55 protein-coding genes and 3 tRNA genes (1 of these 58 running past the window's edge) are annotated in these 57,671 nt (G+C 35.2%); 46 read left to right on the forward strand and 12 right to left on the reverse strand.

Going from position 1 to position 57,671, the window contains the following annotated elements:
* The first annotated feature begins 193 nt into the window (after nt 1–193).
* Entirely contained in the window at nt 194–2,095 is a 1,902-nt protein-coding gene (locus AB1349_02550; protein MEW6556215.1) for an aconitate hydratase, read from the forward strand.
* Here the strand turns inward: AB1349_02550 and AB1349_02555 are convergent.
* Together AB1349_02555 and amrB are read right to left on the reverse strand one after the other, a co-directional pair.
* Nucleotides 2,063–2,212 carry a hypothetical protein gene (locus AB1349_02555; protein MEW6556216.1) on the reverse strand — a complete coding sequence of 50 codons (150 nt, stop codon included), beginning with the start codon at nt 2,210–2,212 and terminating at the stop codon, nt 2,063–2,065. The two genes, AB1349_02550 and AB1349_02555, sit on opposite strands and share 33 nt — an antisense overlap.
* Before the next feature lie 109 nt (nt 2,213–2,321).
* Nucleotides 2,322–3,755, reverse strand: a complete 1,434-nt coding sequence (gene amrB, locus AB1349_02560; GenBank protein MEW6556217.1) for an AmmeMemoRadiSam system protein B — start codon at nt 3,753–3,755, stop codon at nt 2,322–2,324.
* 563 nt (nt 3,756–4,318) lie between these two features.
* On the opposite strand from amrB, the gene AB1349_02565 reads away from it, so the two are divergent.
* The 20 genes from AB1349_02565 (at nt 4,319) to AB1349_02660 (ending at nt 23,159) form a co-directional block, all read left to right on the forward strand.
* Nucleotides 4,319–4,795 (forward strand): hypothetical protein, encoded by a 477-nt coding sequence (locus AB1349_02565; GenBank protein ID MEW6556218.1) that lies wholly within the window; start codon nt 4,319–4,321, stop codon nt 4,793–4,795.
* 356 nt (nt 4,796–5,151) lie between these two features.
* Nucleotides 5,152–6,237, forward strand: coding sequence for a DUF1015 domain-containing protein (locus tag AB1349_02570; protein MEW6556219.1), 1,086 nt, complete (start codon nt 5,152–5,154; stop codon nt 6,235–6,237).
* The gene (locus AB1349_02575) at nt 6,224–6,760 is read left to right on the forward strand and encodes a CvpA family protein (protein MEW6556220.1); all 537 of its coding nucleotides are present in this window, start codon (nt 6,224–6,226) and stop codon (nt 6,758–6,760) included. The genes AB1349_02570 and AB1349_02575 overlap by 14 nt, the downstream gene beginning before the upstream one ends.
* Nucleotides 6,757–8,166, forward strand: a complete 1,410-nt coding sequence (locus AB1349_02580; protein MEW6556221.1) for an anthranilate synthase component I family protein — start codon at nt 6,757–6,759, stop codon at nt 8,164–8,166. The genes AB1349_02575 and AB1349_02580 overlap by 4 nt, the downstream gene beginning before the upstream one ends.
* A complete protein-coding gene (gene ilvE, locus AB1349_02585) occupies nt 8,150–8,980 on the forward strand; it encodes a branched-chain-amino-acid transaminase (GenBank protein MEW6556222.1) in 831 nt (276 codons plus the stop codon). The genes AB1349_02580 and ilvE overlap by 17 nt, the downstream gene beginning before the upstream one ends.
* 125 nt (nt 8,981–9,105) lie before the next feature.
* Nucleotides 9,106–10,062 carry a GDP-mannose 4,6-dehydratase gene (locus tag AB1349_02590; protein ID MEW6556223.1) on the forward strand — a complete coding sequence of 319 codons (957 nt, stop codon included), beginning with the start codon at nt 9,106–9,108 and terminating at the stop codon, nt 10,060–10,062.
* Nucleotides 10,063–10,172: 110 nt separating this feature from the next.
* Complete coding sequence (locus tag AB1349_02595; protein ID MEW6556224.1) at nt 10,173–11,231, forward strand: glucose-1-phosphate thymidylyltransferase; 1,059 nt, start codon at nt 10,173–10,175, stop codon at nt 11,229–11,231.
* An 11-nt stretch (nt 11,232–11,242) separates the two neighbouring features.
* Nucleotides 11,243–11,689 carry a dTDP-4-dehydrorhamnose 3,5-epimerase family protein gene (locus AB1349_02600; protein ID MEW6556225.1) on the forward strand — a complete coding sequence of 149 codons (447 nt, stop codon included), beginning with the start codon at nt 11,243–11,245 and terminating at the stop codon, nt 11,687–11,689.
* A complete protein-coding gene (locus AB1349_02605; protein ID MEW6556226.1) occupies nt 11,665–11,946 on the forward strand; it encodes a hypothetical protein in 282 nt (93 codons plus the stop codon). Before AB1349_02600 ends, AB1349_02605 begins: the two co-directional genes overlap by 25 nt.
* A complete protein-coding gene (locus AB1349_02610) occupies nt 11,909–12,853 on the forward strand; it encodes a DNA methyltransferase (GenBank protein MEW6556227.1) in 945 nt (314 codons plus the stop codon). The genes AB1349_02605 and AB1349_02610 overlap by 38 nt, the downstream gene beginning before the upstream one ends.
* A 14-nt stretch (nt 12,854–12,867) precedes the next feature.
* Complete coding sequence (locus AB1349_02615; protein ID MEW6556228.1) at nt 12,868–13,737, forward strand: hypothetical protein; 870 nt, start codon at nt 12,868–12,870, stop codon at nt 13,735–13,737.
* Entirely contained in the window at nt 13,727–14,773 is a 1,047-nt protein-coding gene (rfbB, locus tag AB1349_02620; GenBank protein MEW6556229.1) for a dTDP-glucose 4,6-dehydratase, read from the forward strand. The genes AB1349_02615 and rfbB overlap by 11 nt, the downstream gene beginning before the upstream one ends.
* Before the next feature lie 67 nt (nt 14,774–14,840).
* Entirely contained in the window at nt 14,841–15,734 is an 894-nt protein-coding gene (rfbD, locus tag AB1349_02625) for a dTDP-4-dehydrorhamnose reductase (protein ID MEW6556230.1), read from the forward strand.
* Nucleotides 15,731–17,020, forward strand: a complete 1,290-nt coding sequence (locus AB1349_02630; protein ID MEW6556231.1) for a UDP-glucose/GDP-mannose dehydrogenase family protein — start codon at nt 15,731–15,733, stop codon at nt 17,018–17,020. The genes rfbD and AB1349_02630 overlap by 4 nt, the downstream gene beginning before the upstream one ends.
* Nucleotides 17,017–17,967, forward strand: coding sequence for a UDP-glucuronic acid decarboxylase family protein (locus AB1349_02635; protein ID MEW6556232.1), 951 nt, complete (start codon nt 17,017–17,019; stop codon nt 17,965–17,967). Before AB1349_02630 ends, AB1349_02635 begins: the two co-directional genes overlap by 4 nt.
* Before the next feature lie 298 nt (nt 17,968–18,265).
* On the forward strand, nt 18,266–19,258 hold the full coding sequence (locus AB1349_02640) for an SDR family oxidoreductase (GenBank protein ID MEW6556233.1): 993 nt from the start codon (nt 18,266–18,268) through the stop codon (nt 19,256–19,258).
* Between the two features lie 18 nt (nt 19,259–19,276).
* Nucleotides 19,277–19,669, forward strand: coding sequence for a hypothetical protein (locus AB1349_02645; GenBank protein MEW6556234.1), 393 nt, complete (start codon nt 19,277–19,279; stop codon nt 19,667–19,669).
* Nucleotides 19,670–19,673: 4 nt separating this feature from the next.
* The gene (locus AB1349_02650; protein ID MEW6556235.1) at nt 19,674–21,092 is read left to right on the forward strand and encodes an adenylate/guanylate cyclase domain-containing protein; all 1,419 of its coding nucleotides are present in this window, start codon (nt 19,674–19,676) and stop codon (nt 21,090–21,092) included.
* 70 nt (nt 21,093–21,162) lie between these two features.
* A complete protein-coding gene (locus AB1349_02655; protein ID MEW6556236.1) occupies nt 21,163–22,455 on the forward strand; it encodes a nucleotide sugar dehydrogenase in 1,293 nt (430 codons plus the stop codon).
* Nucleotides 22,452–23,159, forward strand: coding sequence for a double zinc ribbon domain-containing protein (locus AB1349_02660; protein ID MEW6556237.1), 708 nt, complete (start codon nt 22,452–22,454; stop codon nt 23,157–23,159). Before AB1349_02655 ends, AB1349_02660 begins: the two co-directional genes overlap by 4 nt.
* Nucleotides 23,160–23,179: 20 nt before the next feature.
* Here AB1349_02660 and AB1349_02665 read toward each other — a convergent pair whose 3' ends face one another.
* Genes AB1349_02665 through AB1349_02675 form a run of 3 tightly spaced genes read right to left on the reverse strand, consistent with a single transcriptional unit; the run spans nt 23,180 to nt 28,052 of the window.
* Entirely contained in the window at nt 23,180–25,465 is a 2,286-nt protein-coding gene (locus AB1349_02665) for an OmpA family protein (GenBank protein ID MEW6556238.1), read from the reverse strand.
* Entirely contained in the window at nt 25,462–27,162 is a 1,701-nt protein-coding gene (locus tag AB1349_02670; protein MEW6556239.1) for an ATP-binding protein, read from the reverse strand. The genes AB1349_02665 and AB1349_02670 overlap by 4 nt, the downstream gene beginning before the upstream one ends.
* 32 nt (nt 27,163–27,194) lie before the next feature.
* Nucleotides 27,195–28,052, reverse strand: a complete 858-nt coding sequence (locus tag AB1349_02675) for a GAF domain-containing protein (GenBank protein MEW6556240.1) — start codon at nt 28,050–28,052, stop codon at nt 27,195–27,197.
* Nucleotides 28,053–28,251: 199 nt separating this feature from the next.
* Here AB1349_02675 and AB1349_02680 point away from each other — a divergent pair, with 199 nt between their 5' ends.
* From AB1349_02680 to AB1349_02695, 4 genes are read left to right on the forward strand one after another with little or no spacing between them, the layout of a single operon-like run.
* On the forward strand, nt 28,252–29,028 hold the full coding sequence (locus AB1349_02680; protein MEW6556241.1) for an ABC transporter permease: 777 nt from the start codon (nt 28,252–28,254) through the stop codon (nt 29,026–29,028).
* Complete coding sequence (locus tag AB1349_02685; protein ID MEW6556242.1) at nt 29,021–29,752, forward strand: ATP-binding cassette domain-containing protein; 732 nt, start codon at nt 29,021–29,023, stop codon at nt 29,750–29,752. The genes AB1349_02680 and AB1349_02685 overlap by 8 nt, the downstream gene beginning before the upstream one ends.
* Before the next feature lie 3 nt (nt 29,753–29,755).
* Nucleotides 29,756–30,523 carry an MlaD family protein gene (locus AB1349_02690; GenBank protein MEW6556243.1) on the forward strand — a complete coding sequence of 256 codons (768 nt, stop codon included), beginning with the start codon at nt 29,756–29,758 and terminating at the stop codon, nt 30,521–30,523.
* 1 nt (nt 30,524) lies between these two features.
* Nucleotides 30,525–31,493, forward strand: a complete 969-nt coding sequence (locus tag AB1349_02695) for a tetratricopeptide repeat protein (GenBank protein ID MEW6556244.1) — start codon at nt 30,525–30,527, stop codon at nt 31,491–31,493.
* A gap of 63 nt (nt 31,494–31,556) precedes the next feature.
* On the opposite strand, the gene AB1349_02700 is transcribed toward AB1349_02695, so the two are convergent.
* From AB1349_02700 to AB1349_02730, 7 genes are all read right to left on the reverse strand, one after another.
* A tRNA-His gene (locus AB1349_02700) sits at nt 31,557–31,630 on the reverse strand.
* Nucleotides 31,631–31,688: 58 nt separating this feature from the next.
* Nucleotides 31,689–31,762, reverse strand: a tRNA-Arg gene (locus tag AB1349_02705).
* Nucleotides 31,763–31,826: 64 nt separating this feature from the next.
* Nucleotides 31,827–31,901, reverse strand: a tRNA-Pro gene (locus tag AB1349_02710).
* Between the two features lie 41 nt (nt 31,902–31,942).
* Complete coding sequence (locus AB1349_02715; protein MEW6556245.1) at nt 31,943–32,305, reverse strand: PilZ domain-containing protein; 363 nt, start codon at nt 32,303–32,305, stop codon at nt 31,943–31,945.
* Nucleotides 32,278–32,889 (reverse strand): XTP/dITP diphosphatase, encoded by a 612-nt coding sequence (locus tag AB1349_02720; protein ID MEW6556246.1) that lies wholly within the window; start codon nt 32,887–32,889, stop codon nt 32,278–32,280. Before AB1349_02720 ends, AB1349_02715 begins: the two co-directional genes overlap by 28 nt.
* The gene (gene rph, locus AB1349_02725) at nt 32,870–33,583 is read right to left on the reverse strand and encodes a ribonuclease PH (protein ID MEW6556247.1); all 714 of its coding nucleotides are present in this window, start codon (nt 33,581–33,583) and stop codon (nt 32,870–32,872) included. The genes AB1349_02720 and rph overlap by 20 nt, the downstream gene beginning before the upstream one ends.
* Entirely contained in the window at nt 33,580–36,426 is a 2,847-nt protein-coding gene (locus AB1349_02730; protein ID MEW6556248.1) for a valine--tRNA ligase, read from the reverse strand. The genes rph and AB1349_02730 overlap by 4 nt, the downstream gene beginning before the upstream one ends.
* A 356-nt stretch (nt 36,427–36,782) precedes the next feature.
* On the opposite strand from AB1349_02730, the gene AB1349_02735 reads away from it, so the two are divergent.
* From AB1349_02735 to AB1349_02835, 21 genes are all read left to right on the forward strand, one after another.
* Complete coding sequence (locus AB1349_02735; GenBank protein MEW6556249.1) at nt 36,783–37,694, forward strand: M23 family metallopeptidase; 912 nt, start codon at nt 36,783–36,785, stop codon at nt 37,692–37,694.
* Nucleotides 37,691–38,470: a L,D-transpeptidase gene (locus AB1349_02740; GenBank protein MEW6556250.1), complete on the forward strand. Its 780-nt coding sequence runs from the start codon at nt 37,691–37,693 to the stop codon at nt 38,468–38,470. Before AB1349_02735 ends, AB1349_02740 begins: the two co-directional genes overlap by 4 nt.
* Nucleotides 38,471–38,595: 125 nt before the next feature.
* A complete protein-coding gene (locus AB1349_02745; protein MEW6556251.1) occupies nt 38,596–38,967 on the forward strand; it encodes a polymer-forming cytoskeletal protein in 372 nt (123 codons plus the stop codon).
* Entirely contained in the window at nt 38,964–39,932 is a 969-nt protein-coding gene (locus tag AB1349_02750; protein ID MEW6556252.1) for a hypothetical protein, read from the forward strand. The genes AB1349_02745 and AB1349_02750 overlap by 4 nt, the downstream gene beginning before the upstream one ends.
* 79 nt (nt 39,933–40,011) lie before the next feature.
* The gene (rpsO, locus tag AB1349_02755) at nt 40,012–40,281 is read left to right on the forward strand and encodes a 30S ribosomal protein S15 (GenBank protein ID MEW6556253.1); all 270 of its coding nucleotides are present in this window, start codon (nt 40,012–40,014) and stop codon (nt 40,279–40,281) included.
* Nucleotides 40,278–42,356 carry a polyribonucleotide nucleotidyltransferase gene (gene pnp, locus AB1349_02760; GenBank protein ID MEW6556254.1) on the forward strand — a complete coding sequence of 693 codons (2,079 nt, stop codon included), beginning with the start codon at nt 40,278–40,280 and terminating at the stop codon, nt 42,354–42,356. The genes rpsO and pnp overlap by 4 nt, the downstream gene beginning before the upstream one ends.
* Nucleotides 42,272–42,781 (forward strand): biotin/lipoyl-containing protein, encoded by a 510-nt coding sequence (locus AB1349_02765; protein MEW6556255.1) that lies wholly within the window; start codon nt 42,272–42,274, stop codon nt 42,779–42,781. Before pnp ends, AB1349_02765 begins: the two co-directional genes overlap by 85 nt.
* A 134-nt stretch (nt 42,782–42,915) precedes the next feature.
* Nucleotides 42,916–43,116, forward strand: a complete 201-nt coding sequence (locus AB1349_02770; GenBank protein ID MEW6556256.1) for a winged helix-turn-helix domain-containing protein — start codon at nt 42,916–42,918, stop codon at nt 43,114–43,116.
* Nucleotides 43,117–43,122: 6 nt separating this feature from the next.
* Nucleotides 43,123–43,890: an undecaprenyl-diphosphate phosphatase gene (locus AB1349_02775; GenBank protein MEW6556257.1), complete on the forward strand. Its 768-nt coding sequence runs from the start codon at nt 43,123–43,125 to the stop codon at nt 43,888–43,890.
* Nucleotides 43,887–46,037, forward strand: a complete 2,151-nt coding sequence (locus AB1349_02780; GenBank protein ID MEW6556258.1) for a DNA translocase FtsK 4TM domain-containing protein — start codon at nt 43,887–43,889, stop codon at nt 46,035–46,037. The genes AB1349_02775 and AB1349_02780 overlap by 4 nt, the downstream gene beginning before the upstream one ends.
* Entirely contained in the window at nt 46,034–46,735 is a 702-nt protein-coding gene (locus tag AB1349_02785; protein ID MEW6556259.1) for an outer membrane lipoprotein carrier protein LolA, read from the forward strand. Before AB1349_02780 ends, AB1349_02785 begins: the two co-directional genes overlap by 4 nt.
* 95 nt (nt 46,736–46,830) lie before the next feature.
* On the forward strand, nt 46,831–47,475 hold the full coding sequence (locus tag AB1349_02790) for a RodZ domain-containing protein (GenBank protein ID MEW6556260.1): 645 nt from the start codon (nt 46,831–46,833) through the stop codon (nt 47,473–47,475).
* Entirely contained in the window at nt 47,472–48,056 is a 585-nt protein-coding gene (gene pgsA / locus AB1349_02795; GenBank protein MEW6556261.1) for a CDP-diacylglycerol--glycerol-3-phosphate 3-phosphatidyltransferase, read from the forward strand. The genes AB1349_02790 and pgsA overlap by 4 nt, the downstream gene beginning before the upstream one ends.
* A 1-nt stretch (nt 48,057) precedes the next feature.
* Nucleotides 48,058–48,519, forward strand: coding sequence for a phosphatidylglycerophosphatase A (locus tag AB1349_02800; protein MEW6556262.1), 462 nt, complete (start codon nt 48,058–48,060; stop codon nt 48,517–48,519).
* Nucleotides 48,485–49,015, forward strand: a complete 531-nt coding sequence (locus tag AB1349_02805) for an MBL fold metallo-hydrolase (protein ID MEW6556263.1) — start codon at nt 48,485–48,487, stop codon at nt 49,013–49,015. The genes AB1349_02800 and AB1349_02805 overlap by 35 nt, the downstream gene beginning before the upstream one ends.
* Before the next feature lie 3 nt (nt 49,016–49,018).
* Nucleotides 49,019–49,894: a site-specific tyrosine recombinase XerD gene (gene xerD, locus AB1349_02810; protein MEW6556264.1), complete on the forward strand. Its 876-nt coding sequence runs from the start codon at nt 49,019–49,021 to the stop codon at nt 49,892–49,894.
* 53 nt (nt 49,895–49,947) lie between these two features.
* The gene (locus tag AB1349_02815) at nt 49,948–50,766 is read left to right on the forward strand and encodes an AMP nucleosidase (protein ID MEW6556265.1); all 819 of its coding nucleotides are present in this window, start codon (nt 49,948–49,950) and stop codon (nt 50,764–50,766) included.
* A 147-nt stretch (nt 50,767–50,913) separates the two neighbouring features.
* Nucleotides 50,914–54,378, forward strand: coding sequence for a chromosome segregation protein SMC (smc, locus tag AB1349_02820; GenBank protein ID MEW6556266.1), 3,465 nt, complete (start codon nt 50,914–50,916; stop codon nt 54,376–54,378).
* A gap of 76 nt (nt 54,379–54,454) precedes the next feature.
* Entirely contained in the window at nt 54,455–55,192 is a 738-nt protein-coding gene (locus tag AB1349_02825) for a WecB/TagA/CpsF family glycosyltransferase (GenBank protein MEW6556267.1), read from the forward strand.
* Nucleotides 55,193–55,336: 144 nt separating this feature from the next.
* A complete protein-coding gene (locus AB1349_02830) occupies nt 55,337–56,908 on the forward strand; it encodes a protein kinase (protein MEW6556268.1) in 1,572 nt (523 codons plus the stop codon).
* A gap of 358 nt (nt 56,909–57,266) precedes the next feature.
* A protein-coding gene (locus AB1349_02835) for a sigma-70 family RNA polymerase sigma factor (GenBank protein MEW6556269.1) crosses the window boundary here: on the forward strand, nt 57,267–57,671 show its 5' portion. 135 nt of this gene lie beyond the right edge of the window; only the first 405 of its 540 coding nucleotides appear in the window; the start codon lies at nt 57,267–57,269; its stop codon lies off the right edge, out of view.

Raw genomic sequence — 57,671 nt, forward strand, 5'->3', positions numbered from 1 at the left:
TGCCGAATATAAAATGTATTTTTTGTAAGCCTTTTGGCATTTGTCATAAGTGTATCATTTTTATACGGTTGTGTCAAGGGCATTTTATTATCGGTAAAATATAAATTTATAGCCGTTTTTCAGGTCGGCAATTAATTGCCGACTACTTTTTATTGGCAATTTTGTGAAATTTTTTGTATAATAATATCAAATTATGAAAAAAAATCTCACACAGAAAATTATTGAAAAACATTTAATTGAAGGCAAATTGCAATCTGGTGAAGAGATAGTTATCAGAATAGACCAGACGCTTACTCAGGATGCGACTGGCACACTTGCATATCTTGAGTTTGAGGCAATAAATACTAGCAAAATCAAAACCAAACTTTCCGTTTCATATATTGACCACAATACTTTACAGACGGGTTTTGAGAATGCGGATGACCATAAATACTTACAGTCAATCGCTGAAAAATATGGTTTGTATTTTTCACCAAATGGAAACGGTGTTTGCCATCAGGTTCATTTGGAAAGATTTGCTAAACCCGGTGAAACACTTATTGGTTCGGATTCGCATACACCAACCGCAGGTGCGTTAGGGATGCTCGCAATTGGTGTTGGTGGATTAGATGTCGCATATGCGCTTGCAACTGGTAGATTTTATTTCAAAATGCCAAAAGTTATCAATATAAAACTTTTTGGAAAATTGACTGGCTGGGCGTCTGCAAAAGATATTATTTTAGAACTTTTGAGACGCTTAACTGTAAAAGGCGGTGTTGGTAAAATTTTTGAATACACAGGTGATGGACTAAAATATCTAACTATTCCTGAGCGAGCAACAATTACAAATATGGGTGCTGAACTGGGCTTGACAACTTCTATTTTTCCATCAGACGAACAGACAAAAAAAATTCTGAAATTACAAAAACGAGAAAAAGATTGGGAAGCAATTTCGGCTGATAAAGATGCTGTATATGACGAAATAATAGAAATTGATTTATCAAAAATTGTACCGCTTGTCGCCTGTCCGCATTCGCCTGATAATGTTAAACCGGTGAGCGAGGTAGCAGGTAAAAAAGTAGACCAAGTGATTATTGGTTCCTGTACGAATTCGTCATTATACGATTTACTACTGATTGCAAAAATACTGAAAGGTAAAAAGGTGAAAGTGCCGACAATCATTTCACCTGGCTCAAAACAGGTTCTTGTCAATTTGATAAAAATAGGTGCGTTATCTAATTTGCTGTCAAGTGGTGTTCGGATTCTGGAACCTGCGTGTGGGCCTTGTATCGGACTGGGTTGTGCACCTAATTCTGGCGGTGTATCACTGCGAACTTTTAACAGAAATTTTAGAGGCAGAAGCGGAACTGGCGATGCTTCAGTTTTTCTATCGTCGCCTGCGGTTGCTGCATTTTCTGCGTTGAACGGAAACATTACACTGCCATCGGGCAAAATACCAGTAATAAAATTACCCGAAAAAATAGAAACAGTTAGTAATTTAATAATTCCTCGTCGGCAAAGTATATCAAATGATATAGTTTACCGAGGGAAAAATATAAAGCCGATTGAAAAATTGCCAGAAATTGAGAACAGTATCACAGCCCAAGTTGTTGTTAAATTCAGAGACAATATAACAACTGACGATATACTGCCTGCCGGTAGTAAGATACTGCCACTTCGGTCAAATATACCTGCTATTTCAGAATACCTGTTTTCTAAAATTGACCCTGATTTTGTTAAGCGACTGGAAGCAAAAAAAGAAGGTATAATTGTAGCAGGTGAGAATTACGGGCAGGGTTCTTCGCGGGAGCACGCGGCATTGTGTCCACGCTATCTCGGTGTAAAAGCGATTATTGCAAAATCATATGCGAGAATCCATAAATCAAACCTTGTCAATTTCGGTATAATGCCGTTGATTTTTGAGAACCCATCGGATTATGATAGAATTGAAATGTCTGATAAAATGAAATTGATGAATATCAGGGATTCGGTAGTTCAGAAAAATATTACAGTAAAAAACCTTACAAAAAATTTTGTATTCAAAACAAAACTTGATTTAACCGAAAGAGAATTAAAAATTCTTTTAGCCGGCGGGTTGTTGAACTACAGAGGTTGAAACCTCGGCTACAGATTTTTGTTTTTGTTGTTTGGCAAGTACCTTTTTCCTTTTCAGCCGTCTCAAATACCGCTGTCTGATTTGATGTCGTCTTGTCTGTTGTTTTCGTTTGCTCATAATTCTCCTTCGCTTCGCTCACCCGAACTGAAGTTCGGGCTACATTATGGTGTGATGCTTCGGGTTTTGACAGATGGATTGAAATCCACCTAAACCCTCGCATCTTTTTTTATTCTTTAAATGCAAAGACGGTAAATATATATAAATCCACATCGCCTTTTTTCCACGCACCCGGTTCAAGTCCCGCCTTCTGCCGGCATAATTCCGATAGAAACGCTTCTTTTTTAGAAAGTTCAGGATGTTCCCAAACCTGTGGTAAAAATAATCCAGACCGAAACCCCTTTCTGACAACAACACCGTGTTTGCGTTCAACAATCTCGTCGGCTGAAGCAATTTTTTTTAGTGGTGACAATACCGAAATTTCAATTTCTATATCGTTCAATTCAGTTTTTGTGACAGGCGGGAACCTGTGATCTTCAGTTGCCGCTGCAATCGCAAGTTGCGAAACCGCCTGATATAACGGCATTCTTGCTTCTGTTGTGCCAATACAACCACGCAATTGATGATTTTTTTCAAGTGTAACAAATACCGCACCATCGTTGAGAAGTTCTGGATTTTTTGTTGAAAATTTCGGAATTTTACCGTCACTTAAATAACTCTCAATAGATTGCCTTGCAATGTTTAATAATTCTTTTTGTGATTCTTTCGTCAGTGAAAACTCTTTCGTTTCTAATTTTTGATTTTTGATTTTTGATTTTTGATTTTGTTTCACAAACGCTACCGCTCCATATCCAACAACCCGACTTTCATCACCATATGGTGAGCCAGCGGAATTAGAATAATTTATTACTACCGACTTCTCCGCACCTAAAAGTTTTGATGCCTCCATCACGGTCAACACGGCAGTAAGCCCGCAAAGTGTACAGTGCAGTTCCGTAATTCCTTTTGAGAGCCATTTTTCGTCTGCCTGTATCAATTCTGATGGATTAAATTTTTCTATTGTTTTCAGAATATCGGTATCAACCAGTTCTGCATCTTTTTTTCTCGGGTAATGCGTCATATCAGTAGATGCAACAAGCAGAATAGATTTTTTGCTTTCTTTCACTATTTTAGCAATTATTTCTGCTGTTTGCTTGTAGTCCTGAATCTCGTTTATAAGAATAACAACAAGTTTAAAATTTTTTAGAATCTGTTGTAAAAATGGAAGTTGAACTTCTAACGAATGTTCTGGAATATGGACATTGTTATTGGCTATAATAATTTTTGATGTAAGAAGTTGTTTTATAATCTGTTCATCAATTTCTACATTTCCTAACGGAGTTGAAAAACTACCATCTGTCCAAACTGCTGCACCTCTTATATGATAATTATGACTTGGGCCAACCAGAATCACTGTGTCTATTTTTTCGCCTTCAATCTGTTTAAAACTCCAAGCTGCTGTCTGTCCTGAAAACACATAGCCAGCATGCGGTGAAATCAACCCAACAATTTTACCATCAAGATTTTGCTTTTTTGTTTTTGCTAAAAAATTATCTATCATTTTAGAAAGTTCGGTTTTATTCGCAGGATAGAACTGTCCTGCAACCGCAGGTTCGCGTACCATTTTCGCCTCCTTAGCTTCACAGCCAACAGAAATAAATACTGCTAATAAAAAACACAAATAGATTCGCTTCACAAAATTATTTTACTATTTTTTAACAACAATGTCAAGCCCCTATACCCACTTGACTTTTTAGGAATTTATATTATAATTTATTTACAATTATGGTGGATACTAAAAATAAGAATTATACACCTGTATTATTGAAGTCAAAACTCACTGAACTTTTTAAAAACTTGTGAACTTGGGAATAAAATTGCAGATATTCTTGGTGATGAATCTAAACGGGTAAAATATGAAACAAGTATTATGAATCAATATTTAGATTTTCAGTATTATGCCCAGCAGTACAATCAGAGTTTTAGTATGCGTAATAAATAATTATGGTAGAAAAAGAAGAACTTTAAAAATGGAGTATTTTGAAAAATTTGTCAAAGCAATAAGTGAATACATATAATTAGTTCTTTGTAAAAACAATTTTTTACAGTCTTTCCTTAAAGTCATAGATTCGCCAGTTTTTTGGTGAACCAAAATGGCTAACTTCCAAGTAAGGTGAGGACTGCCACATGGGGTGGCAGTTAATTATCGGATTTACTTGGAAGTTGCCGATAGTTGATATGCGCCACTTTTTGTTTGGTGTTGTTTTATTTTTTGCTTGTTCGGTTATTTTATTTCAGATTAAGTACAAAAATGTAGATATAAAATACCACTTCTCACTCGCTGTTTTATCAATGATGATGTCTGTCCCACTATTGAAAGGAGCTCACGAAGTAATGTTGTTTATACCAACGACTGTGATCCTTAGTTATTACTATTACACGGATAAAAAGACATTTTTTATTGTAAGTTTAGTATTAATTTTACTGACATTGTCAACATCACAAGAAATTGTCGGCAGAAAAAACAGTGAAAAGTTGTTAATCTATGGAGTTGAATCGTTGAAATATGTAATTTTGTTTGCATCAAATTTGTGTATAATCAGGCAAGGTGTGACAAAGTGTTGTGGCATGGTGCCTGACAAGGTGTCAGGTCTTGAAACTTGAAAGATAAATAGATAAATATTACCCTGTGACAGAAGTTTCCGATAACAAATGTCATTGCGAAGCCGATTTAAAATGTGCAAGATCCTCGCGATGACAGCATTAAAAATTTCCACTAAAGTCGCATAGTAATGCGACTGCTACATAATTAGGTGGGGATTTTTTTATTTGCAATTTTTTGATTTTTTGGTATAATAAAATCATTGAAAAACCCTACCACAGAGACGCGGAGAACACAGAGAGAAAATCACAGGATTAAGAATTGAGAATTAAGAATTCTGTTTTTTCTGTGAACTTTGTGATTTTCTCTGTGCCTCTGCGGTAAATTAACTTTTTCAACTGTATCATAATAAGTTATTATGCCAAAAATTATTCCGTTTTGTGCGACAAGATATAGTAAAACAGATATTTCTGATTTGATATGCCCGCCTTACGATATTATTTCAGATAGAGAGCGGCAACTGCTTCTGAAGAAAAGTCCGTATAATGCGGTACGGATTGAACTGCCAGAAAATTATAGCACAGCAAAGCAGGAATTTGATTTATGGAAATCAAAACAAATTTTGGTAAAAGATAAAAAACCAGCATTTTATTTTTACGAACAAAGCTTTAAGTTCAAAGGTAAAAGATATACAAGATGTGGTTTTTTTGCGCTTTTAAAGACCGAAAAATTTGGCAATAAGGGGGGTATTTTTCCACACGAAAAAACATATACAGCACCTAAATTAGACCGCCTGAATCTTCTAAAAGCGACCAATATAAATACAAGCCCGATATTCTGTCTTTTTTCAAATACAAAAAGTGTTTTTAGGAAAATTAACGACAAAATAAAAAAATACGCACCATCAGCATTTACAAAATCCAGAGATATTTCGGAAAAAATGTGGGTTATTGACGACGACAAAACGATTCTTCTGCTTAAAAATCTGCTGAAAAATAATAAAATACTGATTGCGGATGGACATCACAGGTATGAGACATTTTACGAATATACAGGCGGTGGCTATATTTTAGTGTTTTTATGCCCATTTGAAGACAAAGGACTGTTAATACTTCCAACACATCGGCTTGTTAAAAAATGGACCGATAGAGATATCCGTGGTTTATTTCGTGTGTTCAAATTGAATAAAGAATGGAATTTCAAGTTTTACATTAAAAACCGATTTTTTTATATGAAAGCCCCGAATACAATTGTCGCAATGACAACACCAATAGAATATCTGCATTCAACAATCTTAAAAGATAAAGAAATCAGTTATACAAAAAATGAACAAGAAGCCATAAAAAAAGTTAAGAGTGGCGAATTTGCCGCAGCGGTTATTGTGAAACCGTTAACAATTAAACACTTAAAATCTGTTGTAGATAGAAAAATTGTTTTACCTCAGAAATCCACTTATTTTTATCCAAAGGTATCAACAGGAGTTGTATTCAATGAATTGGGTTGATATTGCAATTTTTTTGATAATAGTAGTTTTTGCATGGATTGGCTCACGAATTGGGATTCTGACGGCTATTTCAAGTATTCTTTCCGGGCTGGTTGGTTCAGTGGTTGCAAATTTATTTTATATAAAATTTGCTGTTTTTTTACCGCCCAAGCCGTCAAGTTTAATAATAAGTTATTTTATGATATTTATTGTTGTATCGGTTGTTATTTTTTATCTCGGTCACGCGTTCTCAAAACTGGTTAATATCTTATTTTTTGGCTTGATTGACAGATTATTAGGTGCGTTATTAGGGATAGTGCTTGGCGCTATTATCTGTGGTGCAATTTTAGTTATCGCGGTTCTTATCCCGCGTGGTGCAATTAAATACTATGTGAAAAACTCTACACTTGCGCCTTTCGTAGTTGAAAAAATTATTGCACCTGTGATAAAGCCGTTTTCAAACAAAAATTACGAAGCAATAACAAAAGATATTACCAGCGATGTTATCAAAAGATTCAAATCACTGCCACCACCTCTCAGATGACAAAACCATTCTTGTTTGAGTTTAATCCTGTTTTTGATACTTTAGAAGTTTTTCGGAAGATTTCAGCAGTAGAAAAGTATTCGTTTTTTCTTGATAGTGTAGAAAAAGGTAAAAATGCTGAACATTCAATTATAGGTTTCAAACCAGATATAATTATCAAAAGTAAACAAGATAAAACAGTAATAATTAAAGATGAAAAAACCAAAAAACTTATAGGGAATCCAATCAAACACTTAAAAACTATTTTTCAGAAACATCAGAACATAAGAACCCGTGAACAGATGAACGCCATTCCTTTTCCCGTCGGTGCTATTGGATATCTATCATATGATATGCGACATTATTTTGAGAAATTACCTGCAACAACCACAGACGATATGAATTTACCCGATATGTATTTTGCTTTTTGTAAGAATTTTTTGATTACTGATAGCGGGACACAAAGAACCAGGATTCTTATTCTATCAGAGACAGAAAAAGAGGCAAGAGGCGAATTAAAAATTATTTACGAAAAAATTGGCACGCCAATTTTTTATAAAAAAAGAAAAGAAAGAATAAAAATAAAATCCAATTTAACAAAGAACCAGTTTAAAAAAATGGTTATTAAAGCGAAAAAATATATCAGAGATGGCGATATTTTTCAGGCAAACCTTTCACAGCGGCTGGAGTGTGAATTTTTTAGCGACCCGTTTTTGCTGTATAAAAACTTAAGAATTATAAATCCATCGCCGTTTTCCTGTTTTCTTTCGTTTCCGGAATTAAAAATTTTTGGCTGCTCACCAGAACGGCTGCTTAAAATAGAGAATGGAAAAACAATCACAAGACCAATCGCAGGAACCTATCCGAGAGGGCTTACAAATAAATACGACCGGAAATTATGTACAGAACTGTTACTTGATGCAAAAGAACGGGCAGAACATATAATGCTGGTTGATTTAGAACGGAATGATTTAGGTCGTGTTTGTAAATATGGCAGTGTAAAAGTTAATGAGATGATGGTTACAGAAAAATACTCGCATGTGTTTCATATCGTTTCCAATGTGGTCGGTATTCTAAAAAAAGATAAAGAGATGTTTGAGGTAATAGCATCAGTTTTTCCAGGCGGCACAATTACAGGCTGTCCGAAGATAAGATGTATGGAAATTATTGACGAGTTGGAGCCGACTGTGCGAGGGCCTTATACAGGGAGTTGTGGCTGGCTTGGCTATAACGGGAATTGCGACCTGAATATTTTAATTAGAACATTTGTTCTTACTGGTAAAAAACTATATTTCCAAGTTGGTGCCGGGATTGTTGCTGACTCTGTTCCTGAACGAGAGTATTACGAAACACTTCATAAAGCAGGTGCGTTAATAAAAGCGCTTAAAAAAACCTGTGGCGAGATTAAATATGATGGTATTTATTGATGGTAGATTTTACGCTAAAAAAAATGCGAAAATTTCTGTGTTTGACCATGGATTTTTGTATGGCGACGGAATTTATGAAACAATGCGGTCGTATAATGGAATAGTTTTTAAGATTGAACAGCATATAAAACGACTTTTCGAATCAGCGAAACTGATTTCGCTAAAATTACCATATTCAAAACAGGAAATAAAAAATAGTGTCTATAAAACAATAAAAACAAACAATTTTAAAAATGCTTATATTCGGTTAAGTTTCTCAAGAGGTGTTGGTGAAATTGGTTTAGACACTGATTTGTGTAAAAAACCAACATTAGTAATAATAGCAAAAAGATTTAAGCCCTTTTCTGCAAAACTTTACAGAGAGGGTATAAAAATGATAATTGCAAAAACCAGAAGGAATCCTTCTGAAGCGATTAGTCCGGAGATAAAATCTACAAATTTTTTGAATAATATACTTGCAAAAATAGAAGCAAAAAAGAAAGATGTGTTTGAAGCAATAATGTTAAATTTAGATGGTTTTGTGACGGAAGGCACAGTTTCAAATATTTTTATAGTAAAAAATAACATATTAAAAACACCATCTAAAAAAGCTGGAATTCTTGTAGGTGTAACAAGAAACCATATTTTACAACTTGCTAAAAAGTTAGAGATAAAAACGGAAGAAACATTTCTAAAACCTGACGATTTATATACTGCAGATGAATGTTTTATCACGAATACTTCAGTTGAAATTATGCCTGTTAGATTTGTGGACACTCAAAGAATTAGTGTAAATGGTGAAATTACCAGAAAATTGATTGAAAATTTTCGTTGACTTTTTAAGAATATTCTAATAAAATAAATATCTATGACAGGTGGAGAGATGGAAAGACATTCTATAAAGAGTTAAGCGAAGGATGTTTGGGATTTGGAATTTGCCGTTATCTTAGAGGTGGATTTATGAAAATTCTTATTACTGGAATCACTGGTTTTGTAGGCAGTCATCTGGCGGAGTTGTTGCTTTCTAAAAATTGTGAAGTTCACGGGATTGAAAGATGGCGAAGTAAAACGGATAATATTGTTTCGTTTATAGACAAGATTGTTCTGCATGAATGTGATATAAGGGATTATCACTCGGTAAGAAAGGTAATTGGAAAAGTAAAACCGGAAAAAATTTTTCATCTTGCTGCACAATCATTTGTTGTAACATCGTGGAATGCACCATCGGAAACGATTAGTACAAATGTAATAGGCGAACTGAACATTTTTGAAGCGGTTCGTGAGTTAAAAATCAATCCATGGATACAACTTGCCTGTTCGTCAGAAGAGTATGGAATGGTGTATGAAAACGAAGTGCCAATCAAAGAAACCAACCCACTACGACCATTATCGCCGTATGCGGTCTCAAAAGTAGCACAGGATTTGTTAGGCTACCAGTATTACCAATCATACAAACTAAATATTGTTAGAACCCGTGCGTTTAATCACGAAGGACCTCGGCGTGGCGAGGTTTTTGTAACAAGTAATTTTGCCAAACAAATAGCAGAAATAGAAAAAGGGGGGGATAAAAAAGCGCCTGTGATATATGTAGGCAATTTAGAAGCCCGACGGGATTATACAGATGTGCGTGATACAGTTCGCGGATACTGGCTTGCAACTGAAAAATGTGTTGCAGGTGAGGTGTATAATATATGTTCAGGCAGGGATTGGAAAATCAGAGATATGCTTGACTATTTGTTAAAATTATCAAAAGTTAAAGTTGAAATAAAACAGGAGCCCTCAAGAATGAGACCTTCTGATGTTCCAATTTTGTTAGGTGATAATACAAAATTTGTAAAGCAAACTGGTTGGAAGCCGGAAATACCATTTGAAAAGACATTAGAAGATACATTAAATTATTGGAGGGAACGAGTATAGAGGCAATTAAAAATTCAAAATTAAAAATGAAAAATTATGGTGAATTATTTTATTAAAACTTTTTACATAAATTTTTAATTTTACATTTTACATTTTTAATTGGTGTAATTATGAAAGCATTAGTTTTATCAGGCGGTAAAGGGACACGATTAAGACCGATTACGCATACTTCGGCAAAACAACTTGTACCGGTTGCAAACAAGCCAATCCTTTTTTACGGGCTTGAAGCGATTGCTGAATGTGGGATAAAAGATGTTGGTATTATCGTCGGCGATACAAAAGACGAGATAATGTCAGCAGTCGGTGATGGGAACCAATTCGGGATAAAGGTTACATATATTCCACAGGAAGCACCATTAGGACTAGCACATGCTGTAAAAATTGCGCAAACTTTTCTAAAAGATGACGAGTTTGTAATGTATCTCGGCGATAATTTAATCAGAGATGGTATCAAAACATTCGTAGATGAGTTTAGAAAGAAAAAACCGAATTCACAGATTCTTCTTGCAAAAGTTCCTAATCCACAACAATTTGGTGTTGCAGAACTAAAAGATGACAAAGTAATAAATCTGGTTGAAAAACCGAAACAGCCCAAAAGCGATTTGGCACTCGTCGGTGTTTATATGTTTGATAAAAACATTTTTGAAGCGGTAAACAGCATAAAACCCTCTTGGCGAGATGAATTGGAAATAACTGATGCAATTCAATACCTTGTAGACAAAAAGTTTAATGTTTTACCGCATATAATTACCGGTTGGTGGAAGGACACCGGCAAATTAGAAGATATGCTTGAAGCGAATAGAATTATTTTAGATACACTTAAGAGCGAAAATTCAGGTATGATAGAAAATTCAAAAATAGAAGGGAAGGTTGTGGTCCAAAAAAATGCTGAGATAAAAAATTCAACAATAAGAGGACCTGCTATTATTGGTGAAAATTGCAAAATTATTAATTCATATATTGGACCGTTTACATCAGTTTATTTTAATACTGTCATAGAAAACAGCGAAATAGAGCATTCAATAATACTGGAAAATTCTAAAATAAAAGATGTCAAACGTATTGCGGATTCATTAATAGGACAAAATGTAGAAATTCTGAAATCTGAAAAAAAACCGACTGCTTATAGAGTTATGGTCGGTGATTCTTCAAGAGTAGAAATTATATAAAAACATTATTTATGATAAAAGGTGTTTTGTTGAAAGAATTAACGGTTCATAAAGACGAACGGGGTGCGCTGTTTGAAATTTTAAGAAGCGATTGGGAAATTTTCAAAAAATTCGGTCAAGCATATATTACCGTCTGCAAACCCGGCTGGGTCAAAGGCTGGCATTATCATAAAATTCAAACAGACAGATTTTGCGTTGTCAAAGGCAAAGCGAAAATCGTTCTGGTGTCATCAGACAAAGAAGAGTTCATGGAGTTTGAACTTTCGGATAAAAAACCTTCGCTATTGGTCATTCCGCCAGAAGTCATTCACGGATTTGAGTGTTTATCAAAAAAAGAGTGCTGGATTTTAAACATTCCAACAGAACTTTACAAATATAAAAAACCTGATGAATACCGTATTTTGTTGAATGACCCGTCAATTCCATACAAACCGTGGAAAAAACGAAAAGGCTGGTAGTTAGAAAACTTAATCAAAAATTTAAGAAACCTAATAAGGAACTCGATCCTAAATTTGATGGTCAATATGATCTATGGCTTAACGGTGTAAAGGTAGAAGTAAAAGCCTGTAGAGCAATCAATACGAAAATACGAGGAAGTTTAACTGAGAAAGCGTTGATCTACGATTCAAACGAACCATTCTGGATGAACTTCCAGCAGATAAAAGCGGATATGTGTGATGTGTTCATTTTTAAAAACGAAAAATATAAAATATAAGATAAAGGATAAATCTGAGTTAATTCGTGAAGAGTTAGGTGTAAATTATATACCAACAGTTGAATCCTTACCTGTAAAACTTAGAAAAAGCCAACATCCCAAAACTTCTAAATATAATGATATTGACCTGAATAATTGGAAAGATTATAGTGATGTAATTACTGATAGTTTGTGGTTATTAGGTGCTCGTGATAAAAGTGGGGCACACAGTGGTGAACTTCATGGTAATTTTGTGCCACAAATTCCACATCAGGCAATGTTGAGATATACTAAAAGAGGCGAAATAGTGCTTGATACTTTTTTAGGAAGCGGAACGACTTTAATTGAGTGTAAAAGGTTAGGTAGAAATGGAATTGGTATAGAACTTTTGCCCAATATGGTAAAAAGGGCAAAAGAACTTATATCACAAGAAAAAAACCTATATAATATAAAAACAGATATAATTGAAGGAAATAGTGCTGTTCAGGAGACCATAGAAAAACTAAAAAAAACATTAAAACAAAGTTACAATGCTGAAAAAGTCCAACTTATAATAATGCATCCACCCTATCATGACATTATAAAATTTAGTGATAATCCAGACGACTTATGTAATACAAAAACTACTGAGGAATTTTTGAATAAATTTTCACAAGTTGTGAAGAATACATATTCGTTGCTTGATGAAAAAAGATTTTTGGTGCTTGTTATTGGAGATAAATACAGCCAGAGTGAATGGGTACCTTTGAGTTTTTATACGATGCAAAATGTTTTAGAAAATGGATATAAACTTAAAAGTATTGTGATAAAAAATATCTCAGGCAATAGAGCAAAAAGAAATGCAGAGCAACTCTGGCGCCGTCGTGCTTTGGGTGGCGGATTTTATATTTTCAAACACGAATATATAATGTTTTTCCAAAAAAGGTAAAAAACGGAATAACTATGGAATATATAATTTCAAGATTATCAGAAGATTTAGCAAAAAAGATTTTGTCTAATAAAGATAATGCTATAGAATATTTACAAGAAATTAATAAACAATTGAAACTAAAAGAATTGGAAAAAATCGATAAAAGTATTTCAACAGAAGATGTTTGGAAATTAGTTGTAAAGCATTGGAATTATGAAATCAGTAAAAATATATTAAGGAAGCTATTTAAAAAGTCAGAAAAATACCAAAGAGGAAAAGAATCTGCTGATGCCATTGGGAGATTGCTTGATGAATGGAAAAAACTGAGCCTCGGTGAAATAGAATGGCCTTGTAGTCAAGGAGATTTTAATGGTTTCGTTCAGAGAATTAACAGTTTGTCTGAAAATGGTTTAATAAAAGACGAAAAAGTAAAAATCGCAGCGGTAAAATATAGACGATTAAAAGAAATAAACACGGTGAGAAATGATTACCTTGAAACTTTAATCTTTGATAAGAATGAAAATATAGTCCCAACACTTGACAATAGAAGAGGTGTTGATTTTTTTATCAACGGAGTATCATTTGATCAAAAAGTCGCCAAAAGTCCTACTAAGCAGTTTATAAAAGATTTTGGCGAAACCTGGAAAGAAATTGCCAAAAACAATCCGATAAAAGTTGCCGAATATCAATATCAGGATGAGGGTAGATTCGGAGCAGATCCTCGTCTTTATATAGTATATCTGGACGAAAATATTCCTGTCTTAGAATTAAAAAATAAGATTGATCAAATAGATATTTCCAAACCTCTTGAAGTTTCTTTTCAATATAAACATAAAGTTCTCGGGTTAAAACAATATAAAACAAATTGTTTTGTCATATTATTGAGTAAAAATGAAAAATAATGTCTCGCTAAAATTATTAGTTACAGGTGGTTGTGGGTTTATAGGCAGTAATTTTATTCTTTATATTCTTAGAAAATATCCAAACTGCAGAATTATAAATCTGGATAAACTTACATATGCGGGAAACAAAAAGAATCTGTCATCAGTTGAAAACAATCCGAGATATAAATTTGTGAAAGGCGATATCTGTGATAAAAAATTGGTTAATTCACTGATGAAAAAAGTTGATGCAGTTGTCCATTTTGCCGCAGAAAGCCATGTTGATAGAAGCATCCTTCACGCAGACGATTTTGTGAAAACAAATGTGGTTGGAACGCAAGTGCTTTTGGATGCTGCGTTAAGATGTAGCAAAAAAAGATTCCATCATATTTCTACTGATGAAGTTTTTGGAGAACTTGGTCCAACTGGCAAATTCAACGAAAACACACCTTACAATCCACGTTCACCATACTCTGCATCAAAAGCCGCTGCTGACCATCTTGTCCGTGCATATTTTCATACCTTTGGACTTCCTGTAACAATCTCTAACTGCTCAAATAATTATGGTCCATATCAATTTCCTGAAAAAATTATCCCGCTGTTTATTACCAATCTTATTGAAGGCAAAAAGGTACCTGTATATGGCAAAGGTGAAAATATCAGAGATTGGATACATGTTGACGACCATAATGAAGGTGTTGACTTGATTTTACATAAAGGTGAAATCGGTGAGACATATTGTTTAGGTGGCAATTCTGAAATGAGAAACATAGATATTACAAAACTGATACTTAAAGAATTTGGCAAAGGTACCGAGATGATAGAGTTTGTTGTAGACAGAAAAGGACACGATTTCAGGTATGCGATTGATTTCACAAAAATAAAAAATGAACTTGGCTGGTTACCAAAACATACTTTTGAACAGGGCTTAAAAGAGACAATAAACTGGTATAAACAAAATGAGAATTGGTGGCGACCGCTAAAAAAAAAGATAATCAAAAATATTACCTGCAAACAACAAAAAGAAAAGTCATTGAACCACAGAGGCACAGAGTAAAAAGAAAGTTACACAGTAAAGTTCTCTGTGCTTTTTTGTGTTCTTAGTGACTCTGTGGTAAGGTTTTATGAAAATAGTAATCACTGGATGCGGGATGCTTGGTTATGATTTGTGCAAAGTTTTGGAAAATGAAGAAGTGTTTTGTCTGGATATTATTGAACCCAATTTCCAATTTCCAATTTCCAATTTCCAATTTTGCGATATTAGCGACTTTGAGAAAACATATAAAACCATTACAAAAATCAATCCTGAAATCGTAATTCATACTGCTGCGTGGACTGATGTTGATGGTGCAGAAAAAAAACCAGCAGATTGTTATAGAATAAATGTCTTAGGCACCCGGAATGTTGCGCTCGCCTGCCAGAGATTTGATACTGCGATGGTTTATATTTCTACCGACTATGTTTTTGATGGTGAAAAAAAAGAACCATATATTGAATTTGATAAACCTAATCCACTTTCTGTATATGGAAAATCCAAATACTTTGGAGAAGTTATCGTTCAGCAATTGTTGAATAAATTTTTTATTGTGCGTTCTTCGTGGCTTTATGGCAAAAACGGTAAAAATTTTGTAAAGACAGTCCTTGAAAAAACAAAAACTGAAAAAGAACTAAAAATTGTTAATGACCAATTTGGCTGTCCCACATATACGAAAGATTTAGCTGAAGCAATAAAGGTTTTACTCTCAACTCTCAACTCTCAACTCTCAACTGGTTTATACGGGATATATCATATTACCAATTCAGGCAGTTGCAGTTGGTATGAGTTTGCTGAGACGATATTACGAATTACAAATTGCAGATTACGGATTACACCAACAACTACAGAAGAACTTAACAGACCTGCAAAGAGACCTAAAAATTCTGTGCTTAAAAATTTTGTTTGGGAATTAAACGGTTTTGAATCCTTACGAAACTGGAAAGATGCATTGAAGGATTACTTAAAGGAGTTGGAGTTATGAAATTAACGATTATTGGGACTGGATATGTTGGGCTTACGACGGGCGTATGTCTTGCCGAGATTGGACATAGCGTTATATGTGTGGATAATGATTCAAAAAAAATTGCTCTGTTAAAAAAGAACAAAATTCCAATATATGAACCGGCTCTTGAAAAAATTCTAAAGAAAAATGTTAAAAATAAACATCTCTCATTTTCAGCGAATATAAAAGATGCCGTTAAAAAATCAGATGTGATATTTATGTGTGTAGGCACACCACCGAGAGAAGATGGCTCTGCAGATTTGTCGTGTATTGAGGATGTTGCATCAGAAATTGCCAGAAGCATGGATTCATACAAACTGATAGTTGATAAATCAACCGTTCCGGTAGAAACCGGTGAAAAGGTAGAGATGACAATCAAAAGAAATCTGAAAAAGAATATCCCGTTTGATGTCGCTTCAAATCCGGAATTTTTAAGAGAGGGCTCTGCGGTTTATGATACATTCCATCCCGATAGAATCGTTATCGGGGTCTCGTCTAAAAAAGCGGAAAATATCTTAAGAGAGATTTACAAGCCGTTAAAAACAAAACTGGTTGTTACCGATATAAAAAGTGCGGAAATTATCAAACATGCATCTAACTCGTTTCTTGCGACAAAAATTTCGTTCATAAATGCGGTTGCGAATATCTGCGAGCGCTGTGGTGCGGATGTTGAAAAAGTGGCAGAAGGGATGGGGCTTGATAAAAGGATTGGCAGTGCATTTCTTAATGCCGGGATAGGTTTCGGCGGTTTTTGTTTCCCGAAAGATATTGAAGCTTTCTTATGGATTTCTAGAAAACTCGGATACGAGTTTGATTTACTGAAAAATGTGAAAGAGATAAACGAGAATCAGAAACGAGATTTTGTCAAAAAAATAGAGGATGCGCTCTGGGTTATCAAAGGAAAAACGATTGGTATTTTAGGGCTTGCATTCAAACCGAATACTGATGATATGAGATTCGCTCCGTCCATTGATATAATAAACTTGCTTCAAAACGAAGGCGCTAAAATCAAAGCATATGACCCTCAGGCGACGGAAAAAGCAAAAGAAGTTTTAAAAAATGTGGTATATTGCAAAAATCCATACAAAGTTGCAGAAGATGCCGATTGCCTTGTTATCCTGACGGAATGGGATGAGATAAAAAATGTTGATTTGAAAAAGATTAAAAAACTTCTGAAACATCCAATTATTATTGATGGCAGAAATATTTTTGAGCCGGCGAAAATGGCAAAATTGGACTTTTTGTATAAAAGCATAGGAAGATGAAAAGAACAGAATTGAAAATTTTGATCACTGGTGGTGCTGGGTTTATTGGCAGTCATTTATGCGACAGATTTATTGCCGATGGACATTATGTTATTTGTATGGACAACCTTGTCACTGGTTCACTCGGTAATATTACTCATTTGTATAATAGTAAAAAATTTAAGTTCATAAACCATAATGTTACACAGCATATAAAAATTGATGGCTCACTGGATGCGATTCTTCATTTTGCTTCACCAGCTTCACCGATTGATTACATAAAACTGCCGATACAGACATTAAAAGTCGGTTCGTTAGGCACACATAATGCATTAGGACTTGCAAAAGCGAAAAAATCAAAATTTTTGCTTGCGTCTACTTCAGAGGTCTATGGTGACCCGCTTGTTCATCCTCAAAATGAAAATTATCGGGGAAATGTTAACCCAATCGGTCCCCGTGGCGTTTACGATGAAGCAAAAAGATTTGCAGAAGCGCTCACAATGGCGTATCACAGAATTCACAGTGTGGATACAAAAATTGCGCGAATTTTTAATACCTATGGCGAACGGATGCGACTCAACGATGGACGGGTCGTTCCAAATTTTATTTCGCAGGCACTAAAAAATAAACAATTAACCGTTTATGGTAATGGACAACAGACAAGAAGTTTCTGTTATATTTCAGATATGGTTGATGGAATCGTAAAATTGTTAAACTCGCCAGTTAATGAACCGGTTAATATTGGAAACCCCGCCGAATACTCAATTTTGGAATTTGCGAAAATCATATTAAAACTGACAGGTTCAAAAAGCAAAATCGTTTTTAAGAAACTTCCGGTTGACGATCCCAAAGTCAGACAACCGGATATTACAAAAGCAAAAAAATTGTTAAACTGGACGCCGTGTGTTTCTGTTGAAAGCGGACTTAAAAAGACAACAGATTGGTTCAAGAAAATACAAATACAATAATTTCGTGTTTGCGTAAACACAGAATTATAAAAATTATAAAGTTACTAATGCAAAATAAAAGAGGTTTAATTCCATCGGAAATATCTTCTGATTTAAAATTTCCATTAGCAACTACCGTCAGGAATTTGATGATATTGAGAAGAACTAAAATCCTGAAAAGCTATAGAATACGGAACAAGATGATATATGTTTTGAGTATTAATAAATTGAGAAAGTTTAATTCAATTTTTAGATTATTAAAAGACATACAATTCTAAAAGATGTTTTCATGTTTGCGGAAACACGAAATGAGGTTTTTATGATTTTAGTAACTGGTGGGGCGGGATTTATTGGCTCGCATATTGTTGATGCGCTATTAAAAAGAGGATATTCCGTTACAGTTCTGGACAATTTTTGTACTGGCAAAAAGGAAAATTTAGAATTTGCTCAATCTCTCAATCTCTCAACCCCCACCCGATTAAAATCGGGTGCTACAAGTCGGGGGCTACAATCTCTGGAAGTAGTTAAAGGTGATATAAGAGATACAAAACTTGTTAAAAAAATTATGAAAGGTGTTGACTATGTGCTGCATCAGGCGGCACTGCGTTCTGTTCCGCGTTCTATAGACGACCCTGTTTCAACAAATGATGTCAACATCACAGGTACACTTAATCTTTTAATTGCGGCAAAAAACGCAAAAGTCAAAAGGTTTATTTACGCATCCTCATCTTCTGTTTATGGTGATTCACCCGAATTGCCGAAAACTGAAAACCAAATACCGAAACCTATATCGCCATATGCAGCTTCAAAACTTGCCGGCGAGTATTATTGCTATGTATTTTCAAAAACATTCGGGCTTGAAACGGTTTCATTACGATATTTTAATGTGTTTGGTCCGCGTCAGGACCCTAAATCCAAATATGCAGTTGTTGTACCAAAGTTTATCTATGCAGGTTTAAAAAACAAGCCGTTTGAAATTCACAGCGATGGCAAGCAATCCCGCGATTTCACATATATTGATAATGTAGTAAGTGCAAACCTTCTTGCAATGACAGCAAAAAATGTATCAGGAAAAGTTTTTAATATCGCCTGTAACGATAAACATTCTGTTTTGGAAATTGCCAGAACAGTTTCTAAAATCCTAAAAATCAAACCGAGATTTGTCTATAAACCAAAGCGAGCCGGCGATGTCAGGCATACACTTGCGGATATAACGCTTGCCAAAAGATTCTTGGGCTATAAACCACTGGTCAATTTTGAAGTCGGCATGAAAAAAACAATAAAGTATTTCAACGAATTTTATAGAATTTAACTTGCAATTCCCTGTGGCTTGCCACAGGGTAGTTCATTCGCAATTCTTGATGGGAGTTATTCAATTTACAAAAGTAAAACTACTGGACTGATAAGTTATAACGAAATTGTTCCATATGCACCGAAAACAAAATTTAACATTTCGTTAAATCATCTCATTGGCAAATTCAGAACAACACTATCTGCAAATTATACAAGCAAGCAATATACGAGTTGGTATTATCTTTATTATCCAGAAAATTACACACTTCTAGAAAAAACAGTTTGTAATCTTGGTTTAATCTATTCACCGAATATACATTTGGATATCTCTGTCAAGATAGAAAACTTATCTGATGAAAAATACAAACAACCTTACGAATACCTAATTTCACCACGAACTATCAGTGCTGAAACAGTTTTCAGATTTTAGCAAAATGAAGAAGTTTATTGTTAGTCAGTTGAATTTTGTAATTCTTGGTTTGGTAATAGGTTTGGTTATTGGTTATCTTTCATATCGTGGTATTTTTGAGACACTGGAATTAAAGACAATTGATGCACGATTTCTTGTTACCAGAAGTGTTTCCACTAAACTGCCTGACCCAAGAATTGTTATTGTCGCTATTGACGAAGAAACACGACAAAAAATCGTTCACCCGTGGCCATTTCCAAGATCATATTACGTAGAAATAGTTAATTATCTCTCTCAAGCAAAAGTTATCGCGTTTGACTTACTCTTTATAAAACCAAGTTTACCGAAAGACGATAATACTTTAATTGCAAGTGCCTTAAAATACAAAAATATAATCTGGCAGAGTTATTTTGGTTCTGAAAAAAAGCCAACCTTGCCAATTATACCGTCGGCGGATTATGGATTTGCTGATGTGCTAAAAGACGCAGATGGTTGTGTTCGTAGAATTCAAGTAACTAAAACAGACACTTCTGGTAAAACACATTTCTGCTTTGCGCAGGCAGTAGCTGCCAAGCATGTAGTCGGTGATTTTCAATCACCGTTTACGCCGATTGAAAATCGGCGGCTACAATGTCAGAGGGGCTTCAGCGTCGGTCCGGATGAACGTTCTACTACAAAAACTATACCATTAGATAGACAGAATGCTACATACATAAACTATACAGGTCCTGCAGGAAGTTTTCCTACGATACCATTCTGGAAAGTTTTACAGAAAAAAGTTTCGCCTGATTTTTTCAACGGTAAAATCGTGCTTGTCGGGTATATCCCATCTGTTGGTGAAGAAACAGATGTTTTTTATACACCGTTTTTGACTGGCTTGGTTTCATTTGGAAAAAGAAAAATGAAGATGATGTCAGGAGTTGAACTTCACGCTAATGCTATCTCAACCTTGCTGAATAGCGATTATATTGTAGCACTATCTCAAACAAAAAATTTCACTATTTTATTTCTGTTAATCCTTGTCACTACAATTATTGTCCGTCGGCTAAACTGGTGGAAAGGGATAGTTTTTAGTTTTCTGTTGGTTTTTTGTTTTGTCTATGTATCGTATTATTTTTTTGGAGCTAAAAACTTGTTGCTTCAAATAACTCCGAATATATTTGGAATTTGTTTTGGTTATATCGGTATTGGTATAAACAGCGGTGAAGTTGTTGTTGGTAATATCGGTGCAAAAAGGCGGATGGATTATACTGTTATCGGTGATAATGTCAATATTGCTTCTCGTTTAGAATCATTAAATAAAAAATACAATACCAAAATCATAATCAGTGTGGATACTTACAAAAAAGTAAAAGATATAGTTACTGTTAAACCACTCGGTTTAGAATATCTTAAAGGCAAACTCCAGCCAATAGAAATTTACGAACTCACAGGATTATTGTAGACCTCTCGCCTTTTTTGTAATATGGATTTTTTTATTTGACTTTTTTATTTTTTTTTGTATAATTTTTTTTATGAACCTGAAAGAAAAGATTGAGAGAAAAGAGGCGGTTGTTTGTGTTATTGGTTTAGGCTATGTAGGGCTTCCACTTGCGATACTGTTTGCTAAGAGTGGCTTCAAAACTATTGGGCTTGATATTGATAGCAAAAAAATAACAGCACTTAAAAACAAAAAAAGTTATATCAAACATATTCCATCAGCATCTCTCAAAAATCTGAATACACTAAAACCGTCAACCGATTTCGCTGAATTGAAAAACGCCGATTGTATTATTATCTGTGTGCCAACACCATTAACCGAGATGAAAGAGCCGGATATGAGTTTTGTGGTAAAAACTTCGGAAGTAATTGCAAAGTTTTTGCACAAAGACCAGTTAGTAATTCTTGAAAGCACCACATATCCTGGCACGACAGATGAGATTGTAAAGCCGATTTTAGAAAAAGGTGGTCTTAAGGCAGGTGTTAATTTTTATCTTGCGTTTTCGCCTGAACGCGAGGATCCGGGTAACAAAAATTTCACGACGACGACAATTCCAAAAGTTGTCGGTGGCATAAATAAAATTTCAACTGAAATTGCATCACTGTTATATGGCAGTGTAATAAACAAAGTTGTTCCAGTTTCGTCTATGAAAGTTGCAGAAGCAACCAAAATGTTAGAAAATACATTCAGGGCAGTTAACATTGCGATGATAAACGAACTGAAAATTCTGTTTGACAGAATGGGGTTTAATATTTGGGAAGTGATAGAAGCGAGCAAAACGAAACCCTTCGGATTTATGCCGTTTTATCCAGGACCCGGCTGGGGTGGGCATTGTATTCCAATAGACCCGTTTTATCTATCGTGGAAAGCGAAACAGTATAATTTTCAGACGAAATTTATAGAACTGGCTGGTGAGATAAACACTAAAATGCCTGAATATGTTGTTGAAAAATTGCAGGATGCACTTAACAAAAAAGGCATTCCACTCAAAAATTCAAAAGTGTTGATACTTGGGATGGCATACAAAAAAGACTCTGATGATATAAGGGAATCACCATCTTTGGAACTTATTGAAATTTTAGAAAGAAAAGGTGCGGTTGTTTCCTACAATGACCCGTATATTCTGAAAATACCAAAAATGCGTCGGCATCAAATAGAAAAAAAATCTGTTACATTAACAAAAAATAACCTGAAACAATTTGATGCAGTATTGATTTCTACTGACCATTCCTGTTATGACTACAATTTTATCCTGAAAAATTCAAGGTTGATTGTTGATACAAGGAATGCCATCAGCAAAAAAAGCAAAAAAATTGTTAAAGCGTGAATATATCAAAGATAATAAATCCCGTCCTTAATTTTTTCTTTCCCAATACCTGTATTATCTGTGGTGAAGATGTAGAACCTCCTGACCTGTCTGTTTGTAATAGATGTCTCAATAAAATTGAATACATAAAACCGCCATACTGTTTAACCTGTCATCAGCCGTTGCCTGATGGTGGTGCGCATTGCTGGCAATGCCGAAAAACAAAATATCATTTTGAAAAAATAATTACCGTCGGTAAATATACAGGTATTTTAAGAGAGTTGATACTAAAATTTAAGGAAGCAGAATTCTTAAAAATAACGCTTGGGAAACTTTTATTAGATACTACATTAAAAAAGGTTAATACAGCTGATATTGATTTAATCACTGCTGTTCCGTTAAGCAAAAAAAGAGAGTTCAAACGCGGATACAACCAGTCACAACTTCTTGCCGAATTTTTAGGTAAGAATCTGAACAAACAGGTGATTTCAAATAATCTTGTAAGAGTAAAAGAAACCCGACCACAATTTGAACTTACCCGCGAAGAGCGCCTTGTCAATTTGAAAGATGCCTTTTCTGTAAAAGAGCCGTCAGTATTCAGAGGCAAAAATGTAGCGATAGTAGACGATATAACCACAACCTGTACGACTATTGAAGAATGTTCAAAAGTTTTAAGACATGCCGGCGCAAAAAAAATCTATGGCTTGATTCTCGCCAGAGATTAAAAATTTTCAATTTTGTCCTGTTATTCTTCAAAGCCGGCGATTAGGATTTCTACCCGTCGGTTTTTTGCTCTACCTTCTTCGGTCTCGTTTGAGACAAGTGGCTTGGATTTCCCGAAACCAGCAGTCCGAATTTTGTTTGCAGCAATCACGTTACCTACAAAATAATTTTTTACACTCTGTGCACGATTTAATGAAAGTTGCAGATTATACTCGTCAGTGCCAGTATTATCAGTATGTCCGTGTATCACTATATACGGCTTTTTTTTGGCTCGGATTTTATCAAGCAGTTCATTCAAAACAGGGAATGCATCAATGCGTATTTCAGCGCTATCTATTTCAAAATTGATACTGCTCATTACTTTTTTGTCCTGCACCTTGCCTACCTCAAACAGCCCACCGCATATAATTTGACCGCCAGATTCACTGCTTATACCACCAGCGGTTGCAACTGATATTTTTTCGTTGTTGTTGATTGCGATAAATTTTGGTTTTGTTTTTTCTACTGATGCTGTCACGGCGCCTATTTCTAATCCATCATTGTAGTCCTTCCATATATCGCCTCTGTTGCGGGAAACAAACACACCTTTATCGGTAGCGACAAAAATGTTGCTTGAATTTTTAGGGTTGATTTTTACAGAATGAACTTTTAATGGTGGGATAGGTGTTGGCAATCCATAATTTTTGGCTCTGAACAGTTTGTCATCATCGCTAACCAGTATACCTTCATCACCTCGTGCAACAAACACTTTTGCAGTATCCGGGTCAACCGCTATTGAACGAACGGGCTTGGTCTCGTCTTCTTCCTTGATTAACAGATTCCAACTTTTACCGGCGTCATTTGACAGAAACAAGCCGCCTTTTTTATTACCTGCATACAGTTTTTTAGGTTCTTTCGGACTGAAACAGAGCCGTTGGACTACCTCTTTTGAGACGGAATCCCATTTTTTCTCTTTTTTATAGATACCATTAGCAGTTGCAACATATTTTTTATTAGTTTTTGGCTGAACTGTAATATCAAAAATTTCAGGATAGATACCTTTTGAAATTTCAAACAAGCCATCGTTATCTTCTTTCCAGGTAGCGCCTAAATCTTTCGTCTCAAAAATACCTTTGGTTTTAGTGCCGACATAAAGCGTTTTTTTCGCATCCATCTCAACAGATACAACCACATCGTTGATACCTTCATCAATTCGCTGCCAGTTAGTTTTACCATCGTCTGATTTTATAAGCCCTTTTTTTTCAGTTGCCAGAAATGTTCTATCCGTATCAGCTTCTTTCAGCATATCAAACAGTTCGCCAATATCGCCAATATCAATATTTAGCCATATATCCGAACCAATCTCAGGCACTTCTGACAGCCGCCGTTCCAGTTTATGAGAACATATAGTATTTGTATCACCTGCTGAAACCAGTTTATCAGACGGCGAGAATGCAACCTCTAACAGTGTTTTATCGTAAGTAGAAAAAGTATTGATAACCTTTCGGGTTTCGGTATTATACACAATAACTGTACCATTAACTAACCCGCAGGCAAGTTTTTCTTCGTCTGCAGACAGCGAGATAGAGTTGACAAATTCAGACAATCGTGCAAAAACTGATGATGCTTTGAACCGCATATCCCATATCTGAATTGTCTTATCCCAACTTGACGAATAAATTTTATCACCCTGTTTGTTCCATTTTATACAGGAGACGGTTGAAAAATGGTCAAGGATAGTATACAGTATATTCTCGCCTTTTACATTCCATACAATAATTGAATTATCTGCACAGGCGGATGCAAGCATATCGCCCCGTGGTGAAAAATCCAGCGAGGTTACAAGTGTTAGATGTTTAACATAGTTTCTTATTCGTTTACCAAAATGTACATCCCACAAAAAAATACAGCCACCCCAGTCGCCTGATGCAAGATATTTACTATTAGGCGAGAACGTCAGCGATGTAACAACATTCGTATGTTCTTTGAGTGCTCTTAATTCTTTACTGAAATTGGTATCCCATAATTTTATAGAACCATCTGTATAGCCGATCGCGAGTATATTTCCGTCGGGCGAGAATGCAAATGATTTAATCAAGTACTTATGGTTTTCAAAAGTTTTTAGTAACCGAAGTGTCTGTGCAGCCCGTAATTCAACCCAGTAGTTTGTAGCGACACCTAAATATCTGTTGTCAGGTGAGAACTTAATACTTGCGATTTGGTTTACCAGTTCGCCTTTAGAAAATATCTTAATTTTATCCTGTGGGTAAAGGCGGGTAAAAGGTAAAAGGTAAAAGGTAAAAGGTAAAAGGTAAAAAAACTTTTTCATTTCGGAAGACGTTTCAGTCGGATAGTAAATGTTGTGCCTTCATTAACAGCGGAAGCAACTTCAATTGTGCCTTTATGTTCTGTTATTACTTTTTTTACAACTGCCAGCCCGATACCGGTTCCTTTTGTACCTTTTGTTGAAAAATCCAGCTCAAAAATATGCGGGAGATTATCTGCAGGTATCCCGGCGCCGTTATCAGTTACTTTCAAGACAAGCGAATCTGATGTAGTATCAAACTCGGCTGAAACAATTATCTCGCCTTTGTTTTTTTCAACCGCATCTATCGCATTGGTAATAAGGTTCAAGACAGCACGTTCTATAGATTTTTTGTCAAGAAACATAGTCGGCAGTTGGTCTGCATACTGATATTTCAACTGGCTTTTTTTTTCATCTGCACGCGATTGAACGATTGTGATTATTTCATCTATAAATTTTTTTATATCCACTTCTTCTAAAGAAGGTTCGCGGTCTTTTGACAAACTGAGCATATCCAGTACCAAATCCGCAATTTTAGCCTTGCACCGTTTTACTGCAATCCAGCCGTTTTCTATCCTGGACATCTCATGCTTTTTTATGCCCATCTCTACAACCATCGCACCCGCATCCAAGCCAAAAAGAATATTCTTTATATCATGCGATAGACATGCAACCGTCTGCCCGATTGCAGTCATTTTTGTTATTTTGATATTTTTTTCAACAAGCCGCGCATTTTGAATCGCAACACCGGCAACATCGCCAATCGCAGATAAAAGTTCAAGTTCATCCTGTGTAAATGTGCCTTTTGTACCTTTTGTATCAACATTTATTACGCCGATAATTTTATCTTGTGTTTTTAATGGCACACACATAACAGATGAAATACCAAAACTTACTATTGACTGACCTGCTGTTCCCTCTTTTAAGAATCTATCATCAGTTGCAGCATCCGAGGTAAGTATTGACTCGCTATTTGATAAAACTCTGTTTATTATACTTCTTGAAACCGTCGGGATTTCTGTTCTGCCATCGTGGATTCGTTTCCTGTTGACAGGGATTTCCCATTCGCCTGTTTCTGAATTAACAAGCAGAATATACCCACGGTCTGCTTTTATAATACTGAATATCGTCTCCATAATTTTATTCAGCAGTTCGTTAATCTCAAATATAGAACTGATAGCATTGTTTATTTCGTAGATTGTTTTAAGGTTCTGGAGTGCTTTCTGATATGCTTTTGTGTCCTGCTGCTGTGCACCTGCTGTCCGTATATCAGGAATAACTTGCTGTTTGGCGAACCGTATTATAGTTGCAGTTGGCGAAATTGTATCACCATCTTCTTTGATTTGGATATTTAGCCCTTTTGCGTTCTCAACAGTTCCGATTGTTGTAAATACCGCATGGGCTATTCCGAGTTTCTTTTCAGTTTCCGAAATCATAGTTGCTCGTAAAACAAAACTACCTATTGATATAAAATCACCGTTATGTAATTCCTGCTCGGTAGAGGGCGATACTTTAAGATTATTAACGAATGTGCCGTTTGTTGAACCCAAATCTTTAATAAAAAATTTATCAGCCCGTTGCTCAATTACAGAATGGTTTCGTGATACTTTCTCGTTATTAAGCACAATCGTATTGGTCAGATGCCTGCCAATACTCGTCTCTTTCTGCGTTAATTTGTAAACTGCGCCTTTATTTAGACCGCTTTCAACTATCAGTTCCATAAAATTCCAAACCCGCATTGGAACAATATGCGTTATACTGTCAATCTCTGAAAAATCATACTGCAACCTAATTGCTCACCTGATTTGTCATTAATAAGGATTGTAGTATAACCGATTCTTATCGTCTCGCCACTCATTTTGCTAAACTCTGTTTCTTGACGAGCAACTGTCTTTTTCTGTGATAATGTTTCAGCCAGTATTTTGCATATTGCTGGATACGATGTCAATACCTCCTTGAAGTTTTTACCAACCACTGTTGTTTTAGAAATACCAATTATGTTCTGTGCTGATGGGTTGAAATTTATTATCTTCATATCATTCCCAACTGATATAAATCCACCGGACATATTCTCAATTATTGTCTCATAAAAATGACTGGTTTTACGCAAACTTTCTACTGTCTCCTCGTTTTCAATCGCAAGCACCATCAACGCACTGGCAGTATGTAACAATGCAGAGTCCGCTTCCGTGAACCCACCATCTTCATTGCCTTTTTTATTTACTGCTTCAATAATCCCGCGAAGTTTCTTCTTTACTTCAAGTGGTACACAAAGTATATTTCTCGTCACATAGCCCGTCATTATATCAAACTCTTTAGAAAATTTAGGATGACTATACGGGTCATTCACAATCACCGGTTTGCCAAGTTGTGCAGACCATCCAACAATACCCTGTCCTATCATTATTTTTAATTTCTTAAACGCCTCTTCAAGTTCTAAACTTTTAGGTCCCCTGACTACCTTAGGGATAAGGGCTCGTTTCGTATCATCTAGATAAAACAAAGTTGCTGATTCAACTTCCAATATCTCAACAATCTGGCTGAGAATATAGGAAATCAGTTTGTCAGTTTTAATACCCAGATTGATCTGTGTTGCCAGTTCCGCAAGCATTCAGATGCTTGGTTTCTTTCTGATTCGGCTGATTATCCATTTCAGTTCCTCCAGTTTTAACGATAAATTGCTCATAATTGTAATCGGCGATTTTCAATCGCCATTATAATATTAGTATACAAATTTTTTACCAATTGTCAATTAGTTGACATAAAAGAATTTATTTGATATACTATTACTTAATATGCGAAAGTTTTTTGTGAACTATATTTTTTCGGTACTTGACTATTTTGCAGAAATTTCTACACTGCTGATTTTTATTGTAAAAAATGTAGCAGGACTTTTTAGCCAGAAAAAAAAAGAACATAATAGAATAATATCCGGAATTACAAAAAAGCAGATTTATTTTACCGCTATTCAGGCATTATTTTTAGTCAGTTCAGTTGCGGTTCTGTTCGGTGCGGTGATTGTTATTCAAAGTATCACGCAACTGCCTAAATGGGGTGCTGAAAAGTATATCGGTAAAATTTTGGTATTGGTGATTATACGCGAACTCGGACCTATATTTACCGCACTGATTGTAATAGGCCGTTCTGCCAGCGCAATCGCAACCGAAATCGGCAATATGTCAGTCGCAAATGAAATAGAAGCGCTGGAGTCAATGGGTATTGACCCGCTGGAATATATTTTGATACCACGGCTTTTAGGGATGAGTATTTCAATAGTTTTATTAACATTTTATTTTAATATCGTCGGCATATTAGGTGGTTTTCTTGCTGCTAATATCACAGCCGACGCAGCATTCACTATTTTATTTAATAATCTTATAAATGCGATTACTTTTGTTGATATAATAGTCGCATTTTTTAAGTCACTCGGATTCGGGATTATTATCTCAATAATTGCGGTTCATCAAGGTCTGAATGTAAAATTATCTCTGATAGAAGTACCGCGTGCAGCAACAAAATCAGTTGTGCATTCGCTATTGTTCTTATTTATTTTTAACGGCTTACTAACGGTGCTATTCTATGTTTGAAATAAACAATGTTAGTTATACAATATCTGATACAGGCAAAAAGATATTTGAAGGATTAAATCTAACAGTTCCAGCGAATGAAACAGTAACAATTATCGGGCTTTCAGGTTCCGGGAAGACGACATTCCTTAAAATTGCGGCAGGGTTGACTGAGCCAACGACAGGCAGTGTGAACATAGACGGGTTCAATTTTACAAAAGCCAATAAAAACCAGAAATACAAAATCAGGCAACGAATGGGTTTTATGTTTCAGGATATTGCATTAATCAGTAATTTGAATGTGTATGATAACATTGCGCTTCCGTTACGGTATCACACAGGGTTGTCAGAAAAGGAAATATTTGATAAAATAGATAATTGGATTAATATGGCAGATTTACAAAAAAATATCTATTGTTTGCCACCGGAATTGAATATCAGCCAGAAAAAAATTGTTGCGCTTATACGGGCTATTATTTATTCGCCAAAATATCTGTTTCTGGACGAGCCAACGAGCAATTTAGATTTTTATCATAAAGATATTATAAAACAAATCCTTGAACAAATTAAAAATAATAAAACTACTATTGTAATGACAACAAATAATTTAAAATGGGCGACAGAACTAACAGACAGATTTGTGGTACTTGCAGACGGTAAAATTGCAGTTTGCGGAAAGTATGAGAATATCTGTTTGGCGCCAAATGCAAAAGAAATCATAAAAAATATTGGCGGAGGTGAATAAAAAATGCCTGAGAAATTTAAGAAATTTGAAAAAACGGTAAATGCATTTATTATATTAGGTATAATTCTAATACTGGTAAGTTTGGTCTTGATTGCGCGTGGTAAAAGGATATTCAGCCGGAAATACTATTTCTATTCAATTTGTAAATCAGCAGATGGATTAAATAAAGGTATGGCGATTAATATGAACGGGTTCCCAATCGGCACGTTAGAAAGTATGAAGTTGGATGGGAACAACAATATCGCAATAAAAATAGCCGTCTATGAAGAACATTCAAGACGAATCCGAAAAGGTTCTGTATTACGATTGATCTCGCCGATATTAGGTTCTAAAACACTTGAGATAATTCCTGGCGATATCAATGCAACACCAATTGCGAACAATGGCTACATTATTTCATATGACTCAGATGAAGGCAAAAAAATACTATCCGAAAAAATGGCTGTAATGCCTCAATCAGTAACGGATAGTATTCTCGTGAATGTATCTGAATTAGTAAAACGGTTAAACGATCCTGCAGGCCCGCTATTCGCGAATTTAGAAAATTTTCAGGTTATATCTAAAAATGTAGGTCTGTTAAGCGAAAAAATCTTGACTAAAGAAGGAAAACTTGACAGTATATTTAAGCATGCGGAAGAAACTACTGCGAACATGAGTACCATCTCAAGGTCAATAATGCAATCACAGTTTTTTAAGGACAAAAGTGCTAAACAGGAAAAATCAGCATCAATTGATTTGAGTGAATCATATAATCCGTATCAAAAGAAATGATATGAAGAACACAAAACAGACGCAGAATAAGACGCAGAACAGACGCAGAACTTGGAAGTTTTTTTACCTTTTACCTTTTACCTTTTACCTTCTACCTGCCTTTTCCGGCTGTGTGCCTAAGATAGAAATCAAAGAAACCAGCAAGAATCAGGATGTTATTGAACTAAATGAAAAAGGTACAAATTTGTTTCGTAATGGCGACTACACTAATGCGATTGTTTTCTTCCAGAAAGCGTTAGAGATAAACCAGTTACTTGATAATCAGGCAGGGATCGCAATATCATATAACAACATCGGCACAGTATATCTTATAATAGGAAAGATGAATGAAGCAGAAGAAAAATTTTTGCAGGCGTTAGAAATAAACCGCAAACATAATTTATCATCAGAAATTATTACAAATCTGAACAATCTCGGTCGGCTTTACAGCGAAAAAGCGGACTACAATAAAGCGAAAGAAATGTATAACGAGGCGTTGAAATTGGGCGAGAAACAAAAAGATATGATGCGGTGTGCACTTATCAACAACAATTTGGGAATGTGTGAGATGGACTTAAACAATTTTGAGGAAGCACAAAAGTATTTTGAAAATGCAGAAAAACTAAATCGTAGTGAATCTAACCTGTCAGGTGTTGCTGTGAATCTCTTGAATTTAGGTAACCTTTTACAAAAACAGAATAAATCCGAAGAAGCATTAAAATTATTTGAAGCGGTATTAAAAATACATAAACAATTGGAAGATTCCTATAATATCGCAATGGCTTTAAGTACTATCGGGCTTACACTAGAAAACTTAAAACGATATGAAGAAGCATTGCAGTATTTTCAGCGAGCGTTTGATATAAACCAGAAACTTGACTTAAAAGACCGAATGAAAAAAGACCTTTCAGATATTATCCGCATCGCTACATTCCTGAACCAAAAAGAACTTATCAAAAGTTCCAACGAAAAACTAAAATCATTACCCTGAAAGTATAAAATTTTCTTGTCACTGATTACTGAAACTGATAACCGATTACCAGTTCCTAAACAGGGTGAGCGACGGGATTTGAACCCGCAACCTCATGGGCCACAGCCAAGCGCTCTAACCAGTTGAGCTACGCCCACCATTAACTACAATTAAAAATTGAAAATGCAAAATTAAAAATTTATTGTAGTTTTTATGCGTCCCTGGGGCGATTCGAACGCCCGACCCTCTGCTTAGAAGGCAGATGCTCTATCCTGCTGAGCTACAGGGACACTAACAAACAAAAGTAAAAAGTTAAAGGTAAAAAGTTAAAATTTTATTATATTATATTTATTATCGGGGCGGTCGGATTTGAACCGACGACCTCTTGCTCCCAAAGCAAGCGCGCTAAACCGACTGCGCCACGCCCCGAAAACCAATTATTAAAATTATAAATTATAAATTATGAATTGTCAATAGATGCCGAATTTTTCAAGTTCTGTAAAATTACCTTTGCGGATATTATCAACTATTCTTTCCAGTTTTTCCTTTTCTAAAGGCGTGCATTGAAATTGTATCCCAGCAAGCCATTTTTGTTCAGCAGTGATTTCTTTTATATGACTGGCTACACCATAAAAAGAAAATTTATATCTATCCTTAATCTCAAACTTAAAAGTATAAATATGATTTTTTTCTATCGGCTTGTCGCTTTTTAACAATGCGCCACCAGCACTTAAATCAACGAACCGTCCACGAGTAATAAGTTCGTTTGTTGACGGTTCTATCACCTCAGCAAGTAGCAAAATATTTATCCGTATATGTTTTCTTTGAAGCATTTTTGTATTAGTTCCTTTGCGTTTCTGAATGCGATTGCTCTGTGGCTCACTTTGTTTTTTTGTTCAGTTGTAAGTTGTGCGAATGTCTTTTTTAGTTTTGGATAATAGAAAACCGGGTCATAACCGAAACCATTTGAACCTTTGGGCTCTTTTGTAATATAACCTGAAACGGTGCCTTCAACAGTTTTCAATTTACCATCCGGAAAAATCATTGCAACAACGGTTCTGAATTGCGCTTTTCGTTTTTTGTACGGAACATTTGCTAAAAGTTTTAGAAGTTTATTATAGTTATCAGCATAACTACAATTTTTTCCAGCAAATCTTGCGGAATATACACCGGGTTTACCATCAAGTGCTTCAATTTCTAATCCTGTATCGTCAGCAAGCGTTAACTTATTAATTAATTCATTAATTTGTTTACACTTCTTTACTGCATTTTCTTTAAGTGTTTTTCCGTTTTCTATTATTTTTGGAAATTTTTTTAATTTGATGATTTCAAACCGTTTGCCGAGAATTTTCTTGATTTCCCTGATTTTATCCTTGTTCTGTGTAGCGAGTGCTATCTTATATTTTTTTAATGACATTTTTTTGTATTTTTACAATTTCTAAAATTCCCTTTTTAGCAAGTTTCAACATTTTTTCAAGGTCATTGTTTGAAAAAGTTGCTTCTTCACCAGTGCCCTGTATCTCAACAAATCTGCCATCTTCCGTCATTACTATATTCATATCAACATCCGCGTCATTATCTTCTTTTGCACATAAATCTAAAAGAATTTTTTTTTCAACAATTCCAACTGAAACCGCAGCAACATATTTTTTTAGCGGTATTTTTTCTATAAGTTGCTGATTTTTCATTTTGTTTAACGTATCGTGCAGTGTGATAAATGCGCCGTTTATCGCGGTTGTTCTTGTGCCACCGTCCGCCTGTATCACATCACAGTCAATCAAGACAGAATTTTCACCCATAGATGGCAAATCCGTAACCGCACGGAGACATCTACCTATCAGCCGCTGAATTTCCTGAGTTCGTCCAGCTGAAATTGAACGTTGCCGTGATGTTCTCTGATCGCCTGCTCTCGGTAGCAGTGCATATTCTGCTGAAATCCAGCCTGTGCCTGTATCTTTCAAATGTGGTGGTACTGTTTTTTGAATCGTCGCTGCACATAATACTTTTGTATTCCCGCATTCAATCAGACACGAAGCATCTGCAAACTTCTGATAGTTTCTTATGATTTTGATTTTTCGTAATTCATCGTTTCTTCTTCCATCAATTCTCATTTTTGTTCTCCAAGATTATCAAGCAGTTGCTCAATTTTAGTTTTTTTCTCGTTTGTTTCCTGATATTTTTGTTTTATCCGTTCTACTTCTATTGGATTTGCTTTTTCTAAAAAGTTGCGATTAGCAATTTTGTTTTCGTAAGTTTTTAATTCTTGATTCATTTTTGTTAGATATGTGTTAAGCCGTTTTTTTTCTTTCTCAAAATCAATTTTATCTTCTAAAAGAACAAAAATTTCAATATCGTCAACGATTGCTGAAGCGGAATGTTTTGGTTTTTGTGAGCTTTTTGTGAAATCAATTTTACCAACTTTTGCCAGTGAGTTTATATAATGTTTGTTTTCAGTAATAATTTTTTCTGATGCATCTAATGTTTTTATGAGTATATCAACTATATCAGCGGGTTTTATATTCATTACAGAACGAATATTTCTTACAGATGTAATTGTTTCTATAATTTTCTGAATTTTAGTCTGAGCAATTAAGTCAAAAAAAGTTTCCTGTTTCGGGTATTCAGAAACCATAATACAGATTACAGATTGCAGATTTTGATAGATCTCTTCTGTTATAAATGGCATTATTGGATGCAGAAGTTTTAGTATGTTTTCAAGAACTTTAAGATGAACCTTCTGTGCTGTCAGTTTAGATTTTTCGTCGGTTCCATAGAGCCGCGTTTTTGAAAACTCAACATACCAGTCACAGTATTTAGACCAGATAAAATCATAGAGTAGACGACATGCTTCAGATGGATTATAATTTTCCATAGTATCATTTATGTTTTTTACAGTAAAATTTAGTTCCGATAGAATCCATCTATCCGTCAATTCCAAATCTGCGTAATCTGCGTTTTCTATCTGCGTAATCTGTGTTCCTAAATTCATCAAAACAAACCTTGATACATTCCAGAGTTTATTACAGAAATTCCGCGCCATTATAAAATTGTCGTCTGAAATTTGCATATCTCTACCTGGAACCGCCTGATATGCCAGTGCAAACCTTAAAGCATCTGTACCGTATTTTTCCATAATAGTTAACGGGTCAATAACATTCCCAAGCGATTTTGACATTTTTTTGCCTTTTGAGTCGCGAACAATCCCGTGAATATAAACACTACTATAAGGCACCTGATTTTTGAACTCCAGTCCCATCATTACCATTCTTGCAACCCATAGATACAGGATCTCGTGACCGGTTACAAGCACTGATGTAGGATAGTAATATGATAAGTCAGATTGGAGATTGGAAATTGGAGATTGGAGATAAAGTTTTTTACTCGTATCTCCCATCTCATATCTCCTATCTGTATTTTCAGGCCAGCCGAAAACAGATAGAGGCCAGAGTGCCGACGAGAACCATGTATCCAGCACATCAGTATCCTGGACGAAATCTGATTTTCCGCAAACTGAACATCTGTTCGGTTTTGTTTCAGATGCATACACACCATTTGTATCCGGTGTAATATCCTCGATTTTTTTAACGCAGTTTTTGCAATACCACAGCGGTATTCTATGTCCCCACCATATCTGACGGGAAATACACCAGTCCTTAAGATTTTCAAGCCACATTAAATACGGTTTCAACCATTTATCAGGAAAAAATTTTATCTCGTCTTTTTTTGCCGCCTCAACTGCCATTTTAGCCATTCTAGCCATTTTCAGAAACCACTGTTTTGAGATTAAAGGTTCTGTTGGTGTTTCACATCTGTAACATCTCGTGATTGGCAGCATATAATTTTCTTCTTTTTCTAACAGATTTTTTTCGTTCAACTTTTCTAAAATTATTTTTCTTGCTTCATACCTATCCTTACCGATTACTTCTGGTATATCAAAATTTGCAATAATTTTTTTAGACAAATCATTTTTTATTTCAGATGTTATTTTTGCTTCCTTGTTAATTGCATGAATAAAAACCAGATTATGTCTTTTTGCAATTTCAGCATCATTTTTATCATGTGCAGGTGTCACCTTTACTGCACCGGTGCCAAATTTTGGGTCAACAATTTCATCAGCAATTACAGGAATTATTCTATTAACAAGTGGCAAAACAACATTTTGCCCGATATAATTTTTATATCGTTCGTCTGCTGGATTTACAGCAACTGCAGTATCACCGAGCATAGTTTCAGGTCTGGTTGTTGCCACCGTTATATAGTCAGGCGATTTAGCGATTTGGCGATTTGGCGATTGGGTTTCACTTAATTGCTGATTGCTTAATCGCTTAATTGCTGCCTCTAAGGGATATTTTATATACCACAATTTACCTTTTTCATCTTCCTGTTCTACTTCGCTTTCGTTGAGTGCAGTCCCGCAACGAGGACACCAGTCCACAATCCGTTCTCCACGGTAAATTAGTCCCTTATTGAAAAATTCTATAAATGCGTAATTTACCGCACGAGACCGTTTCTCATCCATAGTAAAACATAACCTATCCCAATCACAAGAGCAGCCCAGTTTTTTTAATTGTGATATGATTGTATTTCCTGTTTCTATTGCCCAACTTTGCATAATATTTACAAACTGGTCTCTTGTAAAATCGTCACGATTTTTGTCTTCTTTTTTCAGTTCCTTTTCCATTATATTTTGGGTAGCGATACCGCCGTGGTCAGTGCCGGGAACCCAGCAGACATTAAAACCATGCATCCTTTTGAACCGAATAATTATATCCTGTAGCAGATTGTTAAGTGCGTGTCCCATATGGAGCGAACCGGTTACATTCGGCGGTGGAATTACAATAGTGAATGGTTTTTTATTGTTGTCTGGTTCAGAGTGATAGAGTTTATTTTTTTCCCAGATATTCAACCATTTTTTTTCAACTTCTTTAGGTTCATACACTTTTGAGATTTCCATATTTAATAAGTATATCAAATTTTTTTAGTAAAATCAATAAATTTTCTTGACAAAAATACAAATTTTCGTTATACTAATATCGTAAATAGAGACAACAAATAGAGGCGAACATCAGGTCGGTAACAGGTAAGTTTTGCTATTGCTCGGTTTTAACCGAAACTAAAGTTTCGTAGAATATGTAGTCGGTAATCCCCACATTTGTGAGGACAGGTTTTTAATCACCGTGATGGAACGTGGATTGAAAATTCACGGCTACAAGTTCACGCCTACAAATTTCAGCAAAACTGAACTGTTCAATATTCATAATGCACGCCTGACCAGTCGGGCAGGTGTTATTCATACTAACGGGAGATATTATGAAAATGAAAAAACCAAAACACAAAATGCTTACAGTAATGATTGTTCCACACTCAACATCTAAGCCGATTACACTTGATATTTCCAAAGAGTTCATTGTAACGATTTTTCTTATTTTCGTCGGATTTATCGGCTGGGCAGGGCTTATCATTCACAAACAGATTGACTACTGGGCGATGAAAACGGAAAACAAAATTCTTGCAAAAGAGACGGAATATTTTGCAAAAGAGATGCTTCAAGCACGGCAGATGGCTGATAATTTGAGAGAAATGGACAGGGAACTGAAAAAGATACTAAAACTTAAAACCAAAAAAGCAATCATTCAATCAGGCGGGCCTACCGTTACAGAACTTGAAAGAATTACTATGTATCTTGCAGAAAAAAAACTTGCTATTACACCGCAAGAATTTAACCAGCACATAGCTGCGTTCAAATCAGAATCACAAGAACTTGAAAAAAGTTTTAACGAATCTGTTGACTTTATTAAAAATGAAAAAGTCAGATGGTGTGCAACACCTTGCATCTGGCCTGTCTATGGAAGAATAACCTCCGGTTTCGGTCCCAGAATCCACCCAGTAAAAAAATATAGAGAGATACATCTTGCTATTGATATCGCTGCAGAAAGAGGTACGCCGATAAAAGCACCTGCGGATGGAAAAGTGATATTAGTAGATTGGCAGCCTGGTTACGGGAAATTGATAGTGCTTAATCATAACTATGGATTTATGACGAGATACGGGCATTGTTATAAAATTCTTGTCAAACAAGGACAAAAAGTAAAAAGAGGTCAGACGATTGCACTTGTCGGTTCTACGGGTATTGCAACCGCTCCACATCTTCACTATGAGGTCTGGAAAAACGGTATAGCAGTCAATCCAAAAAGATATTTGACAGAAGCAATTTTAAGATGAAACTGGTTTTTGTTCTGATTTTTTTGTCCTGTTGTAATTTTTTATTAAATTCAACAGAAACTACTTTAGTAGATGAAAACAAACTTTTAGAAAAACTGCCCGGTGTAGTTGTCCTTACTGAAAAAGAAGATAACCAGTTAAACGAAATAAACCGGCTTGTAGTCAATATCCCTTCATATGAACTTTTTGCCTGTAAAGATATAGAAATAATTAAGAAATATAAAATAAGTGTCGGATGCCGCGGACTTCCTACTGTTGAGGGTATATTTACAATTGATTGGAAAATGAAAAATGCTCCATACAGACCCATAGACGGTTCCCCGTATAAAAAAATTGCCGATTCTTTTCCGTCTGGCGAAAACAATCCAATGGGAACGAGGAAGATGCATTTCTGGGGTCCGATTTGTATTCACGGATTATCGCAGGAGAAAAGAAAACTTATTGGAGGCACACGCCGAGGGAGTTGTATCGCATTACTTAAAGAGGATATAGAAGAACTTTATGATTATATCAGAGGTGGAACCAAACTGGAAATATATTACAAAGTGAATAAAATCATAAAAAAAAACGCTACGGTTGAATTCAAAAAATATCCCGATTTGTATAACGGTTACCGAAGAATAATAGACAATCCGGAACTTCAAAAATATCCGCATATAATTAAAAAAGTTCCCGTATATTTCTTAGACATACCTGTCTTAAAAAATATGCCGGTAAACGACTGGAATATTGATAAAAAAATAGTCAACGATACCCTGTTAATAATTGAGAAGTAACTTGATAGTCTAGGAATTTCCTTTTTTGGACGCAGATGTACGCAGATTACGAAGATTATAAAAATATAAATTTTAAATCTGTTTTTTCTGCGAAAATCTGCGTCCTATTAACTAGGAGGTAAAAAATGTTTTGGAAAAAAGAAACAATAGGAAAAATTGAAACGATTATTGCGGAAGGTGCGACAGTGAAAGGCGACATTTCATCCGAAGGTACTATTCGGCTTGATGGGGTTATTGAAGGCCATATATTAGAGGCTGAAGGTGTGGTTATCGGCAAAACAGGAAAGGTTAAAGGTGATTTAACAGCCGAGTCAGTAGTTGTCGGCGGTGAGATTTCAGGTAATGTCGTTGCATCAAACAATCTGGAACTTCTTTCAACTGCGAAGGTGTTTGGCGATATACAAGCCCAAACACTTTCCATACATGAGGGTGCAGTTTTTGAAGGTAAATGTACAATGTCTAAAAAGGAAACAAATATCAATACTGAAAAAGTATGAGTTTTATTTGGGGATTCAACTGGGTTAGAAAATTTTTTCTAACGGGATTTGTATGTAGTTATCTGTGGTTAGTATTATTTAATATCTCAGAACTTATTGCTAAACCAATCTACCAAAAACAAATCAATAAGGGCAATCAAGAAATTGAATTAGAACTTGATGCATATTATACATCGTTTGATTACTATCTATCCCTAACAAAAACACCGATACCTTATCTCTCAGAAACAAACGAACTTAATATCTACAAAAAACTGTTTGCTACACCAAAGCTGTGCTTTTTAGTATTTGAGTTAAGCACTTACCCGATGCCTTGTGCTGGTGTATTTATAAAAAAACAGTTTCTGGATTTTTACGAGAAAATGACTCTTACAAAAAGTATAAATATTATCAAAAGTGTAACAGCAGGTTTTGAAGAGCCATATGCTGTTTCAGTATTTTTAGGTAATGTTGTAAGTTTTAAGCCGGCATCTGCAAAAAATACAGACGGTAAAGGATATGTCGGAGCACTTGTAAGTGGCGGCAATTATCATATCAAAGACAATGAACTTATAACCGATAACTGGCTGGAAACAGAACTAAAAGTAAAAGGCGAACGAATAACTCCTGGAAAAAAAATGGACTGGAGTTTCAGAATCGGCACAAAACTACACAATAATAGCTACATTAAAGATGTCCTGTATTTTTCTGTCCGACGCAGTAGAACCGATAGAGGCACTACTAAACAATCTGTATTCACAAACAGTAATTTTGAATATATTTTTGATGCTGATGTAAAAAATGGTGGCATCATCAGACACTATTTTTTGGTTGGCAAAAAATATCCATTAAAAAAACCAAAAATAGTCGTTTGTCTAAATGCCGGTTTTCTGTGGGAAGGCACAGAAAAATATATAGGGCCATTAAAAAGAACATCAGATACAGAAAATTTTCAAATCCTGTTTAGACCGAATATAGAGTTTTAGATTGTTAGAATTTTTTTTACTTGTTTTTTATTTTTTTATTAGTATAATATTATAAGTCAATGAATGCGGAGGTAAAACAATGATTACTAAAACAGAAAAGAAGAAGATTATTGAAAGTTATGGACTGCATTCTACAGATACTGGTTCTCCAAATGTTCAGGTTGCATTGATGACAGAACGAATCAATCAACTTACAGAAGGACATTTCAAAAAATATCCAAAAGACCATGCATCCCGCAGAGGACTTTTGATGCTTGTCAGTAAACGAAGACAACTCTTAAACTACTTAAAAAAAATAAATCCAAAAGGTTACACAGAACTTATTGAAAAACTGGACATCCGAAAATGATTGATACTAAAATTGATATTGATAGTAAAACGCTCATTCTGAAAACAGGCGAATTAGCAAAACAATCTTCAGCCGCAGTAACAGTTCAATGTGGCGATACTGTGATTTTAGCGACGGTAAATGCGACTTCACCAAGAGAAGAAAATGATTTCCTGCCTTTAACAGTTGATTACCGAGAACGAACATATGCTGCGGGCAAAATTCCCGGCGGATTTTTTAAACGAGAAGGCAGACCACGTGAAAAAGAAATACTTATATCCCGTATCGTTGATAGAACCATAAGACCGCTATTCCCCGACGGCTATAACTGCGAAACACAGGTTACTATTACATTGCTATCGTGTGATTTAGAAAACGATTCGGATGTTTTATCAGTTATCGGCGCCGCCGCAGCACTTTTGCAATCTGATGTGCCGTTTATAACGCCTGTTGCAGCGGTAAAAGTTGGCAGAATAAACAGCAATTTTGTAATCAACCCAACCTGTTCCCAGATGAATTTCTCGGATATTGATTTACTTATATCAGCAACTGAAAAAGGTGTTGTGATGTTAGAAGGAGGTCCGAATGAAATAGATGAAGCAACACTTATTTCAGCAATCAATTTCGGTCTTAAATATATTCCATCGTTGATAGAGAAACAAAAAGTATTCTTAAACTCACAGAAAAAAAATTTTGAACCAGTAAAACCTGACAAAACACTCAAACCAGAAATCATAAAAGAATATAAAGAAACAATTGATACGATAGTTAGAATCCACGACAAAAAAGAGCGTGAAAAAAAATTAGACGAGTTAAAAACAGAGTTGAACTCAAAAATTGCTGAGCCTGAAAAAGAAAACGATGCTGAAAAGATTATTGAAGAACTGATAGAAAAATCGGCACGGTTTATGATAGTATCGCAAGGGATACGGTCAGATGGCAGACAACCGGATGAAATAAGACCGATTGACTGTAAAATTGACGTGCTGCCGAGAACACACGGTTCGGCAATTTTTACCCGTGGACAGACACAGGCACTTGCAACCGTCACACTAGGTACCCCGCATGATATGCAGATAATGGATGAATTAGAAGGTGAATACAAAAAAAGATTTATGCTGCATTACAATTTCCCATCATTTGCCGTCGGCGAAGTCAAGCCGGAAAGAGGTCCCGGTAGAAGAGAAATTGGACATGGTGCGCTTGCTGAAAAATCGTTAGAAAAGATTTTACCATCAGAAGAAGCTTTTCCATATGCAATCAGAATCGTTTCAGATATTCTGGAATCAAATGGTTCGTCGTCAATGGCAACTGTCTGTGGTGGCTCACTTGCATTGATGGATGCCGGTATCCCAGTCAAAGAAGCGGTTGCTGGTATAGCAATGGGGCTTATGACCGATACCGAGGAAAGAAATAAATATGTAATCCTGACTGATATTCAAGGGCTTGAAGACCATTACGGCGATATGGACTTAAAAGTTGCAGGAACACGAAACGGGATTACCGGTATTCAGATGGATATTAAAATTGAAGCAATCGGTCTGAAGATTCTTGAAGAGGCACTTTATAAAGCAAAAACTGCCCGGTTGAAAATTATTAATATTATGAATAAAGTGATTTCTCAACCCAGAAACGAACTATCCGACTATGCGCCTAAAATGACGATGCTTACAATCAATATCTCAAAAATAAAAGATGTGATAGGCACAGGCGGAAAAACTATCCGAAAAATTATCCAGGAAACCGGTGCCGAAATAGATGTTGAAGATGATGGTAGAATCTTTATCTCGGCTGAAACTGAAAAGGCACTGAATCTTGCTAAACAGATGATAGAGTATTTTACCGCTGATGTAGAGGTAGGCAAAATTTATAAAGGGAAGGTTGTGTCAACCACCAACTTTGGTGCATTTGTAGAAATACTGCCCGGCAAGGATGGACTTGTTCATATCTCACAATTAAACGAACAACGAATTGAAAAAGTGGAAGATGTAGTCAATGTAGGTGACGAAATATGGGTGAAAGTAATGGAAATAGACAAACAAAACAGAATCAATCTCTCTCGGAAACAGGCATTACGCGAAATGGCAAGAAAATAAAACAGATACAAGAAATAGACGAAATCCTTTCTGCATATCAGTTTATGAAAGCGGAAGGGCTTGCAGAGATTGATTTTGAAGTTAATAGTACCAGATTTCATATAAAGCGAAAAACTGAACCAACTCTACCAGCACCGAAGATAAAACCAGCAAGGGCTGAAAGTGCGGTAGAATTAGCAGATACTATCAGTATAAAATCACCGCTATCAGGTACTTTTTATTTATCCAGTAAGCATGGCGCACCCCCTTTCGTTGCCGTCGGTGATATTGTTGAAGAAGGCGCAACAATCTGTATAATTGAGGCAATGAAAGTGATGAATGAAATCAAATCGGATGCAAAATATAGGATTGTAAAGATACTTACAACAAACGGAAAAATTGTATCAGTAAACGAAGCACTTTTTCTGGTAAAACCTGAAGAATAAATGTAAGCAAATGCTTACATTTTGAGTTTGCTCGTCGGTAAATTTTGGTTTTTCAATTAGAGCAAATGGTCTAATTGAAAATTTAGGATTTGGGATTTGGGATTTGGAATTTGTCGTTAAGGGAGGTGAATTTTATGACACATGAAATTGGCGTAATAGCAGGCAAGATTTGGCATTATCTTGACAAAAACGGTGAAGTGACCGCGTTGAAACTAAAATCAGCGCTTGGCGTTACCAATACAACACTGTATATGGGTATCGGCTGGCTTGCTCGTGAAAACAAAGTCAATATTGTTGAATATGCTAAAGGCTACAAATTATCGCTGAAAAAATAAGATATAATGACATTTTTTGAATCAGGTTTACTCGGGTTCCTTCAGGGACTTACCGAATTTCTTCCTGTATCTTCCAGCGGACATCTTGTAGTATTCCAGAAACTGCTAAAGGTAAGCGAACAAATAGAATTTGATATATTTTTGCATTTTGCGACGCTTCTCGCAGTTCTGGTTTTTTTTAGAACCGATGTTACAGAAGTCATAAAAGGTATCTTTAGAAAAAGTTCAGGCGGTAGAAAAGTTTTTGTCGGAATTTTAATTGGCTCTATCCCAACTGCAATTATTGGTTTGGTATTCAAAGATTTTTTTGAGAAACAATTCTCACAGCCCAGAACTGTATCGGTAATGTGGCTTGTATCCGCTTTTGTTATTTGGCTGGCATCAAAATTTTCTAAATCGGATGTTTTTGATAAAAGTTGCGATTCAACTAAAATAACCGATTTTTTTATTATCGGAACAGTTCAAGGGCTGGCTATAATGCCCGGTATTTCACGCTCGGGAATGACAATCGCAGCAGCGCTTTTGCTTGGCTTCAACCGACTTTGGGCGTTCAGATATTCAATGCTTTTGTCAATCCCCGCAATTCTCGGCGCAGGACTACTTGAACTTAAAAGTATTGATATTAATATAAACATCTTTACAGGCGGATTCATCGCTATGTTTTCAGGCCTTTTAGCGCTTTATATATTAGCAAAAACTTTAACTGTCAGGAAATTCCATATTTTTTCATATTATCTCTTGATAGTTGGAATCCTGGGTTTGATATTTTTATGAAACGAAAAGATATTATCGGATTGATATTGATAATTTTGAGTATACTTTTTATCTGGTTTCTGTTTTTTCCACAGCAATCCGGAGTTGTAGGCCCGTTTGTAAAAAAATATCTGCTTATCATTTTCGGGAAAGCATCTTATATTTTTCCGCTGGTTGTTATATGGCTTGGAATAAAATTGACATTTAACAAAAAACTCCAATTCGTATATTCTAAACTCGTGCCTGATATTCTAATAATCTGGGCAATATGCACGATTCTTTCGTTTGCAACTGGCGATAAGCCAACTGAAAACTTTGGCGGATTTATCGGAAAATATTCGGAAATCGGTATAAAAAAAATCATCGGCGATTTTGGTGGATTGGTGGTCACAATAGGGATTTTTGTTGTATCAATGCTTCTTACAACTGGTATTTCATTTGAGGATTTGGTTAACTTTTTTGCTAAACTTATCAAGCCAAGAAAAAAGAAAAAAAGGGAGGGAGGGGAAAGAGGGGAAGTATTATCAGAAGTTGAAGAAAAACCGCAGGAATTACCCAAAGTCATTGTTCCTAAACCACCAGTAATAATAGAAGCGACGGAAAAAAAAGAGGTAAAACAACCCCCGATAAAAGATGTTCTGATAAAACCGATACCAAAAGATAAAAAAACTGGAATCCCGAAATTACAAATACCTGCAACTCCCGCACCTAAACCAGCCCAGTATGAACTGCCATCATATGAACTTTTAGACGAGCCGGAAAAAGTTGAAACCCAGATTGCAGAAAACAACCTGCGAAGTTGTGCTGATAAACTTATAAAAACACTTGCTGATTTTGATATCTCGGCAAAAATTGAATCCATAAACCCGGGTCCTGTAATCACAAGATACGATATTGAACTTGCACCCGGGACAAAAGTCAACTCAATAGAAAATCTTTCTAAAGATATTTCGCTCGCAATGAAAGCAGAATCAATACGGGTTTTGGCGCCTATACCTGGAAAATCTGCCGTCGGTATAGAAATCCCGAATCCTAATCAAGCAATTGTCGGATTGAAAGATGTTATTACTTCTCAAAAATTTAGGAATTCAAAATCACTTCTAACATTTGCACTTGGTAAAACAACTGCAGGCGAGCCGTTCGTAGATGACCTATCGCCAATGCCACATATTTTAATCGCAGGTGCAACCGGCAGTGGGAAATCGGTTTGCCTTAATTCAATTGTAATGTCGTTACTGTTCAAAGCAAAACCTGACGAACTAAAACTTTTGCTGATTGACCCGAAACGGCTTGAACTGCCCGTCTATGATGGTATCCCGCATATTTATGAGCCCGGTAAAAAAGCGGATAAAGCATCCGTAATTACCGACGCAAAAGAAGCAGCAAAATCGCTTGGACTATTAGTAAAAGTGATGGATTTCAGATACAAAGAGTTTGCTAAAAAAACAGTACGGGATATTGACGGCTATAACAAACGAATTGAAAAAGAAGGTGTCGGGAAGAAAACATATTATATCGTCGTTGTGATTGATGAACTGGCTGATTTAATGCTTGTAGCATCACGCGAGGTTGAAGAGAATATTCAGCGACTTGCACAGATGGGTCGGGCTGTTGGGATTCATCTGGTGCTTGCAACACAGCGACCGTCAGTAGATGTTATCACCGGCGTAATCAAGGCAAATCTGCCTGCTCGGATTGCATTCCAGGTGCTTTCACAAACCGATTCTCGCGTGATACTTGATATCAAAGGTGCTGAGGATTTACTCGGACGCGGTGATATGCTTTACCTACCTGTAGCCAGTCCAAAACCTACCCGACTACAGGGTTGTTTTGTCTCTCTGAAAGAAGTAGAAAGAGTTGTAAAATTTGTCAAAAAACAAACGAAACCGGATTACGAGGATATTTTTGAAGTAATAGAAGCGTCTGAAAAAAAAGAAATGTCCGACGAATCTATGAATGATTTATTACGGGCATTAAAATTTATTCTGGAAAGAAAACGGGTCTCATATGAGTTACTAAAAGAAGGTGCAAATTTTGGTAATAAAGCCGCAGATATTTTAAGCCGTTTAGAAGTTGGTGGCTTCATAAGAAAACCGGAAGGTGCAAAAAGTTGGGAAATTCTTACCGACAAAATAGAAGAATTTTTCAGCAAAGAAGGCAAGTTATGAAAAACGCGGAACAAACACAGAACAAAGTGCAAAACAACCACAGAACTTGGCAATTGGTTTTACTTATTACCGTATTACCTTATTACTTTATTTCCTGTCTTTACTCTGCTATGTTTGACGAAATACTAAAAAAAATGGATGAAGCGGACTCAAAAATTGCTGATGTTTCGTTTTCGTTCATACAAGAAATTCTGGTAACAATAACTCAGGAGAAATCAGCCATTACAGGCACAGCAGTATTTAAGAAACCGGATATGTTCAAAATTGAGCACTCAAAACCGGAAAAACAAGTTGTAATATCCGACGGCAAAAAAGTATTTTTTTACCAGAAAGAATTTAATCAGGTTATAATTGATGATTGGGAATCGTTATCTGAGACTGGCAACTTTCCCAAAGGTATCTTTAATTTCTCGTCAACTATAACAGGGCTTACAAAAAATTATAACATTTCACTTTTGGATGACGAAGAGAAGTATTATGTACTTGTTCTGGAACTCAAAGAAAAACAATTGCAAAACACAAAAATCCAACTCTGGATTTCTAAAGAAACATATCTATGCGAAAAAACGGAAATCAAGACGGATACGGTTGTATCAACTGTAACAATATCTGATGTTAAAATAAATAAAAATATCAAAGATTCTATTTTCAAATTCAAAATTCCTAAAGGAACACAAATAATCACATTTCCATTCTGAAAAAACGCAGATGACCGCAGATAAAAAGCACAGATGAACACAGATAACATCAGCGGTAATCAGCGTTGTAAATCAGTGGTAATCAGCGTGTATTTATGGATATAGGCGCTAAACTCCGAGAGAAACGACAGGATTTGGGTTTATCTGTTGAAGATATATCTGCAAAGACATTGATTAGTATAAAATATCTTCAGGCACTTGAAGAAAATAGATTTTCTGATATCCCAACAGAAGTTATGATAACTGGTTTTTTAAGAAATTATTCCAGTATTTTAGAGCTTAAACCTGACGAACTTGTTGCTGAATATAAAAAATCTAATACTAAAAAAATACCAGTACCAATCACAACTATAAAGATAAAAGATGCACCTTCCCGTAAAATTTTTAAGATAAAAATTGTGCCTGCTGTAATTACGATATGTTCAATTATGCTGATGTTTGGTATTATCAAAATTATTTCGGTGTTTATAAAGTCACCAAAAACCGAAGTAACAGCACAACAGCCAGTCAAAAAAAATCTGCTGGAAATCCAGACTACTGAAAATGTATGGATTAGAATAAAAGAAGGCGAAAATCCAATTTTTGAAGGGATATTGCCACCGAATACAGTAAAAACTTTTGAGTCAACCGAACAATTTAGTCTCCGAATAGGGAATTTGTCTGGATTGACTGTATCACTAAATGGAATGCCTGTAGAACTTCCAAAAGGCAAACTTGTCGGCGAGATAAAACTACCATGAATATCGCAAACAGAATTACATTTGTAAGAATTTCACTTGTGCCTGTCTTTATCTTATTTATGATGAGTGAAAGTTTTTATGCACGGTTGATTTCACTAATAATTTTTATAGTTGCTTCAATTACTGATACAGTTGATGGATACCTTGCAAGAAAATACAAAACAGTAACCGATTTTGGCAAATTTATGGACCCACTTGCTGATAAATTACTTGTTTTAGCCGCTTTCATCTCGTTTGTAGAAATCAAGGACTTATCAATCCCGCCATGGATGGTAATTGCAATAATTTCAAGAGAGTTTATAATAACCGGTTTGCGTTTACTTGCTGCAACAAAAAATATAGTTATCTCGGCTGCACTCCCAGGTAAGTTCAAAACAACTTCGCAAATGATAACAATTATTGTAATTCTGGTTATTATATGTATCAATTCGTTGTTAAAGGATTTCTTCCACATAGACCCACATACAATTCCTATTCTTAAACTTATGCCTTTTGTACTGATGTTTATCACAACTATACTCACACTGATTTCAGGATTAAGTTATATCTTTAAGTATAAATATCTTTTTTCTGAAAAATAATATGAACTTTTTAATAAAATTTTTGGCAACTGGTTTTTTTACTGGATACATTCCAAAAGCGCCGGGAACTTTTGCAACACTCTTTGCATCCGCAATTTGGTGGTATGCAAAGCCATCAAAAATTTTTTATTTTGTCAGTTTTTTTATAGTCATAATAGCATTTTTAGTATGTGGTAAAGCGGAAAAAATATTCAACATAAAAGATGACCAAAGAATAGTTATTGATGAAATGGTTGGTTATTTTTTTGCGGTTGCGATTTTGCCAAAAACAATTTTAACTCTAATTTCAGGCATAATTCTGTTCAGGTTTTTTGATATAAGAAAACCATTTTTTATAAAATCTTTCCAGAAATATCCTGGTAGTTTTGGAATACTTGCCGATGATATTACTTGCGGTATTATTACAAATATAATCTTGCAACTTTTTTATGAAATTAATAAAACTTATAGTTGGTTGTCTTGAAACAAACTGTTATATTGTTTTTGACGACAAAACAAGAGATGCTGTAATTATTGACCCAGGCGATGAAGCAGAAAAAATTTTAGCAGTAATTGAGAAAACAAAATTAAACCCATTGAAAATAATAAATACGCATAGCCACCCAGACCATACAGGCGCTAACGAAAAGACTAAAGAAAAACTAAGAATAGAAACCTTTTATCCTGAAAAAGAAGGTGAAACAAAAAAAATTGGGACACTTAAATTAAAATTCTTTTTTACACCCGGACATACACAGGACAGTATCTGTATTCTTATTGAGAATCATCTGTTTTCGGGTGATACGATTTTTGCTTCGTCAATCGGACGAACCGATTTAGGTGGTGGAAATTTAGAACAACTTTTAAACTCAATTAAAACCAAAATTCTGGTACTGCCAAAAGCGACGCAGATTCATCCAGGACATGGGCTTGATACTACAGTGGACAACGAACTAAAATTTAATCCATTTTTGCAGTAATCTATGAACCCCCCAAGGCTTCTTAATGATTTTTTATCGTATCTGTCAGTTGAAAAAGGACTTGCTAAAAATACAATACTTGCCTATAAACGGGATATTGAGAATTATTTTGCGTATCTTGAAAAACATTTCTTATCAATTTTAACTGTTACAGAAGAAGAAATAATGGATTATCTATGGGAACAGAAACTTTCTAAAAAATCAACATCAACAATTTTTCGTGAACAGGAAGCAATCAAAGGTTTTTATAAATTTTTGTTTACCGAAGAACACATTAAACAAAATCCTGCCGCACAGTTAAAATCGCCAAAATTAGAAAAATATCTGCCAGATACTTTAACAATTGAAGAAACAGAAAAATTAGTTGAAGCACCGAATTTAACAAAAATAAAAGGAATCCGCGATAAAGCAATTTTAGAAACATTGTATGCAACAGGAATGCGTGTGTCGGAACTGACCGAACTGAAAACGTCGGATGTAAATCTGGATGTCGGATTTGTAAAATGCCTCGGCAAGGGTTCAAAAGAACGAATTGTGCCTGTTGGTTCTAAAGCAGTTATGGCATTAAAAAATTATCTTGCAATCCGGCAAAAAACCGGTGGCGATTTCCTTTTTCTGAATCCATCCGGAAAAAAAATCTCAAGAATCGCTGTTTGGAAAATAATAAAAAAATATGCACAAAAAGTTGGTATCATAAAAAAAATTTCACCACATATATTAAGACATTCTTTTGCTTCACATATTTTAGAAAGAGGCGCTGATCTGCGAACAATACAGGAAATGCTTGGTCATTCATCAATTTCAACAACACAGATTTATACACATATTGATAAAAAGTTCCTGAAACAGCAACATAAAAAATATCATCCCAGAGGATAATAGATTTCAAAATTAGAAAATTAAGTATACTGATTTACAGGAGATATAAAAAAATGAGAAAGCCAAAACTTACTAAAGATGCGTTAGCGCAAATTGACCAGTATTCACGAGACCGTGTTGGATTAAGCACATTGGAACGCTACACGGGCAGTTTAGCAAGCGAATTTCAGCCGTATATTCTGCTTACAAATTTTAAGTTATATGTGGACATCTTTGCCCAAAAGTTCAAAGTATCAATCCAACAGGGTTCTGTGATGAGAGCATGCCATTGTAAAAAAGAGAAAATTTCAATCATTGACTACAGCGTTGGCTCGCCAACCGCAGCGTTGATTGTAGAATTGTTGTCATTCACAAAACCCAAAGCGGTGCTGATGTTAGGACTATGTGGTGGCTTGAGAACAGAATACAAGGTTGGCGATTTCTTTAATCCGGTAGCCGCAATACGAGGTGAGGGAACTTCGGACGCGTATATGCCCAAACGGTGTCCATCGTTAAGTTCTTTTGTGGTTCAAAGATTTATCTGTGAGGAGTTGGAAAAAAGAGGGATAAAATACCATACAGGCGTTATTCATACAACGAATGTTCGGTTCTGGGAATTTAACGAGGCGTTCAAAAAAATTTTGGCAGATGAACGAGCACAGGCAATTGATATGGAGTGCGCAACACTTTTTACCGTCGGGTTTTCTAAATATGTACCTATAGGCGCTTTGATGCTAATATCAGACCTGCCGCTTAAAAAGGGTGGTATAAAAACAAAAAAAACTGCAAAAGAAGTATTTGAAAAATATACAGGTTCACATATTGAGATTGGAATTGCAGTTCTGAAAAATATGCAAAGAAAAGAAAAAGAAGGTCTGGATTACCGGTTTTGAAATTATCCTGTTTGTTTTACTCTGAAAATAAAAAATTTCTATAACTGATTTTTTACTTGACAACAATTTTTTTTTGTGTATAATATTAAAAGATGGTAAAAAAATATGTTAATTTGGTAAAATTAAACAAAATAAGGAAGGTGAAAAATGCAGTTAAAATCAGTAGAATTGTATGGTTTTAAATCATTCGCAGACAAAACATCACTTGAATTTGGCGATGGGATTACCGCGATTGTTGGACCGAATGGTTGTGGTAAAACGAATATCGTTGACGCAATGAAATGGGTACTCGGCGAGCAGTCGTCAAAATCGTTACGCGGTACCAAAATGGAAGATGTAATATTTAATGGCACCACTGCACGGAAAGCAACATCAGTCTCGGAAATAACGCTGAATTTTGATAATTCTAAAAATGTTTTGCCAATTGATTATTCCGAAATCAGCGTTACTCGGCGGCTGTTTCGTACTGGTGAGTCAGAGTATCTTTTGAACAAAACACCAGTTCGCCTGAGAGATATAAAAGACCTGTTTTTAGATACCGGCATCGGAACAGAATCATACTCAATAATGGAGCAGAATAAAATAGATTTTATCTTACAATCAAAACCTGAAGAACGCAGATTTTTGTTTGAAGAAGTAGCAGGAGTTTCCAAATACAAAGCCAAACGAGAAGAAGCACTTAAAAAATTAGAAAAGGTTGGACAGGATTTATTGCGGCTTAACGATATTTTAACTGAACTTGAAAGCCAGAAAAGCAAACTTGACTCGCAGGCACGAAAAGCAAGACAATACCAAAAATATCTTGCAGAATTAAAAAATTATGAGATCAATTCACTCGTAAAAAAATATCTTGAAATCAAAGAAACGAACCTGACAAAACAAAAAGAACTGGAAATAATTAATGAAAAGCAATCACAACTTTCAATTGAAATAGATAAACTGGAAGCAAAATATTCCGAATTAAAACTTGCTTTAACATCTAAGGAAGATGAACTCATCTCAAAACGGACTGAAGCAAGCAAAATTGATTCAGCAATACAGATATTAAAAGAACGAATACAAACAGCAGAAACAGGAAAATCGGATTTGCTTAACCGCAATATAGAAGCAGAAACAGAAATTCAACAAGGACAGGATGCGCTTAACAGTTATTCAACCGAAGACAAAAATACAAAAAGAAAATTGGAAGAATCTGAAAAAATTATTCCAACATTAGCGGAAACAGTTGCTCAAAAAACAGCCGAAAAAAACAAACTGGAAACAGAAATTACACAGATAACAAACGAGATAGAAACCGTAAGGCAGGAAATTTTTAATACTGCAAAAGAACTGGCGGAATCCCATAATAAGAACATTTCAGACGAAACATTCCTGAAAGATGTAAATCAGCGCATTACAAAATTAGAAAACCAAAGAAAAGAAACAATCTCACAAAAATCTGACAAAGAAAAACTTGTTAATGAATTAATTAAAAAGTTAACGCTGCTTAACTCAAAAATAGACGAAAAAAGAAAAATCGTAGAAACCGAAACATTAAAACTAAACAAAATTAGGATAGAAATTGAAAAAAAACAAACTGAACTTTTGACAAAAAAAGAACTACTGGCACAACTGAACGCACAGTTAGAAATACTCATCAGCAATTCAAACCATGCACTATATTCAAAAATAAAAGAATTATTCAAAGACAAAATACTTGGAACTGTCAGTGAAATTGTCTCTGTCTCTGCTGAAAACATACATATCATTCAGTCAGCATTAGGTGAGAAAAGCAACTACATTATCGTAGATACCGTAGAAACAGCAGAAGAAATAATCAATTGGCTTAGAAAAGAAAATTTAGGCTGGGCGACATTTTTAATACTTTCAGAAATCAGTAAAATGCAATTTACTCAACAGTCTGTCTTTTCTGGCAAAAAAATATCCGACCTCGTCCATTGCGATGAAAAGTTTAAAAAAGTAGTTGAGTTTCTGCTGGATAATGCAATACTTAAAAATGGGAGTATTTACAACCGCGGTTTGATTCAAGGTGGAGGAAACAGAAAAAAGAGTGGGAAGGATATCAAAAAAACACTGGGAACATTTTCTGAAATTGGACATTTCCAAAAGGAAATCAAAGATCTTAATAGCGAAATTGAAAAAATGGAAGCATTAATAAAAAACTATCAAAACGAAATTGCTACAACCGAGACAAACTTAAAAAAAGATTCTGATAAAATAGAAACAAACCGGAATGAATTAATGCCTTTAAAAACAGAACTCATATCTGCTGAAGAATCACTAAAAACAGCTGAAAGTTTTATTGCTGTTTTGTTAGCCGAATATGAAGAACTTGAGAAACAGAGGAAAAAAATAGAAAGTACTATCATCGCAAATAGCCATCAGATAACTTCCCAAAAGGAAAAGGAAACTGCGCTTAATAATAAATTGACCGCGATGCTGGATAAACTTCGCCAGCAGCAACAGAATCTTGATAAAATTAACCATAACATAACAGACAGTACTATTGATTTTTCGGTAAAAAGTAAAGAGGTTGAACACTTAAAAGAAAAAATAAAAAATATCTTGCCAAATATAACATCAATATCTGTAAAAATTGAAAAGGCAAAAAAACGGATAACTGAGTCAACAATAAAAATTGATGAATACGAAAAGATAATTAAGAATTCAGCCGACGAAATCAACAAAATTATTGTATCAAAAGACGAAATAGACGATATATTAAAAACTATAGAATATCAAAGAAATGAAATCAAAAATACAATGTTGGATGTTGACAGTAACTTAAGAAATTTGAAAAGCCAGTTGCAAAAAACGAATGATGAAATACGAACTTTAGAACGAGCCGTTTCAGGAACCTCATCGGAAATCAAACAAATAGCGAACCGCTTAAAAGAAGAGAAACAGGTTTCTATTGAAGATGCCATGAATAATTATCAGGAAACTACCATTTCTGATGAGGACATATCTAAACTTAAAAATAAAATTGAAACACTTGGTGCGGTAAATCTGGCAGCACCTGAAGAATATGAGCAACTTGAACAACGATACAATTTTTTAATCAAACAGAAACAAGACCTTGAAAAAGCGCGTGAAGATTTATATAACGCAATCAATAAAATAAATATGACTACCCGTCAGAATTTTCAGAAAACATTCGTAACCGTTCGTGAGAATTTTAGAAAAATATTTACACAGCTTTTTGAAGGTGGTGAAGCAGATTTGTTATTTACCGATGAAAGTAACCTGCTTGAATCAGGAATTGATATCATCGCACAGCCACCCGGGAAAAAACTTCAGCATATATCATTGCTTTCAGGCGGTGAACGTGCACTTACCGCAATTGCGATTCTGTTCGCAATATATCTTATAAAACCAGCACCATTCTGTGTACTTGACGAGATTGATGGTCAACTTGATGAAGCGAATATTTTAAGATTTACTCGGCTGCTAAAAGAATTTGCACAAACTTCCCAATTTCTTGTAATCACACATAATAAACGCACAATGGAAGTCGCAAATGTACTCTACGGTATAACAATGGAAGAACTCGGCATCTCCAAAATCATATCTGTTCGTATGGAACTTGAAAAAGTACCCGCCACCGCTTAATAAAAAAAGTCCTCCAATCCGCGTGCAACCTCCAATTCGCTTTACAAATCCATCAAAATTATGTATAATAATATCAATGCGTGATTCTATAAAAATACTGTCAACACGAATTGACAATATCACTTTGAATGATGCGGTATCTATCATTAGCGGATTCCTAACTGATAGTAATAGCCCACACCAGATTATAACTGCAAACTCACTTATGGTTTTGCAGGCACAAAAAGATGAAGAACTTAAAAAAATTTTTGAGACCGCTTCTGTTATTATTCCTGAAAGTAGCGGTATCTGCTGGGCTTCTAAATTTTTAGGCACACCACTTAAACAAAAAATTCCAGGGATTGATTTTATGATGCGACTGCTTGATTATGCGCAGAATCATAACCATTCAGTTTTTTTTCTTGGCGCGAAAGAAAAAATTATACAAACCGCTGTTGAAAAAATTAAAAAAAAATTACCAAATTTAAAAATCACAGGATTCCATAATGGCTATTTCTTTCAGAATGAACCAAAAATAATTTCAGAAATAAAAACAACCCAATCTGATATACTTTTCGTCGGCTTGAATATCCCGTTTCAGGAAAAATGGATACATAAAAATCTTGAACAATTAGGTGTAAAAATCGCTATAGGTATTGGCGGCAGTTTTGATGTTTTATCCGGAAAATTAAAACGGGCACCGCGCTGGATGATAAACACAGGTACAGAATGGCTTTTTCGTACCATTCAGCAACCTTGGAGAGTCGTGCGAATTCTAAAACTTTTGTTATTCGTATCAAAAATTTTTAAGGCACGCTTGAAAAGTAACTACTGATAAAAATCAGAAGTTAAAATCCTGTTAAGCCCGTCAAAAGAAGTTTCAGTGTCTTCTGTGACTTCAGTGGTTTATCTGGTCCTCAACAAGTTGAGGATTCCATATTTGAGTCCCGAACTTGTTCGGGTTAATTTGTAATCTTTTATGTATATAAAATGCCCTTACTGCGGAACACAAAATGATATTCCAGATTTTAGCATCGGGCAAAAAGCCAGATGCAAAAAATGCGGCGCTAATTTTGAGACAACAACTGTTTTGCTATCCCAACAGCAAGCAATATCATCACAGCAAACAGACCAACAGAAAACAGTTATCGCATCACTCAAACCGAGACACAATGTTCCCGGCTACCAAATAGTCGCAGAAATTGGACACGGTGGAATGGGATATATATATAAAGCAATTCAAATCTCACTTAAAAGAACCGTAGCAATCAAAGTTTTACCAGAAGGACTTTCACAAGATGAAAATTTTTTGCAGCGATTTGACAAGGAAGCACTCATTCTAGCAGGACTTAAACATCCTAATATCACTGCTGTCTTTGATAAAGGCCATTTTGAGCATACCTACTACTTTATAATGGAGTTTGTTGAAGGATATGATTTACGAAAAGAATTAAATACCGGCAAATTACCATTACAGGAAATATTGAGAATCATTACCACTACCTGCAATGCGTTAGAATATGCCCATCAAAAAAATATCGTTCACAGAGACCTGAAACCGGAAAATATCTTGATTGACCTTGATAAAAATATAAAAATTGTTGATTTCGGATTGGCTGGACTTGTTGGTATCGCACCGCACTTAAATATCACCGGTGCCAATGTTGTGATGGGAACATATAACTATATGTCACCTGAACAACGTATATCCGCAAATGTTGACCATCGCTCAGATATCTATTCTTTAGGCGTGATTTTTTATGAGATGCTAACAGGACAGCTGCCCGTCGGTAAGTTTGCAATGCCGTCAGAAATAGTTCCGCAACTTGATAAGCGGTTTGATAGAATTATTGAAAACATGCTGCAAACAGATATTAGATTGAGATACCAGAATATAAAAAATGTAATCACTGACCTTTCTGTAATTACCCAGAAACCTGAACTCCAAAAAATAGTATTGAAAAAACCAAAAAATAAAATTTCTGTCAAACCGTTTGTAATTTCAATTACAATTCTAGTTTTAATCATTGCAGTTGGTTTTGGTATAAAAAAATTGAAAAAATCTGCTGATGACCTGCTGAACTATGCAACTCAACTTAACCAGCCGGAAGAAAAAATCAAACTGCTACAGAAACTGCGTGAAAAATTTCCTGCTGATAAATTGAACTGCGCCAAATCGCTTATCTACGAAGCCAATACATATGCTACACTTGGTAAAAATTCAGAAGCACTCTTAAAATATGAAGAAGTAATCACAAAATATCAGGAGTTTGACACGCAGACAGGATTTGCTCAAATAGGTGGTGCAACCGTATTACATAAAATGGGCGATGTTTCAAACGCACTAACATTGTTAAAAAATTGTATAGAAACACACCCTAATAATTCTGAAATTCAGGCACTCGCATACCTTACAGTCGGCGATATCCAATTAGAAATCGGCGATACCGATAAAGCAATACTCGCATACCAGAAAGTTATTCGGAATTATCCATCTGAAACAAAATTAGTTTCACTCGCCAAAGAAAAAATTGAAAAAATAAAGAAGTAAAAAAATACATACTTCACTTGATTTATCCTGTTAAATAAGTATAATTTTAATCAGATAATGTTTTTTTAAGCTGGACTATTTTGATAACTTTTTTGTGAGGTGCGAATAGAGAAAAAAAATTAAATACATATAAATAGGTAGTAGAAGCAAACTTCGTAAGTTCCGATAACAGTCGGAGCAGAGCTTCTCTAAGTAATCAGAGGGCACATTTCAGTACGAAGGGATGCTGTTACTCGTCCGTTAGGATGGGGTGGCAGTCGTTCTGGGTTACTGAAATGGCTCAGAATGGATTGTTCACCCCTTTTGTTTTTGGGGCGAATTATCCAAACTTGGAGAATAATTTCCAAGAGGTCTTAAGATGAAAGGTAGCCCTGAAAATATAGAAGAAATAATCATTAAATATGAAAAGAAAATATATAACCTTTTTTATTCACTATCTAAGAATGTTGATGAAACAAAAGACCTGACACAAGAAACATTCATCAAAGCATATAAGAAACTCAATACCTTTCGGAAAGAATCAAAGATATTCAGTTGGCTTTATCGTATCGCACTAAACTGCTGGAAAAATAAAGTCAGATATGACAAAAGGCACGGAAGAACACAGGAATTATCTTTAGAAACTTCTGCTGAAAACTGTAGCGAAACGATTACACAAAAACAAGATGACAAAACACTTACACCCGAGCAAAACACTATACAAACTGATACCCAGAAATGGATAGAAAAAGAAATCCAGCAACTTCCTGATAAATATAAAATT

The sequence above is a fragment of the Elusimicrobiota bacterium genome (assembly GCA_040757695.1).
GTDB lineage: Bacteria > Elusimicrobiota > UBA8919 > UBA8919 > UBA8919 > JBFLWK01.

Excerpts from the sequence above, each read along its gene's own strand:
- AB1349_02550 (MEW6556215.1), top strand. The coding sequence starts at position 194 with ATGAAAAAAAATCTCACACAGAAAATTATTGAAAAACATTTAATTGAA.
- AB1349_02555 (MEW6556216.1), bottom strand. The coding sequence starts at position 2,212 with ATGAGCAAACGAAAACAACAGACAAGACGACATCAAATCAGACAGCGG.
- amrB (MEW6556217.1), bottom strand. The coding sequence starts at position 3,755 with ATGGTACGCGAACCTGCGGTTGCAGGACAGTTCTATCCTGCGAATAAA.
- AB1349_02565 (MEW6556218.1), top strand. The coding sequence starts at position 4,319 with ATGGGGTGGCAGTTAATTATCGGATTTACTTGGAAGTTGCCGATAGTT.
- AB1349_02570 (MEW6556219.1), top strand. The coding sequence starts at position 5,152 with ATGCCAAAAATTATTCCGTTTTGTGCGACAAGATATAGTAAAACAGAT.
- AB1349_02575 (MEW6556220.1), top strand. The coding sequence starts at position 6,224 with ATGAATTGGGTTGATATTGCAATTTTTTTGATAATAGTAGTTTTTGCA.
- AB1349_02580 (MEW6556221.1), top strand. The coding sequence starts at position 6,757 with ATGACAAAACCATTCTTGTTTGAGTTTAATCCTGTTTTTGATACTTTA.
- ilvE (MEW6556222.1), top strand. The coding sequence starts at position 8,150 with ATGATGGTATTTATTGATGGTAGATTTTACGCTAAAAAAAATGCGAAA.
- AB1349_02590 (MEW6556223.1), top strand. The coding sequence starts at position 9,106 with ATGAAAATTCTTATTACTGGAATCACTGGTTTTGTAGGCAGTCATCTG.
- AB1349_02595 (MEW6556224.1), top strand. The coding sequence starts at position 10,173 with ATGAAAGCATTAGTTTTATCAGGCGGTAAAGGGACACGATTAAGACCG.
- AB1349_02600 (MEW6556225.1), top strand. The coding sequence starts at position 11,243 with ATGATAAAAGGTGTTTTGTTGAAAGAATTAACGGTTCATAAAGACGAA.
- AB1349_02610 (MEW6556227.1), top strand. The coding sequence starts at position 11,909 with ATGTGTTCATTTTTAAAAACGAAAAATATAAAATATAAGATAAAGGAT.
- AB1349_02615 (MEW6556228.1), top strand. The coding sequence starts at position 12,868 with ATGGAATATATAATTTCAAGATTATCAGAAGATTTAGCAAAAAAGATT.
- rfbB (MEW6556229.1), top strand. The coding sequence starts at position 13,727 with ATGAAAAATAATGTCTCGCTAAAATTATTAGTTACAGGTGGTTGTGGG.
- rfbD (MEW6556230.1), top strand. The coding sequence starts at position 14,841 with ATGAAAATAGTAATCACTGGATGCGGGATGCTTGGTTATGATTTGTGC.
- AB1349_02630 (MEW6556231.1), top strand. The coding sequence starts at position 15,731 with ATGAAATTAACGATTATTGGGACTGGATATGTTGGGCTTACGACGGGC.
- AB1349_02635 (MEW6556232.1), top strand. The coding sequence starts at position 17,017 with ATGAAAAGAACAGAATTGAAAATTTTGATCACTGGTGGTGCTGGGTTT.
- AB1349_02640 (MEW6556233.1), top strand. The coding sequence starts at position 18,266 with ATGATTTTAGTAACTGGTGGGGCGGGATTTATTGGCTCGCATATTGTT.
- AB1349_02650 (MEW6556235.1), top strand. The coding sequence starts at position 19,674 with ATGAAGAAGTTTATTGTTAGTCAGTTGAATTTTGTAATTCTTGGTTTG.
- AB1349_02655 (MEW6556236.1), top strand. The coding sequence starts at position 21,163 with ATGAACCTGAAAGAAAAGATTGAGAGAAAAGAGGCGGTTGTTTGTGTT.
- AB1349_02665 (MEW6556238.1), bottom strand. The coding sequence starts at position 25,465 with ATGAAAAAGTTTTTTTACCTTTTACCTTTTACCTTTTACCTTTTACCT.
- AB1349_02670 (MEW6556239.1), bottom strand. The coding sequence starts at position 27,162 with ATGGAACTGATAGTTGAAAGCGGTCTAAATAAAGGCGCAGTTTACAAA.
- AB1349_02675 (MEW6556240.1), bottom strand. The coding sequence starts at position 28,052 with ATGCTTGCGGAACTGGCAACACAGATCAATCTGGGTATTAAAACTGAC.
- AB1349_02685 (MEW6556242.1), top strand. The coding sequence starts at position 29,021 with ATGTTTGAAATAAACAATGTTAGTTATACAATATCTGATACAGGCAAA.
- AB1349_02690 (MEW6556243.1), top strand. The coding sequence starts at position 29,756 with ATGCCTGAGAAATTTAAGAAATTTGAAAAAACGGTAAATGCATTTATT.
- AB1349_02695 (MEW6556244.1), top strand. The coding sequence starts at position 30,525 with ATGAAGAACACAAAACAGACGCAGAATAAGACGCAGAACAGACGCAGA.
- AB1349_02715 (MEW6556245.1), bottom strand. The coding sequence starts at position 32,305 with ATGCTTCAAAGAAAACATATACGGATAAATATTTTGCTACTTGCTGAG.
- AB1349_02720 (MEW6556246.1), bottom strand. The coding sequence starts at position 32,889 with ATGTCATTAAAAAAATATAAGATAGCACTCGCTACACAGAACAAGGAT.
- rph (MEW6556247.1), bottom strand. The coding sequence starts at position 33,583 with ATGAGAATTGATGGAAGAAGAAACGATGAATTACGAAAAATCAAAATC.
- AB1349_02730 (MEW6556248.1), bottom strand. The coding sequence starts at position 36,426 with ATGGAAATCTCAAAAGTGTATGAACCTAAAGAAGTTGAAAAAAAATGG.
- AB1349_02735 (MEW6556249.1), top strand. The coding sequence starts at position 36,783 with ATGAAAATGAAAAAACCAAAACACAAAATGCTTACAGTAATGATTGTT.
- AB1349_02740 (MEW6556250.1), top strand. The coding sequence starts at position 37,691 with ATGAAACTGGTTTTTGTTCTGATTTTTTTGTCCTGTTGTAATTTTTTA.
- AB1349_02745 (MEW6556251.1), top strand. The coding sequence starts at position 38,596 with ATGTTTTGGAAAAAAGAAACAATAGGAAAAATTGAAACGATTATTGCG.
- AB1349_02750 (MEW6556252.1), top strand. The coding sequence starts at position 38,964 with ATGAGTTTTATTTGGGGATTCAACTGGGTTAGAAAATTTTTTCTAACG.
- rpsO (MEW6556253.1), top strand. The coding sequence starts at position 40,012 with ATGATTACTAAAACAGAAAAGAAGAAGATTATTGAAAGTTATGGACTG.
- pnp (MEW6556254.1), top strand. The coding sequence starts at position 40,278 with ATGATTGATACTAAAATTGATATTGATAGTAAAACGCTCATTCTGAAA.
- AB1349_02765 (MEW6556255.1), top strand. The coding sequence starts at position 42,272 with ATGGGTGAAAGTAATGGAAATAGACAAACAAAACAGAATCAATCTCTC.
- AB1349_02770 (MEW6556256.1), top strand. The coding sequence starts at position 42,916 with ATGACACATGAAATTGGCGTAATAGCAGGCAAGATTTGGCATTATCTT.
- AB1349_02775 (MEW6556257.1), top strand. The coding sequence starts at position 43,123 with ATGACATTTTTTGAATCAGGTTTACTCGGGTTCCTTCAGGGACTTACC.
- AB1349_02780 (MEW6556258.1), top strand. The coding sequence starts at position 43,887 with ATGAAACGAAAAGATATTATCGGATTGATATTGATAATTTTGAGTATA.
- AB1349_02785 (MEW6556259.1), top strand. The coding sequence starts at position 46,034 with ATGAAAAACGCGGAACAAACACAGAACAAAGTGCAAAACAACCACAGA.
- AB1349_02790 (MEW6556260.1), top strand. The coding sequence starts at position 46,831 with ATGGATATAGGCGCTAAACTCCGAGAGAAACGACAGGATTTGGGTTTA.
- pgsA (MEW6556261.1), top strand. The coding sequence starts at position 47,472 with ATGAATATCGCAAACAGAATTACATTTGTAAGAATTTCACTTGTGCCT.
- AB1349_02800 (MEW6556262.1), top strand. The coding sequence starts at position 48,058 with ATGAACTTTTTAATAAAATTTTTGGCAACTGGTTTTTTTACTGGATAC.
- AB1349_02805 (MEW6556263.1), top strand. The coding sequence starts at position 48,485 with ATGAAATTAATAAAACTTATAGTTGGTTGTCTTGAAACAAACTGTTAT.
- xerD (MEW6556264.1), top strand. The coding sequence starts at position 49,019 with ATGAACCCCCCAAGGCTTCTTAATGATTTTTTATCGTATCTGTCAGTT.
- AB1349_02815 (MEW6556265.1), top strand. The coding sequence starts at position 49,948 with ATGAGAAAGCCAAAACTTACTAAAGATGCGTTAGCGCAAATTGACCAG.
- smc (MEW6556266.1), top strand. The coding sequence starts at position 50,914 with ATGCAGTTAAAATCAGTAGAATTGTATGGTTTTAAATCATTCGCAGAC.
- AB1349_02825 (MEW6556267.1), top strand. The coding sequence starts at position 54,455 with ATGCGTGATTCTATAAAAATACTGTCAACACGAATTGACAATATCACT.
- AB1349_02830 (MEW6556268.1), top strand. The coding sequence starts at position 55,337 with ATGTATATAAAATGCCCTTACTGCGGAACACAAAATGATATTCCAGAT.